General features: G+C 59.9%; 57 protein-coding genes, 1 tRNA gene and 1 pseudogene (2 of these 59 running past the window's edge). 33 read left to right on the top strand and 26 right to left on the bottom strand.

Annotation, left to right across the window (positions count from 1 at the left end):
- The 13 genes from L6D75_RS15930 to L6D75_RS15870 form a co-directional block, all read left to right on the top strand.
- Window positions 1–73, top strand: the end of a protein-coding gene (locus L6D75_RS15930; protein WP_176514181.1) for a glycosyltransferase. The gene continues 1121 nt to the left of window position 1, outside the view; the window shows 73 of its 1194 coding nt (coding positions 1122–1194); the start codon falls outside the window, past its left edge; the stop codon is at window positions 71–73.
- A gap of 100 nt (window positions 74–173) precedes the next feature.
- Window positions 174–611, top strand: coding sequence for an acyltransferase (locus tag L6D75_RS15925; RefSeq protein WP_236193679.1), 438 nt, complete (start codon window positions 174–176; stop codon window positions 609–611).
- Window positions 608–1945 (top strand): hypothetical protein, encoded by a 1338-nt coding sequence (locus tag L6D75_RS15920; RefSeq protein WP_176514177.1) that lies wholly within the window; start codon window positions 608–610, stop codon window positions 1943–1945. Before L6D75_RS15925 ends, L6D75_RS15920 begins: the two co-directional genes overlap by 4 nt.
- Window positions 1942–3450, top strand: a complete 1509-nt coding sequence (murJ, locus tag L6D75_RS15915; RefSeq protein WP_176514175.1) for a murein biosynthesis integral membrane protein MurJ — start codon at window positions 1942–1944, stop codon at window positions 3448–3450. The genes L6D75_RS15920 and murJ overlap by 4 nt, the downstream gene beginning before the upstream one ends.
- Window positions 3451–3569: 119 nt before the next feature.
- Window positions 3570–4580: a polysaccharide biosynthesis protein gene (locus L6D75_RS15910; RefSeq protein ID WP_176514173.1), complete on the top strand. Its 1011-nt coding sequence runs from the start codon at window positions 3570–3572 to the stop codon at window positions 4578–4580.
- 410 nt (window positions 4581–4990) lie between these two features.
- The gene (locus tag L6D75_RS15905; protein ID WP_176514171.1) at window positions 4991–6121 is read left to right on the top strand and encodes a glycosyltransferase family 4 protein; all 1131 of its coding nucleotides are present in this window, start codon (window positions 4991–4993) and stop codon (window positions 6119–6121) included.
- Complete coding sequence (locus tag L6D75_RS15900) at window positions 6118–7083, top strand: NAD-dependent epimerase/dehydratase family protein (protein ID WP_176514169.1); 966 nt, start codon at window positions 6118–6120, stop codon at window positions 7081–7083. Before L6D75_RS15905 ends, L6D75_RS15900 begins: the two co-directional genes overlap by 4 nt.
- Window positions 7080–8096, top strand: a complete 1017-nt coding sequence (locus L6D75_RS15895; RefSeq protein WP_176514166.1) for an MraY family glycosyltransferase — start codon at window positions 7080–7082, stop codon at window positions 8094–8096. Before L6D75_RS15900 ends, L6D75_RS15895 begins: the two co-directional genes overlap by 4 nt.
- 82 nt (window positions 8097–8178) lie before the next feature.
- A complete protein-coding gene (locus L6D75_RS15890) occupies window positions 8179–10176 on the top strand; it encodes a polysaccharide biosynthesis protein (protein WP_176514164.1) in 1998 nt (665 codons plus the stop codon).
- Between the two features lie 341 nt (window positions 10177–10517).
- Window positions 10518–11099 (top strand): hypothetical protein, encoded by a 582-nt coding sequence (locus L6D75_RS15885; protein ID WP_176514162.1) that lies wholly within the window; start codon window positions 10518–10520, stop codon window positions 11097–11099.
- A 237-nt stretch (window positions 11100–11336) separates the two neighbouring features.
- Window positions 11337–12407: a dTDP-glucose 4,6-dehydratase gene (rfbB, locus tag L6D75_RS15880; protein ID WP_176514160.1), complete on the top strand. Its 1071-nt coding sequence runs from the start codon at window positions 11337–11339 to the stop codon at window positions 12405–12407.
- An 80-nt stretch (window positions 12408–12487) separates the two neighbouring features.
- On the top strand, window positions 12488–13378 hold the full coding sequence (gene rfbA / locus L6D75_RS15875) for a glucose-1-phosphate thymidylyltransferase RfbA (RefSeq protein WP_176514158.1): 891 nt from the start codon (window positions 12488–12490) through the stop codon (window positions 13376–13378).
- A 188-nt stretch (window positions 13379–13566) separates the two neighbouring features.
- Window positions 13567–13899 carry a ComEA family DNA-binding protein gene (locus L6D75_RS15870; RefSeq protein ID WP_176514156.1) on the top strand — a complete coding sequence of 111 codons (333 nt, stop codon included), beginning with the start codon at window positions 13567–13569 and terminating at the stop codon, window positions 13897–13899.
- A 51-nt stretch (window positions 13900–13950) separates the two neighbouring features.
- Here L6D75_RS15870 and L6D75_RS15865 read toward each other — a convergent pair whose 3' ends face one another.
- Window positions 13951–14118 carry a DUF2897 family protein gene (locus tag L6D75_RS15865; protein ID WP_016500979.1) on the bottom strand — a complete coding sequence of 56 codons (168 nt, stop codon included), beginning with the start codon at window positions 14116–14118 and terminating at the stop codon, window positions 13951–13953.
- A gap of 183 nt (window positions 14119–14301) precedes the next feature.
- Between L6D75_RS15865 and pyrF the strand changes: the two genes are divergently transcribed.
- Entirely contained in the window at window positions 14302–15003 is a 702-nt protein-coding gene (gene pyrF, locus L6D75_RS15860) for an orotidine-5'-phosphate decarboxylase (RefSeq protein WP_176514154.1), read from the top strand.
- A gap of 77 nt (window positions 15004–15080) precedes the next feature.
- Here the strand turns inward: pyrF and kdsA are convergent, their stop codons facing one another.
- The 3 genes from kdsA to L6D75_RS15845 all read right to left on the bottom strand — a co-directional run bounded on the left by kdsA (window position 15081) and on the right by L6D75_RS15845 (window position 18364).
- A complete protein-coding gene (gene kdsA / locus L6D75_RS15855) occupies window positions 15081–15923 on the bottom strand; it encodes a 3-deoxy-8-phosphooctulonate synthase (RefSeq protein WP_176514234.1) in 843 nt (280 codons plus the stop codon).
- Between the two features lie 216 nt (window positions 15924–16139).
- Window positions 16140–17273 carry an acyltransferase family protein gene (locus L6D75_RS15850; protein ID WP_176514151.1) on the bottom strand — a complete coding sequence of 378 codons (1134 nt, stop codon included), beginning with the start codon at window positions 17271–17273 and terminating at the stop codon, window positions 16140–16142.
- An 89-nt stretch (window positions 17274–17362) separates the two neighbouring features.
- Entirely contained in the window at window positions 17363–18364 is a 1002-nt protein-coding gene (locus tag L6D75_RS15845) for an NADP-dependent oxidoreductase (protein ID WP_176514149.1), read from the bottom strand.
- Between the two features lie 172 nt (window positions 18365–18536).
- Between L6D75_RS15845 and L6D75_RS15840 the strand changes: the two genes are divergently transcribed.
- Entirely contained in the window at window positions 18537–19298 is a 762-nt protein-coding gene (locus L6D75_RS15840) for an SDR family oxidoreductase (protein WP_176514147.1), read from the top strand.
- Here L6D75_RS15840 and L6D75_RS15835 read toward each other — a convergent pair.
- The gene (locus L6D75_RS15835; protein WP_176514145.1) at window positions 19285–20448 is read right to left on the bottom strand and encodes an MFS transporter; all 1164 of its coding nucleotides are present in this window, start codon (window positions 20446–20448) and stop codon (window positions 19285–19287) included. The two genes, L6D75_RS15840 and L6D75_RS15835, sit on opposite strands and share 14 nt — an antisense overlap.
- A 226-nt stretch (window positions 20449–20674) precedes the next feature.
- Between L6D75_RS15835 and L6D75_RS15830 the strand changes: the two genes are divergently transcribed.
- The 3 genes and pseudogenes from L6D75_RS15830 to L6D75_RS27490 all read left to right on the top strand — a co-directional run bounded on the left by L6D75_RS15830 (window position 20675) and on the right by L6D75_RS27490 (window position 24129).
- Window positions 20675–22072: an aminotransferase-like domain-containing protein gene (locus L6D75_RS15830; protein ID WP_176514142.1), complete on the top strand. Its 1398-nt coding sequence runs from the start codon at window positions 20675–20677 to the stop codon at window positions 22070–22072.
- A gap of 116 nt (window positions 22073–22188) precedes the next feature.
- Window positions 22189–23220 (top strand): annotated as a pseudogene (locus tag L6D75_RS27495) (methyl-accepting chemotaxis protein); the annotation flags it as partial.
- Window positions 23221–23256: 36 nt separating this feature from the next.
- A complete protein-coding gene (locus L6D75_RS27490) occupies window positions 23257–24129 on the top strand; it encodes a methyl-accepting chemotaxis protein (protein ID WP_371871950.1) in 873 nt (290 codons plus the stop codon).
- 105 nt (window positions 24130–24234) lie between these two features.
- Here L6D75_RS27490 and L6D75_RS15820 read toward each other — a convergent pair whose 3' ends face one another.
- Window positions 24235–25425, bottom strand: a complete 1191-nt coding sequence (locus L6D75_RS15820; protein WP_176518171.1) for a benzoate/H(+) symporter BenE family transporter — start codon at window positions 25423–25425, stop codon at window positions 24235–24237.
- A gap of 145 nt (window positions 25426–25570) precedes the next feature.
- Here L6D75_RS15820 and L6D75_RS15815 point away from each other — a divergent pair, with 145 nt between their 5' ends.
- A complete protein-coding gene (locus tag L6D75_RS15815; protein WP_176518170.1) occupies window positions 25571–26173 on the top strand; it encodes a glutathione S-transferase family protein in 603 nt (200 codons plus the stop codon).
- Window positions 26174–26291: 118 nt separating this feature from the next.
- On the opposite strand, the gene L6D75_RS15810 is transcribed toward L6D75_RS15815, so the two are convergent.
- The 5 genes from L6D75_RS15810 to L6D75_RS15790 form a co-directional block, all read right to left on the bottom strand.
- Window positions 26292–26657 (bottom strand): glutaredoxin, encoded by a 366-nt coding sequence (locus L6D75_RS15810; RefSeq protein WP_176512012.1) that lies wholly within the window; start codon window positions 26655–26657, stop codon window positions 26292–26294.
- A 59-nt stretch (window positions 26658–26716) separates the two neighbouring features.
- Entirely contained in the window at window positions 26717–27262 is a 546-nt protein-coding gene (gene folE, locus L6D75_RS15805; protein ID WP_008093613.1) for a GTP cyclohydrolase I FolE, read from the bottom strand.
- A gap of 70 nt (window positions 27263–27332) precedes the next feature.
- Complete coding sequence (locus L6D75_RS15800; protein ID WP_176512013.1) at window positions 27333–27893, bottom strand: Smr/MutS family protein; 561 nt, start codon at window positions 27891–27893, stop codon at window positions 27333–27335.
- A 142-nt stretch (window positions 27894–28035) separates the two neighbouring features.
- Entirely contained in the window at window positions 28036–28356 is a 321-nt protein-coding gene (locus L6D75_RS15795) for a hypothetical protein (protein ID WP_176512014.1), read from the bottom strand.
- Between the two features lie 72 nt (window positions 28357–28428).
- Entirely contained in the window at window positions 28429–29019 is a 591-nt protein-coding gene (locus L6D75_RS15790) for a cysteine hydrolase family protein (RefSeq protein ID WP_176512015.1), read from the bottom strand.
- A gap of 179 nt (window positions 29020–29198) precedes the next feature.
- Between L6D75_RS15790 and prmB the strand changes: the two genes are divergently transcribed.
- On the top strand, window positions 29199–30107 hold the full coding sequence (gene prmB / locus L6D75_RS15785; RefSeq protein ID WP_176512016.1) for a 50S ribosomal protein L3 N(5)-glutamine methyltransferase: 909 nt from the start codon (window positions 29199–29201) through the stop codon (window positions 30105–30107).
- Window positions 30108–30222: 115 nt separating this feature from the next.
- Here the strand turns inward: prmB and L6D75_RS15780 are convergent, their stop codons facing one another.
- Both L6D75_RS15780 and L6D75_RS15775 read right to left on the bottom strand, forming a co-directional pair.
- Complete coding sequence (locus L6D75_RS15780) at window positions 30223–31011, bottom strand: hypothetical protein (RefSeq protein ID WP_176512017.1); 789 nt, start codon at window positions 31009–31011, stop codon at window positions 30223–30225.
- An 81-nt stretch (window positions 31012–31092) separates the two neighbouring features.
- A complete protein-coding gene (locus tag L6D75_RS15775; protein WP_176512018.1) occupies window positions 31093–32055 on the bottom strand; it encodes an alpha/beta hydrolase in 963 nt (320 codons plus the stop codon).
- 133 nt (window positions 32056–32188) lie between these two features.
- Between L6D75_RS15775 and aroC the strand changes: the two genes are divergently transcribed.
- The 3 genes from aroC (at window position 32189) to L6D75_RS15760 (ending at window position 35103) form a co-directional block, all read left to right on the top strand.
- Complete coding sequence (aroC, locus tag L6D75_RS15770) at window positions 32189–33280, top strand: chorismate synthase (RefSeq protein WP_176512019.1); 1092 nt, start codon at window positions 32189–32191, stop codon at window positions 33278–33280.
- 132 nt (window positions 33281–33412) lie between these two features.
- Window positions 33413–34567 (top strand): MFS transporter, encoded by a 1155-nt coding sequence (locus tag L6D75_RS15765; RefSeq protein ID WP_176512020.1) that lies wholly within the window; start codon window positions 33413–33415, stop codon window positions 34565–34567.
- Window positions 34567–35103 carry an oxidase gene (locus L6D75_RS15760; protein ID WP_176512021.1) on the top strand — a complete coding sequence of 179 codons (537 nt, stop codon included), beginning with the start codon at window positions 34567–34569 and terminating at the stop codon, window positions 35101–35103. Before L6D75_RS15765 ends, L6D75_RS15760 begins: the two co-directional genes overlap by 1 nt.
- 126 nt (window positions 35104–35229) lie before the next feature.
- Here the strand turns inward: L6D75_RS15760 and L6D75_RS15755 are convergent, their stop codons facing one another.
- Window positions 35230–35502 (bottom strand): DUF3509 domain-containing protein, encoded by a 273-nt coding sequence (locus tag L6D75_RS15755; RefSeq protein WP_176512022.1) that lies wholly within the window; start codon window positions 35500–35502, stop codon window positions 35230–35232.
- Window positions 35503–35769: 267 nt separating this feature from the next.
- On the opposite strand from L6D75_RS15755, the gene L6D75_RS15750 reads away from it, so the two are divergent.
- Window positions 35770–36294: an ankyrin repeat domain-containing protein gene (locus tag L6D75_RS15750; protein ID WP_176512023.1), complete on the top strand. Its 525-nt coding sequence runs from the start codon at window positions 35770–35772 to the stop codon at window positions 36292–36294.
- A 60-nt stretch (window positions 36295–36354) separates the two neighbouring features.
- Entirely contained in the window at window positions 36355–36885 is a 531-nt protein-coding gene (locus L6D75_RS15745; protein WP_176512024.1) for a hypothetical protein, read from the top strand.
- A gap of 120 nt (window positions 36886–37005) precedes the next feature.
- Here the strand turns inward: L6D75_RS15745 and L6D75_RS15740 are convergent, their stop codons facing one another.
- Complete coding sequence (locus L6D75_RS15740; RefSeq protein ID WP_176512025.1) at window positions 37006–37944, bottom strand: ZIP family metal transporter; 939 nt, start codon at window positions 37942–37944, stop codon at window positions 37006–37008.
- A 127-nt stretch (window positions 37945–38071) separates the two neighbouring features.
- On the opposite strand from L6D75_RS15740, the gene L6D75_RS15735 reads away from it, so the two are divergent.
- The 4 genes from L6D75_RS15735 to L6D75_RS15720 all read left to right on the top strand — a co-directional run bounded on the left by L6D75_RS15735 (window position 38072) and on the right by L6D75_RS15720 (window position 41334).
- Window positions 38072–38263, top strand: coding sequence for a PLDc N-terminal domain-containing protein (locus L6D75_RS15735; RefSeq protein ID WP_176512026.1), 192 nt, complete (start codon window positions 38072–38074; stop codon window positions 38261–38263).
- Between the two features lie 161 nt (window positions 38264–38424).
- Entirely contained in the window at window positions 38425–40479 is a 2055-nt protein-coding gene (locus tag L6D75_RS15730; RefSeq protein ID WP_176512027.1) for an LTA synthase family protein, read from the top strand.
- 108 nt (window positions 40480–40587) lie between these two features.
- Window positions 40588–40824 carry a hypothetical protein gene (locus L6D75_RS15725; protein ID WP_176512028.1) on the top strand — a complete coding sequence of 79 codons (237 nt, stop codon included), beginning with the start codon at window positions 40588–40590 and terminating at the stop codon, window positions 40822–40824.
- Between the two features lie 174 nt (window positions 40825–40998).
- Window positions 40999–41334, top strand: coding sequence for a ribonuclease E inhibitor RraB (locus L6D75_RS15720; protein ID WP_176512029.1), 336 nt, complete (start codon window positions 40999–41001; stop codon window positions 41332–41334).
- Window positions 41335–41418: 84 nt separating this feature from the next.
- On the opposite strand, the gene L6D75_RS15715 is transcribed toward L6D75_RS15720, so the two are convergent.
- Window positions 41419–42219 carry a cytochrome c gene (locus L6D75_RS15715; RefSeq protein ID WP_176512030.1) on the bottom strand — a complete coding sequence of 267 codons (801 nt, stop codon included), beginning with the start codon at window positions 42217–42219 and terminating at the stop codon, window positions 41419–41421.
- 526 nt (window positions 42220–42745) lie between these two features.
- Here L6D75_RS15715 and L6D75_RS15710 point away from each other — a divergent pair.
- Complete coding sequence (locus tag L6D75_RS15710; RefSeq protein WP_176512031.1) at window positions 42746–43480, top strand: amidotransferase; 735 nt, start codon at window positions 42746–42748, stop codon at window positions 43478–43480.
- A 70-nt stretch (window positions 43481–43550) separates the two neighbouring features.
- On the opposite strand, the gene L6D75_RS15705 is transcribed toward L6D75_RS15710, so the two are convergent.
- The 3 genes from L6D75_RS15705 to L6D75_RS15695 all read right to left on the bottom strand — a co-directional run bounded on the left by L6D75_RS15705 (window position 43551) and on the right by L6D75_RS15695 (window position 46131).
- Window positions 43551–44522 (bottom strand): magnesium and cobalt transport protein CorA, encoded by a 972-nt coding sequence (locus L6D75_RS15705; protein WP_176512032.1) that lies wholly within the window; start codon window positions 44520–44522, stop codon window positions 43551–43553.
- A gap of 63 nt (window positions 44523–44585) precedes the next feature.
- Complete coding sequence (locus tag L6D75_RS15700) at window positions 44586–45305, bottom strand: lysophospholipid acyltransferase family protein (protein ID WP_176512033.1); 720 nt, start codon at window positions 45303–45305, stop codon at window positions 44586–44588.
- A gap of 136 nt (window positions 45306–45441) precedes the next feature.
- Window positions 45442–46131, bottom strand: coding sequence for a crotonase/enoyl-CoA hydratase family protein (locus L6D75_RS15695; RefSeq protein ID WP_176512034.1), 690 nt, complete (start codon window positions 46129–46131; stop codon window positions 45442–45444).
- Between the two features lie 289 nt (window positions 46132–46420).
- Here L6D75_RS15695 and L6D75_RS15690 point away from each other — a divergent pair.
- Window positions 46421–46510, top strand: a tRNA-Ser gene (locus L6D75_RS15690).
- Between the two features lie 229 nt (window positions 46511–46739).
- Here the strand turns inward: L6D75_RS15690 and L6D75_RS15685 are convergent.
- From L6D75_RS15685 to L6D75_RS15675, 3 genes are all read right to left on the bottom strand, one after another.
- A complete protein-coding gene (locus L6D75_RS15685) occupies window positions 46740–47375 on the bottom strand; it encodes a hypothetical protein (RefSeq protein ID WP_176512035.1) in 636 nt (211 codons plus the stop codon).
- Window positions 47376–47463: 88 nt separating this feature from the next.
- Window positions 47464–47892 (bottom strand): hypothetical protein, encoded by a 429-nt coding sequence (locus L6D75_RS15680; RefSeq protein ID WP_176512036.1) that lies wholly within the window; start codon window positions 47890–47892, stop codon window positions 47464–47466.
- A gap of 150 nt (window positions 47893–48042) precedes the next feature.
- Window positions 48043–48615: a recombinase family protein gene (locus tag L6D75_RS15675; protein WP_176512037.1), complete on the bottom strand. Its 573-nt coding sequence runs from the start codon at window positions 48613–48615 to the stop codon at window positions 48043–48045.
- A gap of 224 nt (window positions 48616–48839) precedes the next feature.
- On the opposite strand from L6D75_RS15675, the gene drt4 reads away from it, so the two are divergent.
- Window positions 48840–50429 carry an antiviral reverse transcriptase Drt4 gene (gene drt4, locus L6D75_RS15670; protein WP_236193678.1) on the top strand — a complete coding sequence of 530 codons (1590 nt, stop codon included), beginning with the start codon at window positions 48840–48842 and terminating at the stop codon, window positions 50427–50429.
- Window positions 50430–50432: 3 nt separating this feature from the next.
- On the opposite strand, the gene L6D75_RS15665 is transcribed toward drt4, so the two are convergent.
- Complete coding sequence (locus tag L6D75_RS15665; protein WP_003252842.1) at window positions 50433–50699, bottom strand: helix-turn-helix domain-containing protein; 267 nt, start codon at window positions 50697–50699, stop codon at window positions 50433–50435.
- A gap of 433 nt (window positions 50700–51132) precedes the next feature.
- On the opposite strand from L6D75_RS15665, the gene L6D75_RS15660 reads away from it, so the two are divergent.
- On the top strand, window positions 51133–52119 hold the full coding sequence (locus tag L6D75_RS15660) for a hypothetical protein (RefSeq protein ID WP_176512038.1): 987 nt from the start codon (window positions 51133–51135) through the stop codon (window positions 52117–52119).
- Window positions 52120–52199: 80 nt separating this feature from the next.
- Here L6D75_RS15660 and L6D75_RS15655 read toward each other — a convergent pair whose 3' ends face one another.
- The 3 genes from L6D75_RS15655 to L6D75_RS15645 all read right to left on the bottom strand — a co-directional run.
- Window positions 52200–52823, bottom strand: a complete 624-nt coding sequence (locus L6D75_RS15655) for a hypothetical protein (RefSeq protein ID WP_176512039.1) — start codon at window positions 52821–52823, stop codon at window positions 52200–52202.
- 516 nt (window positions 52824–53339) lie between these two features.
- A complete protein-coding gene (locus L6D75_RS15650) occupies window positions 53340–54626 on the bottom strand; it encodes a tyrosine-type recombinase/integrase (RefSeq protein ID WP_176512040.1) in 1287 nt (428 codons plus the stop codon).
- Between the two features lie 237 nt (window positions 54627–54863).
- On the bottom strand, window positions 54864–55404 hold the final stretch of the coding sequence (locus tag L6D75_RS15645) for a TonB-dependent siderophore receptor (RefSeq protein WP_176512041.1). Its footprint extends 1598 nt past the window's final position; 541 of the gene's 2139 nt are visible here — the last part of the coding sequence; its start codon lies beyond the right edge, outside the window; its stop codon occupies window positions 54864–54866.

Genomic DNA, 55404 nt, shown 5'->3' with positions numbered 1-55404 from the left:
TGAATCGAAGACGTTCCACTATGACAACTATCGGCCGCACGTGGCTGAATTTATGCAAGAAGTAGGAGCTTGAGATGGGGCTTGGCAGACTTTCCAAGGTATTCACCGTACCGTTTCGGAGGTTCTATGCAGCCTACGATCCTAGTGCCTATGCCCGACGCATAGGGGTGAACATGAAAGGGCGCGTCACCATCTATGGTTCGAGCTACGCCATGTTTAGCTCCGAGCCTTATCTGGTGACCTTGGGCGACAATGTCTTCATCAGTATCAACGCGCATTTCGTCTGCCATGATGGGTCCACCTTGCCGTTCAGGGCTGAAATACCAGACCTGGAGTTGGCCGGTGAAATTACTGTGGGTAATAACGTCTTCATCGGCATGGGGGCACTGATTCTGCCCAGCGTCAACATCGGTAATAATTGCATTGTCGGCGCCAATGCAGTGGTTACCCGCTCAGTCGCGGACGGCACCATTGTTGCGGGCAACCCGGCGAGGGTCGTAGGGCAAACAGACGATTTCTTGCAGCGCGCGCAAGCCAAGTCTCTGAAGATCGGTCATTTGCATGGCCAGGCGAAAGTAGACGCCTATAAAAGGATCTTCAACAAGCCATGAAATGGTTCAGTTACCGTTATCTGCCCGTCAATATATATATCGGCTATTCGGTCTTCGTCCTCGCCAGTTTCTTCCTGGGGCCGATCGAATACAAAGGTATGGATAGCGTGCTGTTGATGACTTTCCTGTTGCCCATGTTGGTGCTATTCGCTGTCGGTTTCTTGATGGGCGCCCGCGGTGATTACAATCTACTGGTGGATACCCAGGCCGGGCGGCTCAACGCGCTGTTCCGGGTCAACCGCCTCGTCAAGCTGTTGTTGCTGTTTGCCGCAGTCGCCTCGGTGGTGCAGTGGTACGGGTTCATTTCATCCGGCGGTGGTTTGTCCCTGGATGGCATTGGTGAAAGCTATGTGGCGGGCTATGAAGGTTATGAGCGCGGCCAGGCGACCGTCGACGCCGCCTATATTCTCAATATCTTCCTCCAGGTATTCATTACCCTGGCGTTGCTATTCGGCTTCTACTACTACTCGGTGATGGGACGGCTTGGCAAAACCACCTTCTTATTCATCGTGATGACCTATTTGCTGGTAAACGTGCTGGGCGTAGGCAAACAAAAGTATCTCGGCGATCTGGTGATCTTCAGCTTCTTCCTGTTTGCCATCAACGCTGCCGCGCGCCGCCTGCGGGTAAAACTGTGGTCTGCGGTGGTGGGTGGGGTGTTTGGTTGTGTGGTGTTCTTCCTGTTCGTTGAAATTCTCCGGCAGCGCTATCAGGCGGCTGGCATCAGCATCGACAACATCTACGAAAAGGTTCACCCCCTGGTTTATTGGAACTACGAGTCCTGGGTGATTGGTGTGGTCGGCGAAGATTATGCGCTGGCCCTGGGTATTTTTCTTGGTTACTTCACCAACGGCCTCAATGGGCTCTACCTGAGTCTGACACTTCCCTTCGAATGGTCTTATCTGGTCGGTAACTCCTATTCGCTCGGGCGTATCGTCGAAATTTTCACGGGGGCCAGCGGTGCGGTACTGGAACACACCTACCCCTATCGTGTCGGCGAAGTCTATGGTTGGGAATTCGACAAGTGGCACTCGTTGTTTGCCTGGATGGCCTCGGACTTTACATTCCCAGGCGTCGTGTTGCTCACGCCGGTTTTCGCCTATGTCTATGCGCGCGTATGGCTGCAGGCTGTGGCCGCCTCCAATCCTTTTTCCGGGCCACTGTTCATCTACCTTTCGATGGGGCTGGTTTTCAGTTACTCCAACAATCAGCTCATGCACAGCCTGTCAGGCGTGATGGTGTTGGTGGTGCTGCTGCTGGGCTGGCTGCTCTCGCGCAATCGGGCAGTTGCCTTGCGCACCCCGTTGCGCCAGGGTGAGGCGACAGGGCAATGAAAGTGCGGCTCTTCAGTTATGCGTTGTTGGCTTTTCTGCTGATCCTGCTCGGTAAACTGAGCGGGTTCTTCAAGGACATTCTTTTCACCTATTACTACGGTGTATCGGCTGTCACTGACGGTTATTTCCTGGCTAACTCAATTGCGTCCCTGTTGTACATTGCTGTGTACTCATCCATTCCAGTCTTGGTCGTGCCGCTGTACTCCCGCTTGCTGTCGGCTAATGATCGTGCCCAGACAGATGCCAACCTGACGCGTGTCCTGGCATTTTTCCTGGCCATCTCTGTGGTGTTGGGCGCCGGCGTGACGGTGGGTGCGCAGCCACTTGTGGAATTATTTGCAGGCGCGGCGAGCCGCGAAGTGAAGGCGCTGGCGGGCGACTATCTGGGAATTGTGGCGTTGACCTTTGCCTTGTCTACCGTGGTGGCTTTTCTCAATGCACTGCAGACCGTACACAAGCGGCCGTTACCCAGTTATATTGTGCCGCTGGTCAACAATATGATGTTCTGCCTGGGGCTGGTACTGTTTAGTGCGTCGTCCGGGTTGACGCACATACTGTACCTGGGCGTGGCGGCTTGGTTGCTGCTGATGGTGGCAAATGCCTGGACTAGCCGTCGCTACTTTACCCTCAACTTTGCCGCCTTCGCTGAGCCGTTGAAGGGGCCAGGCCTGCTGATGCTGTTTGTGCCGGCAGCCTTGTCCTTCTATGTCGAGCAAGTCAACAGTTACGTGGGCGTGTATTTCGCCTCTCAACTCGGGGCCGGGGCCATCTCGGTGTTGGGGTATGCAGGCAAGCTGAACCTGATCTTCCTGTCTATTTTTCTGGTGTTTCTCACGGCCACGTTGTTTCCAAAAATCGCCGCGCTGGTCGCCAGGGATGACGGTGATGGCCTGGACGACTACTTGAATCTCTGCCTGCGCATCATCTTCCTCTGTGCGCTGCCCGTCGTGCTGTTCATGATCTTCTATGCCCACCCGATCGTCGAACTCCTGTTCATGCGAGGCAAGTTTTCCGAGGCGGACGTTGCCCGTGTCGCAGGCGTTTTGTCGGTGATCCTGTTGGCCGTTCCTTTCGCCTTAGTCCGGGATCTGCTCAATCGCGTCTTCTTTTCCTGTGGCAATACCTCGAGGCCGTTCATCATCTCGCTTGCGTCGCTGCTCCTGAACTTGGCGATCAGCCTGCTCGCCTACCGAACGTTCGGTTTGCAGGGGCTGGCATGGGCGGTGGTGTTTGCAACTGTCCTAAGCTTCATGTTGGGCGCTTATTTCGTAAAGCGCGAGGCAGGCATTGCGTTGTTGCGCCCGAACCTCCGAAGTTTGTGCATCGCCCTCGCATGCCTGGCGTTCGCGTTTGCCCTGTTGCGCGTGATGGATGCCTACCTGTCGAGCCTGTGGCTGGTGCTGTGCATACCGTTCGCGGGGTGTTACTTCGCAGCGTTGTACGCGTGCAGAGTACGTGAAACCAAACTGTTGATCGGCTGGGCGCGGCGTAAGCTCGGGCGGTAGAAGTTGCTGTTGCGGGGCCCTCGCATGCACGCAGTGAGGGCTGTTGGATATACCGGTGGACAGAGAGTCTCGAGCTGTTTGGTGGCGAGGCTCCTTTCTTTATTCATGATGGGAAGCACATGTTTGATAACAAGGTTTTGATGATCACCGGCGGTACCGGTTCTTTTGGTAATACCGTGCTGAAGCGTTTTCTGAACACAGGTGTTCGCGAAATTCGCATCTTCAGCCGCGATGAGAAGAAACAGGAAGACATGCGCATTGCCTTGGGCAATGACAAGGTCAAGTTCCACATCGGTGACGTACGCGATTACCAAAGCCTGGCGCAGGCAATGGTCGGCGTCGATTTCGTCTTCCATGCGGCGGCGTTGAAGCAGGTGCCTTCATGCGAGTTCTATCCGATGGAGTCGGTCAAGACCAACGTCATCGGCACCGAAAATGTTTTGAGCGCGGCGGTGGCGAACGGTGTGAAACGCGTGGTGGTGCTCAGCACCGATAAAGCCGTTTATCCCATCAATGCCATGGGCATTTCCAAGGCTATGGCGGAAAAAATAATGGTCGCCAAGTCCCGGGCAATCCCGGTCGGTGGGCCGGTAGTATGCGCGACCCGCTATGGCAATGTTATGGCGTCTCGAGGTTCGGTGATCCCTTTGTTCATCGAACAACTTAAGCGGGGCGAGCACCTCACGGTGACCGACCCGTCAATGACACGCTTCCTGATGTCGCTTGAAGACTCTGTAGACTTGGTGCTGCACGCCTTCGAGCATGCCGAGCAGGGTGATATCTTCATCCAGAAGGCCCCAGCTTCGACCGTGGGCGAACTGGCAGAAGCGCTGCAGCAGTTGTTCAAGCGGCGGACCGAGGTCAAGGTGATCGGCACGCGACACGGTGAAAAACTGTACGAATCGCTGTTGTCCCGCGAAGAAATGGCCAAGTCCGAAGACATGGGGCGTTACTATCGGGTTCCTGCAGACAACCGTGACCTTAACTACAAAAAATACTTTGTCGAAGGCGAGCCGGATATTTCGAGCGGTGATGATTACACGTCTCACAATACCGAACGTCTCGATGTCGAAGGGATCAAGGCCTTGCTGTTGAAACTCGAATTTGTCAGGTCGGCGCTCGACACCTGAGCCTGTGGAACTGGGTTGTCGGCGCGGGCGCCCAGTGGGTTGACGCAGCAGTTTGCACAAGGCGCCCCCAGACTTGGTGGTAATATGCTCGCGCTGGCAAAGGACCGGGTCGTGGAGCGCTTCGCTGTTTCAACACTTGCAGGTGACGCACGACAATTGCGGCCATGGACGGTGCACTACAGGTCAACGCCGGGCGCCCTGCTCAACATGGGCGCCTTAATGACATGTCGTTCCGCCCTTAGTTTGCTGTTCCGCAGGCCGGCCTGACGGAAGGAATAGACCTGTGCACAAGCGTGCATGAGAACAAAGGGCCAGCGTTACCACACGGCCCACATACGTCAGGGTCATTCAAGGCATCCGTGCGATGCAAGAATGATCCGGGACAATCATTCAAGGGCATTAGGGGTGGCATGAAAGCGGTTTTACTGATGGTGATCAATGATCCGGCATTCTTTCTTTCTCACCGGCTGCCTGTCGCAGAGTCGGCAAGGGAGCAGGGGTATCAGGTTCATGTCGCCACTCGAAATGGCGCGGCAGTTGAGCAAATCATTCGTCGCGGTTTCAAGCACCATGAACTTTCGCTGACACGCAGTGGCAAAAACCCGTTCAGCGAATTGAAGGCGCTGTTTTCACTGTGGCTGCTGTGCTGGCGGTTGCGGCCTGACGTGCTCCACATCGTCACCATCAAGCCGGTTCTGTACGGTGGCATCGTTGCGCGTCTTTCACCGGTCAAAGGTGTACTAGCGGCAATTTCCGGCCTGGGTTTCGTGTTCATGGCCCGAGGTCGGAGGGCGGCAATCCTGCGTCGCATCATCACGCTACTCTATCGAGTTGCGCTGGGTAAGCGTAACCTGCGCGCGGTGTTTCAGAACCCGGATGATCAACAAGCCTTGGCTGCCATTGGGGCCATTACGGATGACAAGAGCGTACTGATCCGCGGTTCTGGTGTGGACTTGCAGCAGTATCAGCCATGCCCTGAAGCACCCGGTACCCCCGTGGTCAGCCTGGTCGCCCGCCTATTACGCGACAAGGGCGTTCGCGAGTTTGTCGAGGCCGCGCGCATTCTCGACGGGCGTGGTGTTCGGGCATCATTCCAATTGGTTGGCGACCCAGACCCGGGTAACCCCAGCAGCATCGACGCCGATGACCTGGAGCGGTGGGCGGCAGAGGGTATTGTCAACTGTGTGGGGTACCGGGCCGATGTCGCAGAGGTGCTCAGGCAATCGCATATCGTGACATTGCCGTCGTACCGGGAGGGGTTGCCCAAGGTGCTGGTTGAGGCGGCTGCCTGCGGGCGAGCGGTGGTCACCACTGATGTGCCGGGTTGCCGCGACGCGATCGAGGCTGATGTAACCGGGTTGCTGGTTCCGGTACGCGATGCACACGCATTGGCGGACGCGATTCAGCGTCTGCTTGAGGATGAAGGGCTGCGCCGGCACATGGGTAATGCTGGCCGGGCATTGGCCGAGCGTGCCTTTGCCATCGAAAGTATTGTCGCCCAGCATATGGCGGTTTACCGGACACTGGAGAGCAACGTGTGAGACAGCGAGTACTGGTTACAGGTGCAACAGGCTTCGTCGGCTCGCGGGTAATCGAGCATCTGCTGCGCAACCCCGAGATCGAAGTGCTCGGTGGCTTGCGAGTAGTCGGCAAGGCACTTCCAGCAGGAGCTCAGGCCTTCTTGACCGGTGAACTGGACGGCCGCCGTGAGTTGCCGTCTCTTGATGGCATCCATGCCGTTATTCACTGCGCGGCGCGTGTCCACATCATGAATGATGATGCGCAGGACCCCCTTGCCGAATTTCGGCAAACCAACGTCAAAGGGACGCTGGACCTTGCAAGGCGCGCCGTCGAAGCAGGTGTGCAGCGCTTCGTGTTCATCAGTTCGATCAAGGTGAACGGAGAAGGTACTGACGATCGCCAACCTTATTCGGCTGATGAGCAGCCGTCACCTGCGGACCCATACGGCATATCCAAGCTCGAGGCGGAACAAGCACTGCTCGCGCTGGCAGCCGAAACCGGCATGCAGGTCGTGATCATCCGACCGGTGCTGGTCTATGGGCCAGGGGTCAAAGCCAATTTCCAGTCAATGATGAAATGCCTGCACAAAAAGCTGCCACTGCCGCTGGGGGCTATCCGCAACCGGCGGAGCATGGTTGCCCTGGACAATCTGGTCAGCCTCATCGTGGTGTGCCTGCACCATGCACGCGCGGCCAACCAGGTGTTCCTGGTCAGTGATGGTGAAGACCTGGCAACGCCCGATCTGTTGAAACGCACCGCCAAGGCGCTAGGTACCAAAGCCTTCCTGCTACCCGTCCCGGCCTTCATGCTCAAGGCTGCCGCCGCAGCGTTGGGGCGGCCAGGCGTGGCAGCGAGGCTGTGTGGTTCGTTGCAGGTCGACATTACCAAGACCCGCAACCTGCTCGACTGGAATCCTCCGCTCAGTGTCGATCAGGCCTTGCAACTCACCGCCCATGAATATCTGAAGAGTTTGAGCGCATGATCTACTGGTCCATTCTACCTGTGCTGGTGCTGCTGACCTGGTGCATGACCGGCGTACTGCGGCGCTACGCACTGGCGCGCAGCATCATCGATGTGCCCAATGCCAGAAGCTCCCATACCGTGCCGACTCCGCGTGGCGGTGGGGTAGCCATCGTCATCGGTTTTCTGCTGGCCGTTCCGGTGATGGCTTGGAGTGGCGTGCTCGATAGCGGCCCTGCTTGCGCGTTGGTAGGCGCCGGGGCCGGTATCGCCGTGCTTGGATTCCTCGACGATCATGGCCATATCGCAGCGCGATGGCGTCTGCTGGGCCACTTCGCCGGCGCTGCTTGGGTGTTGTTCTGGCTAGGCGGCCTGCCGGCATTGAGTGTGTTCGGTTACACCTTCGACATGGGGCTGGTCGGCAACGTGCTGGCGCTGTTCTATCTGGTCTGGCTGCTCAACCTCTACAACTTCATGGATGGTATCGACGGGCTGGCCAGTGTCGAAGCGATTTGCGCCTGTGTGGGTGGGGCCGTGCTCTATTGGCTGGTGGGCGCGTATGGGGCAGTGTGGGGCCCCTTGATGCTGGCTTGTGCGGTGTTGGGGTTCCTGATCTGGAACTTTCCGCCAGCACGGATTTTCATGGGCGATGCAGGCAGTGGTTTCCTCGGTATCGCGCTGGGGGTTCTTTCCCTTCAAGCCGCTTGGGTCGAGCCGAAATTGCTGCCGGGGTGGTTGATCCTGCTGGGAGTATTCATCGTCGATGCGACCGTGACACTTATCCATAGGCTGTTGCGGGGTGAGAAAGTGTACGAAGCGCACCGCAGTCACGCTTATCAATTTGCCACGCGCCACTACGGCCGGCATTTGCCGGTGACGCTGGCTGTACTCTTGATCAACCTGGTGTGGCTTCTGCCCTTGGCCTGTGCCGTTGCCTTGGATGTGCTGGACGGTTGGGTGGGCCTGTTGCTGGCCTATGCCCCGCTTATCCTGCTGGCGGTCAAGTTCAAGGCAGGTCAGGCCGAAGTACGCTGAGCGCCGGGCCAGCGAGGCTGCTACCCGAATGTTGCTGAGTAGCGGGGCAGTGGGGTGAAACCATGGAATTCGTAGAGGAAAAATGGACAGATTGAGAAAGCGCATGCTTGCGCTGCCACGTCACTACAAGCGTGCGTTGCAGGTGGTCACCGACATTGGGCTAGTCTGGCTGGCATTATGGATGGCGTTTGTCGTCCGCTTGGGCCTGGATGAGTTGAACAATCCGCTGCAGGGGCATCTGTGGTTGTTCTTGACCGCGCCGCTACTTGCGATTCCGATTTTCATTCGTTTCGGCCTTTATCGGGCGGTGATGCGTTATTTTGGCAATGATGCGCTGATCACCATCTTCAAGGCAGTCAGCCTGTCGGCGCTGATCCTGTCGGTGGTCGTATATTGGAGCAGTGGCCACGGTGCTGTGGTGCCGAGGTCGATCATTTTCAATTACTGGTGGCTGAGCCTTCTGATGGTCGGCGGCATGCGCCTGATCATGCGGCAATACTTTTTGGGGGACTGGTATGCTGCCCGGCAGCATGTGCCGTTCGCCAGCCGTGACAACGGTTTGCCGAAGGTAGCCATCTATGGCGCCGGCGCAGCAGGCAATCAGTTGCTGGCGGGGTTGCGCATGAGCCGCACCATGCACCCGGTGGCATTCATCGATGATGAAGAATCAATCACCGACCGGGCGATTTCCGGCTTGCAAGTGTTCAGTGGCAGCGATATCCAGCGCATGATAAATGTTACGGGTGCTGAGCAGGTGCTGTTGGCCATACCGTCTGCCAGCAGGGCTCGTCGCCGGGAAGTGCTAAGTGCGCTCGAACAGTTCCCGCTGCATGTTCGCAGTGTGCCCAGCTTCCTTGATCTGGCGAGCGGTCGGGTGAAGGTCGAAGATATCCAGGAGGTCGATATTGCTGACCTGCTGGGGCGAGACGCCGTGCCCGCCCAGGCAGACCTGCTGGCGCACTGCATCGAGGGCAAGGTGGTGATGGTTACCGGCGCCGGGGGGTCCATCGGCTCGGAACTTTGCCGGCAGATCCTGATGCTCAAGCCCAGGGCGCTATTGTTGTTCGAACACAGTGAATTCAACCTTTACAGTATTCACGCCGAACTGGAGCATCGCATCCAAGTGGAGTCGCTGCCTGTTCGGCTGGTGCCTCTGCTGGGGTCGATCCGCAACCCCCAGTTACTGGTTGATACGCTCATTCAGTGGCGGGTGGACACGGTCTACCATGCGGCAGCTTACAAGCATGTGCCAATGGTCGAGCACAACATGGCAGAAGGCGTACTCAACAATGTATTCGGCACATTGAATACTGCTCAGGCGGCATTGGAAGCCAATGTACCCAACTTCGTCTTGATCTCGACTGACAAGGCTGTGCGTCCGACCAACGTCATGGGTAGCACCAAGCGCCTGGCAGAGATGCTGCTTCAGGCCCTGAGTGGCGAGCAGGCCCCGGTACTTTATGGCGAGCGGGCCAACATCGCGCACGTGCGCAAAACGCGCTTCACCATGGTGCGATTCGGCAATGTGCTGGGTTCATCGGGCTCCGTCATTCCCCTGTTCCACAAGCAGATAAAAGCGGGGGGGCCGCTGACGGTTACCCATCCAAGCATCACCCGCTATTTCATGACGATTCCCGAAGCCGCACAATTGGTGATCCAGGCCGGCTCCATGGGGCAAGGCGGTGATGTATTCGTGCTCGATATGGGCGAACCTGTGAAAATCGTGGCGCTGGCTGAAAAGATGATTCATCTGTCAGGCCTAAGTGTGCGCTCCGACACCAACCCTCATGGTGATATCGCAGTCGAGTTCAGCGGGTTGCGCCCAGGTGAAAAGCTTTATGAGGAACTGCTGATTGGTGACAATGTGTCTTCTACCCAGCACCCAATGATCATGAGGGCTAATGAAGACTGCCTGAACTGGAGCGAACTTAAGGGTCGCCTGGCAGAAATTGCCCGGGCAGTGGAGGAAAAAGACCACAAAGCGCTGCGCCAGATTCTGCGTGAAGTGGTCAGCGGTTATCGCCCTGAAGGGGGGATCGTGGACTGGGCCTATCGGCAACGGTTGGAGCAGGCGGAGTGACAGTGGGCGGGCGTTGAAGAACCGAACATACCGTTTGTTCAGAGTCGGTTGTGATCTGGCGATTCAATGATCAGGGGCTGTGAACTAAGCACTGCCCCTTTTTAAATCGTGTCCTTCTTAACATTGCGAAAGCGGGCACTGCTTCGATGTGTGCCTTTTGTTGTTTTTCGTTAGTGCCGTTGTACGACTGTGCGTGACAGTTTGTTTACATCTGGTCAACCAATCGTTAGCTGAGCAGAGCATTTTTTTCTCCATCGGCGATGGCACAGTGGTAATATTGCGGTCCCTTGAATCTGGGCAGGGTCCAGAGGTTCAACAGCGTCCCCATAAGGAAATTGATTGTGAAAAAGAGTAACTACCTCAACGCTTTGGTAATGAGTGCGGTAGTGGGGGCGACAGCCTTGTTGACTGCGTGTGATAACAAAAGCGCCTGGGACAAGGTGTCCGAGTCGGCACCGTCCACCGCAACTGAGGCTGCGCTCTATCTTCACCAAGAAGCCAAAACGTTCAACGAAGACGAACTGAACAAGCTGGCCAGTGCCTTGGTGAATACGCGGGACCTTCCGTTCATTAAGCAACTGACCGATGAGCTCATTTACAAAACCCGCGACAAGCAGGATAACAAGCTGGCTGTGTTTATTGCCGAGCAAGGTTATCTTGTAAAAAATGATCCGATTTTGGCAAACCGTGCCGGTCTTGAATACAAGACTGGGCGTTTTGTGACCAAGGATTATGACAAGGCTGCAAGCATTCTCGGCAGCCCTGCACTGAAGAAGGCGTCGGTGGCCAAGTTCTACCTGGCAGAAGTTCTGCTGGCAGAAGACAATCCCAAGCGTGACCCTGCTACGGGTAAGGCACTGCTGGTCGAGTCTGCAAATGCGGGTGTCGAAGCTGCCCAAAAGAAACTGCAAGAAATCAACTGATCGGTTCCGCCAGTGCGGCGTTTCTCTGGCGCCGCATTGCTTCCCGAGTCCCACGGCTTTACCTCCCCCCCGTTTACCACGTTAGCCTTCAGGCGGCCCCCTGTGGGCATTTGCATGCTCTTTCTCAAATCTTGCATGCCCAGCTATGCTCCTACAGGATTGTTTGCCGATAGCGTCTGGAGCGACCACGCATGCAGGCGTGCCATCATTGAACACAAGCGAGAATGATCTGAGCCTATGACTATCCTGGTTACCGGCGGTGCCGGCTTCATCGGAGCGAATTTCGTCCTCGATTGGGCAAACCAATCAGACGAGACGATCATCAACCTCGACAAGCTGACCTACGCCGGCAACCTGCAAAGTCTTGCGAGCCTCGAGGGCAACCCGCAACACGTGTTCGTGCAGGGTGACATCGGCGATGGGCCGTTGCTGCAGCGCCTTCTAGCGGAACACCAGCCGCGCGCCGTGCTCAACTTCGCTGCCGAATCTCACGTCGACCGCTCCATTCATGGCCCGCGAGCATTCGTCGAGACAAACGTGGTCGGAACGTTCCAGTTGCTCGAAGCGGTACGCGCGTATTGGCAAGAGCTAGATGCCGAGAGGTATGCGGGTTTCCGCTTCCTGCATGTCTCCACAGACGAGGTCTACGGTTCGCTCAAGGCTTGCGAGCCGGCGTTCACCGAAACACATCAGTACCAGCCCAACAGCCCTTACTCGGCAAGTAAGGCGGCCAGCGATCACCTGGTTCGCTCCTACCACCACACCTACGGCCTGCCGGTGCTGACCACCAACTGCTCGAACAATTACGGCCCCTATCATTTTCCCGAGAAGCTGATCCCATTGATGATAGTGAATGCGCTTGCCGGCAAGGCGCTGCCAGTCTATGGCGACGGCCAGCAAATCCGTGACTGGCTCTACGTCAAGGATCATTGCAGTGCCATCCGCCGCGTGCTCGAAGCGGGTCGGGTAGGCGAGGTGTACAACGTCGGAGGCTGGAACGAGATGCCCAACCTGCAAATAGTCCATCACGTTTGCACGTTGCTCGACGAGCTTCGCCCTCGTTCAGATGGGGAGCCTTATTCCAGTCAGCTCAGCTTCGTTACCGATCGTCCTGGCCATGATCGCCGCTACGCCATCGACGCGCGCAAGCTAGAGCGTGAATTGGGCTGGAAGCCTGCGGAAACTTTTGAAACCGGTATCCGTAAAACCGTCCAGTGGTATCTGGACAACCAGCAATGGGTCCAGGGTGTGCTGTCGGGTAGTTATCGCGAGTGGGTTGAGAAAAACTACGCGGGACGCTCCGTATGACAGTGCCCATCCGTATGCCTATCCGATAGCGGCAAAACAATGCAGCTGACTGACCGCACGCCTGACAGAGATTACATGATATGAGCACAAGTAACCGTAAAGGCATCATTCTGGCGGGCGGCTCTGGTACCCGCTTGCATCCGGCCACGCTGGCGATTTCAAAACAGCTTTTGCCGGTCTACGACAAACCGATGATCTACTATCCGCTGACCACGCTCATGCTGGCGGGCATTCGTGACATCCTGATCATCTCCACGCCGCAGGACACGCCCCGGTTCGAGCAACTGCTCGGCAATGGCGACAAGTGGGGCATCTATATCAGCTATGCCGTGCAACCTTCGCCGGATGGCCTCGCGCAGGCTTTCATCATTGGTGAGGACTTCATTGGCAACGACCTGTCTGCACTGGTGCTGGGTGACAATATCTACTACGGCCATGACTTCCAGTCATTGCTGCTCGATGCGATGGGCCGTGACCAGGGAGCGAGTGTGTTCGCCTACCATGTTACCGACCCGGAGCGTTATGGCGTGGTCGAGTTTGACAGCCGTGGCAAGGCCATCAGCCTGGAAGAGAAACCCGCAAAACCCAAGTCCAACTACGCGGTCACAGGCCTGTACTTCTACGATCAAGACGTGATCGAGATGGCCAAGAGCCTCAAGCCTTCACCTCGCGGCGAGCTGGAAATCACCGACCTCAACCGCCTTTACCTCGAGCGTGAACAACTGTCTGTCGAGGTGATGGGACGCGGCTATGCGTGGCTGGATACCGGTACCCATGATTCGCTGCTCGAAGCCAGTGGCTATATCGCCACCATCGAGCGCCGGCAGGGCTTGAAAGTTGCCTGTCCGGAAGAGGTTGCGTACCGCCAGGGCTGGATCGGTGCGGAGCAGTTGGAAAAGCTGGCCGCGCCGCTGATGAAGAACGGCTATGGGCAGTATCTGCAACGGGTGCTGCGCGATACGATCTTCTGAACATGTAGGAACTGAGCTCGCCTGCCATGGGATGTTTCGCCAGGTGGGCGTGCAACATGCTGTGACGTCTAATCTGGTAACCATTCCCTAGCGCCAAATGCTGGGAGAATGGCCTGTGAGCCGCTAGCGTGGGTGGGGGCAGCTTAGGATCTTGCTGCCTCAAAACTCAACTCACAGGAGTGACCTTCATGCGTAGTACCTTCCTCAAATACCTGCTGTTGCCGCTGTTCGCCGGCTTGTCCTTCTCACTGAGCGCTGCTCCAGAAACCGCCGTCGCGCCGAAGGAGCCGGTGCCTATGGTAAGTCAGGTGCAAGCACCATCTGACATGTTGAACCTGAACACTACAGATGCGCCGACCTTGCAAAAGGAGCTCAATGGCATTGGCAAGGCGAAGGCCGAAGCCATCGTGGCTTATCGGGACGCCAATGGGCCGTTCGCTTCGGTTGACGAGCTGCTGGAGATCAAAGGAATAGGCAACGCGTTGCTGGAGCGCAATCGGGGCAAACTGGTAGTGGAGTAGGGTAACCGGCCGGGGCTGGCGACTGTCTGCCCCGGCGTCATCGCCTGCGAACTATCGATCCTGCGCATCCTTGGCATCCGCCTCTGCATTGCGTTCATGCACCTTGCGTAGCTGTTCATCAGTGAGCGGCAGTTTCTTCGCGGTATCGCGTAACATCATCAACCCGCCCACGATCGAGCCGAGGGCTATGATGAGTATCAGCCAGGCATACCAAGGCATTGTGTGTTCTCCTTCAGCGTCATTGGGCAGTTCTTGTACAAATATTGAACAATTGCCGGTGCTGTTGGTTCAATTATAGGCATCGTGCACTGGCGGGCCAATTCCGTTGACCCGCGGCCCCCAAAGCCTGTGCCACTTCGTTTACAATGCGCGCCGTTTACGACTTGCCAAGAGAACCCGACCATGTCCGCCTGCCAGACGCCCCTGATCGTCGCCCTGGATTTCCCCACCCGTGACGCCGCCCTGAAGCTGGCTGACCAGCTCGACCCCGCCCTGTGCCGGGTTAAGGTTGGCAAGGAGCTGTTCACCAGCAGCGCTTCGGGCATTGTCGAAACCCTGTGCGCGAAGGGCTTCGAGGTGTTCCTCGACCTCAAGTTCCACGACATCCCCAACACCACGGCCATGGCGGTCAAGGCCGCTGCCGAAATGGGCGTGTGGATGGTCAACGTGCATAGCTCTGGTGGCCTGCGCATGATGGCCGCCTGCCGCGAAGTGCTGGCCAAGCGCAGCGGCCCGCAGCCGCTGCTGATCGGCGTGACGGTTCTGACCAGCATGGAGCGTGAGGACTTGGCCGGTATCGGCCTGGATGTGGACCCGCAGGAACAAGTGCTGCGCCTGGCCGCGCTGGCCGAAAAGGCCGGCATGGACGGCCTGGTGTGCTCGGCGCTGGAAGCGCCAGCGCTGAAGGCCGCGCACCCGGCGCTGCAGCTGGTCACGCCTGGCATTCGCCCTGCGGGCAGCGCCCAGGATGACCAACGCCGTATCCTCACCCCGCGCCAGGCGCTGGATGCAGGCTCCGACTACCTGGTGATCGGCCGCCCGATCAGCCAGGCGGCAGACCCGGCCCAAGCGCTGGCAGCCGTTGTCGCTGAGATCCGCAGCTGATCTAACGGGCTTAGCCCAAGGCTGAAAAAAAGGGCCGACATGCAGTGCGCATGTCGGCCCTTTTCATTGCCCTCGAATCAAGCAATAACCAGCGGCTGGAAGCCTTTGATTAGGTCGTCCAGCGCCTTGATCTGCGCCAGGAACGGCTCCAGCTTGTCCAGTGGCAGGGCGCTCGGGCCGTCGCACTTGGCCTGGTCCGGGTTCGGATGAGCCTCCAGGAACAGCCCAGCCAGGCCAACCGCCATGCCGGCGCGGGCCAGGTCGACGACCTGTTCGCGGCGGCCACCGGAGGCCGCACCGGACGGGTCGCGGTTCTGCAGGGCGTGGGTTACGTCGAAGATGATCGGCAAGTCGTCACAGGTGCGCTTCATCACGCCAAAACCCAGCATGTCGACAACCAGGTTGTCGTAGCCCATGCAGGTGCCACGGTCGCACAGGATCAGCTGGTCGTTACCGGCTTCCTTGAACTTGTGCACGATGTTTTGCATCTGCGACGGGCTGAGGAACTGCGGCTTCTTGATGTTGACCGGTTTGCCGGTCTTGGCCAGCGCCACCACCAGGTCAGTCTGGCGAGCGAGGAACGCAGGCAGCTGCAGCACATCGACCACTTCGGCTACTGGCGCGCACTGATAGATCTCGTGCACGTCAGTAATGATCGGGACGCCGAACTCAGCTTTGACCTTCTCAAAGATGCGCAGGCCTTCTTCCAGGCCCGGGCCACGGAAAGAGTGGATCGAGGACCGGTTGGCCTTGTCGAAGCTGGCCTTGAACACGTAAGGGATGCCCAGTTTCTCGGTAACCCGAACGTATTCGGCGCAGGCGGTCAGGGCCAAGTCCTCGGATTCCAGCACGTTGATGCCGCCGAAGAGGACGAACGGGGCGGTGTTGGAGCACTCGATGGTGGGGGTGATCTTGATCATGGTCATCTCTGTAAATCCAGTCACTGGGTTCAGTGGCGATGGCCAATCTTACAAGATCCAGGCAGCACAGGGGCAACCCGCATGCGCCGCAAGGCGAATCCCCCGATGCGACGGTGTTTTCCATCGCACCATCGCGATGCACGAGCCACTGAGACAGTTTCACCACTTCTGCTCGGCAAATAAGCCAGAGCATGGTCAACCCCTCAGGGCTTGATATCAACTGGTGACTGCTACGCCCGCTTTATCAGTGAGTCGCTTTGAAAGCGTTGCCCCGAATTGCCTGAGTGGGTTCTCGATGATGCGCAATGAGCATTCGGCAAGCAGCAGTGTCATCGCAAGTGCTAATGCCAAAGCGCCCAGCCTGGCTGCCGTCGATGTCAGGTCGGTGAGCCCCGAATGCAGGCACAGCTCTCTGGTCAATGCAAACATGGGGTTGTGGATGAGATAGATGGAGTAGGAGCGTGAACCGAGGTAAATCATCAGTTCCTGCACCCTTCCTGCAGGCTCGCTGAGGTTCGAATTGGCTGATGCAATGAACACGACTGCACCGGCGCTGATAGCGACCAAGCCCATGTAGAACGAGGACCAGCTCGCGTTGGCAAGGACAACGGGCAGGGGTAGGCTCAGGACGAAAATGACCGTCACGGTCTTTTTCCCCAAGGCCGTGAACCAGGACGAGAGGCGGTCAGCGTAATAGTGCCAGGCCAGGGCGCTGGCTACACCTAGCAGCAGGGCATCGCTGCGAATAAACCACAGAAGTGTCCCCCAGGGCCGAATCTGTATCGACTGATACAGGGCAATCATGATCACTGGAATAATCAGGGTTTTTCTATTGGTAACCAGTGCGAGCACCATGGGCAGCAATAAATAGAATTGCTCCTCCAATGACAGGCTCCAATAGTGCCACAGTGGCGTAGCAACTCCCCCGGAGTTGCCGACTGACCAGATATGGAGGTTTTGCAGGTTGAGTGCTCCATAGAGCCAGGACTCGAACATCGCCTGTTCAGGGCCGAAGGTTCTGGAGACATCGAAGCCTAGCGTCAAAAGCAGTGTCAACGTTGACCAGGTCAGCGCGGCTGGCCATAACCTGAACAGCCGGCGTACCCAAAAAGTCCCCGCGATGATCCTGAAGGATTGGCCGGTGGAAAATGCCTTCAGCAATGTTGCTGTTATGAGAAAACCGGAGATTGCAAAGAACAGATCTACTCCACCACCCAGCCAGAAATAACTGGTCCAGCTGTACCAGTCTGGATGCAAGACACCCAAGTGAGCGACAAGCGTGATCGATATTGCATAGGCTCGGAGCACCTCTATATCGAGGTTTTTGGGGCTGCTATGTTGCGCTGTCATGAGTGCTCAGGGTCAGGGTGCTTCGGTTTTGCCACTTTATACCTAAGCATAATCCCAGCGTCACCCTATTTGCCTTGGCCTGGGCAGATTCAAACTTTAAGAACCAGCTTGCCAAAATTCTCCCCGCTGAACAGCTTGAGCAGCGTCTCGGGGAACGTCTCCAGCCCCTCGACCACATCCTCCTTGCTCTTGACCTTGCCCGCGGCCAGCCACCCGGCCATCTCCTGCGCCGCCTTGCCGTACTCCTTGGCATGGTCCGTGACCACAAAGCCTTCCATGCGCGCGCGGTTCACCAGCAGCGCCAGGTAGTTGGCCGGGCCTTTGACCGCTTGCTTGTTGTTGTACTGGCTGATCGCCCCGCAGATGACGATGCGGGCCTTGAAGTTGATGCGGGTGAGCACTGCATCGAGGATTTCGCCACCGACGTTGTCGAAATACACGTCCACGCCCTTGGGGCATTCGCGCTTGAGGCCGGCGAGCACGTCCTCGGCCTTGTAGTCGATGACGCCGTCGAAGCCCAGCTCATCCTTGAGGTACTGGCACTTCTGCGCGCCACCGGCGATGCCGACCACGTGGCAGCCCTTGAGCTTGGCGATCTGGCCGACGATGCTGCCCACCGCGCCGGCTGCACCGGAGATGACCACGGTATCGCCGGCCTTGGGCTGGCCAACTTCGAGCAGGGCGAAGTAGGCGGTCATGCCGGTCATGCCCAGGGCCGAGAGGTAGCGCGGCAGCGGGGCAAGCCGGGGGTCGATCTTGTACAGGCCCTGGGGTTGGCCGGTGAAGTAGTCCTGCACGCCGAGGGCGCCGCTGACGTGGTCACCGGGTTTGTAGTCGGGGTGGTTGGAGGCCACCACTTCTCCCACGCCGAGGGCGCGCATCACCTCGCCGAGGGCCACGGGTGGGATGTACGACTTGCCTTCGTTCATCCAGCCGCGCATGGCCGGGTCCAGCGACAGGTACAGGTTGCGCACCTGGATCTGCCCCGCGCCCGGCGCCTGGGCGGGCACCGTCTCGAAGGTGAAGTCGTCGCGACGCACGGCGCCGACCGGGCGTTTGGCTAGCAGGAAGCGGCGGTTGCTCTGGCTCATGGCGGGGTCCTTGTGGGCAGGGGTAGAAGAAGGCAATTTAACCGGGTGATGCTCGTTGGTCTGCAAAATCACTGGTAAGCATGGTAGCCCAACTGTTGCCCTGATGATGCTGCCCAGCCAGGCGGTGGGCTGACTAGACTCATGGCCGATATTTCACGATCAGGAGCAACCCATGAGCATGACCTTTTCCGGCCAGGTAGCCCTGGTCACCGGCGGCGCGGCAGGTATCGGCCGCGCCACGGCACTGGCCTTTGCCCGCGAGGGGCTGAAGGTGGTGGTGGCCGACCTGGACCCGGTGGGCGGTGAGGCCACGGTGGCGCAGATTCGCGAGGCCGGCGGCCAGGCGTTGTTCGTGGCCTGTGATGTGACCAAGGACGCCGAAGTGCGCCACTTGCATGAGCAGGCCATTCAGGCCTACGGCCGCCTGGACTACGCCTACAACAACGCCGGCATCGAGATCGAGCAGAGCCGCCTGGCCGAGGGCAGCGAAGCCGAGTTCGACGCCATCATGGGGGTCAACGTCAAGGGCGTGTGGCTGTGCATGAAGTACCAGCTGCCGCTGCTGCTGGCCCAAGGCGGTGGCGCGATCGTCAATACCGCCTCGGTGGCCGGGCTGGGTGCGGCGCCGAAGATGAGCATCTACAGCGCCTCCAAGCATGCCGTGATCGGCCTGACCAAGTCGGCGGCCATCGAGTATGCCAAGAAGGGCATCCGGGTGAATGCCGTGTGCCCGGCGGTGATCGATACCGACATGTTCCGCCGCGCCTACGAGGCCGACCCGCGCAAGGCCGAGTTCGCCGCCGCCATGCATCCGGTCGGGCGCATCGGCAAGGTCGAGGAAATTGCCAGCGCGGTGCTGTACCTGTGCAGCGATGGGGCGGCGTTCACCACTGGCCATAGCCTGACCGTGGACGGCGGCGCTACTGCAATCTGAGTGGCTCGGCGCGGGCGCTGTCGCGGGCAGTCCACAGAAAGGCGACAGCAACGGCGGCGCACCCCAGCACCAGCACCGCGCCAAACACCAGCAGGGCCACCCGCGACCCCAGCCGGTCACTCAGCACTCCGGTGAAGATCACCGGCAAACTGAACCCCAGGTAGGCCAGCAGGAAGAACCCGGCACTGGCCCGGGTCTTCTCGCGGCCGGCCAGCTGGTTCACCGCTGCCAGCCCGCCCAGGTAGATGAACCCGTAGCACGCGCTGCTCGCTGCCACCGCGCCCAACAGCACGGCGCTCAGTTGCCCGCGGTCTGCGCCCCAGGCCAGCAGCGCGTAGCTGCACGGCAGGATGGCCAGGCCCAGCAGGGTGGCCTTGGCATTGGCCAGGCGCCGCGCCAGCGGCTGGAACAGCAGGCCGCAGCTGATCACGCAGAAGGTCGAAAAGCCCGACCAGTGACTCAGGCCGTGCTGGCGCAGGATGCCTGGAAGCAGGGCGATGACCAGGCCCACGCACGCCCAGGCCAGCAGGATGGCCAGGCCATACACCAGGCTGCCGGCCGGGTAGAGGGGCAGGCGCAGCATGGCGCTGCGTTGCTTGGGGCTGGGATCGGGCAGGCGCCAGACCAGCACCAGGGCAATGGCCGCGAGCATGATTTGCAGATGGAAGCTGCCGGGCGTGAGGCTCGGGCCGCGCAGCAGAAACAGGCTGGTCAGCGCCGCGCCAAGGCCAAAGCCCAGCGAGGTGCTGGCGGTGACCCAGTTGGAAGCGCGGGCGCTGCTATCGGCACCCATCAGCTCGCCCATGTAGGCGGTGGCGGTGGCCGAGGCCAGGCCAGTACCGAGCCCCAGGCACAGGCGCGCCAGGCCCAGGGTCTGCAGGCTGGGGGCGAGCAGCATGAGCAGGGTGGCGAGCATCGACAGCAGCAGGGCCGCCAGCACCAGTGGCCGGCGCCCGACCCGGTCGGCCAGGCCACCCAGGGCCAGCAGCACGGGCAGCACGCCCAGCACATAGCCAGAAAAGGCCACGGCGGTGGCGCCGGCGCCTTGGCCAGACAAGTCGGCGTAGGTGATGTAGAGCGGGGCCTGCAGGTTCACTGCCAGGGTAATCAGGCAGAGGGCGAAGGCCAGCAGGGCGGGGTTGGAGGGCATGGGGCTGATCCTGGTTTTGGGTTGTCTTTGCCGGCCCTTTCGCGGGGCAAGCCCGCTCCCACAGGTACACCACAGGATTGAAGAGCTGTGCAATACCTGTGGGAGCGGGCTTGCCCCGCGAAAGGGCCGGTACTGACACCTTGCTATCCGGCCAATCCCCCAGCAAGGCACACACATCCCCCATTTATGCTTAACTGTTCGCTCAAAACAGCCGAACACTCAAGCCATGCACTTGCCCCTCGACCGCCAAAGCCAAACCCCCCTGGTGCAGCAACTCACTGACCATCTGCAAACCTGGATCGAGCAGCAGCGCTTGCGCCCCGGCACCCGCCTGCCGTCGATTCGCACCTTGGCCCGCACCCAGGCTGTGAGCGCCTCCTGCGTGATCGAGGCCTACGACCGCCTGGTCGCCAGCGGCTGGCTGGAGGCGCGCCACGGCACGGGTTTTTTCGTCGCTGAGCGCAAACTTGGGCAGGCCCTGCAGGACCTGCCGGTCTGGGGTGAAGCCGGGGACGGCAGCTGGCGCCAGTTCCGTGAGGGCCACGAGCAACTGCTCAAGCTCGGCTGCGGCTGGCTGCCCACCGCCTGGCGCGCGGACGCCGAGCTGGCCCAGGCGATCCGCCAGGTAAGCCGCGGCAACGCCCAGGAGCTGTTCGACTATTGCCCGCCGCTGGGCCTGGCCAACCTGCGCCTGCAACTGCACAAGCGCCTGGCGCGCGTGGACATCAACGCAGGGCCAGAACGCATCCTCACCACCCAAGGCGCAAGCCATGCCCTGGACCTGCTGGTGCGCACCCTGCTGCGCCCCGGCGACACGGTGCTGGTGGAAAACCCCGGCTACTACAACCTCTACAACCTGTTGCGCCAGCACCAGGTGCGCATGCTGCCGGTGCCGCGCACGGCGGTCGGCCCGGACCTGGCAGTGCTCGAACGGCTGCTGGCCGAACACCGTCCGCGCTGCCTGTTCATCAACAGCCTGTACCAGAACCCGACCGGCACCAGCCTTACGCCCAAGGTGGCCTACCGGCTGCTGGAGCTGGCGCGCGAGCACGACCTGCGCATCGTCGAGGACGATATCTATGCCGACTTCCAGGAAGGCCCGGCCACTCGCCTGGCCACCTTGGACAGTGAACAGCGGGTGATCTACATGGGCAGTTTTTCCAAGACCCTGAGCAGTTCGCTGCGCGTCGGCTACCTGGTGGCCGACCCGCCGTTGCTGGCGCGCCTGGCCGAGCTGAAGATGGTCACCGGCATCGGCACTTCGCGCTTCGCCGAGCAGGTGGTGGGGCAGATGCTGGCCACGGGCAGCTACCGCAAGAGCGTGCAGCGTCTGCGCCTGCGTCTGGGGCAGCACATGGCCAAGCTGCTGGGGCAACTGGAGCAATACGGCTGGGAGGTGTTCTGCGAGCCATTGGGTGGCATGTTCGTCTGGGCGCGGGTACCTGGGCGCGATTTCGCCAGCCTGGAGCGGCTGGCGGGCGAACAGTCAGTACTGCTCACCCCCGGCAGCGCCTTCGATTACCAGGGCCAGCCCAGCGACTGGCTGCGGATCAATGTCGCCTATGGGCAGGACTCGCGCGCCCAAGCCTTCCTTCAGCACGCAGGGCGACCTCCAGCACGCTGAAAACGACACGCACATAGCCATTTGACACTATTGTGACCTCAAGCGCTTGTGCGTGGGCTGGCAAGGTTGCCACGCTTGGCCCTCGGGAAAACCTGACAAAGTGAAGGGGATCGGCGATGGCGGCGAGCAGGCACGGTGTTCTGGCCAACCTGGGCATGGCCCGCAAGATGGGCCTGGGCTTTGCCCTGGTGTTGCTGCTGACCCTGGCGGTGGCGGGTATCGGCATCGCGGCCCTGCACAGTGTCGGCCAGCGCTTCGACAGCCTGCGCGAGCTGGGCCAGTTCAACACCGACCTGCTGCGCCTGCGCCAGCACGAGCAGGCCTTTGCCCTGCGCTCCGACAGCGAGCAGGCCGAGGCCTTGCGCAGCGGCTTGCGCAACCTGAGTGAACGCGCCCGCGGTTTGCCGGCGCTGGCGGCCGCCGAAGCGGACCTTGCGGCCTATGGCCAGGCGTTCGACGCCTTCGTCGAGGTGGTGCAGGCCAAGGAACTGGCACTGGACATGGCCAGCTGGTCGGTGTCCAGCGTGGCCAACAACCTCGATGTGATGCAGGCGGGGTTGGCCGACGATGGCGCCTACACCCTCAAGCAGTCCCAGGGCCAGCAAGGCAGTGAATTCCTCGAGCAATCGGCCCAGGTGTCGCAGGTGTCACGGCTGATGCTGCAGGCCATGGACCAGGCCCGGGTGCGCCTGGAGCAGAGCCGCAAGGGCGATGCGGACGCCAGCCAAGGGCGTATCGCCCAGACGCTCGAGGCGGCGGCGTTGGTCGAGCAGCTCAAGGCGGCGGTGGCCGATGCCGGTTACCAGGGCGTGCTGGGCGAAGTGGCCGGCCACATTGCCAGCTTCTCCGACAAGCTCAACGAGTACACCGACCTGCTGGGCAAGGAGCAGGGCCTGAAGGTGCAGTTGCAGGCTAGCGCCGAGCAGGTGACCGGGCGGGTCGAGCAGGCCTATGTGGGCGAAGAACAGGCGATGCAGGGTGAGCTGGCGCGCAATGCCGTGGCCATTGCGGTAGCCACCGGCCTGGCGCTGCTGGTGGGCGTGCTGGCCGCCTGGTTGATCACCCGCGCGGTGGTCGGCCCGCTCAAGCGGGTGATCGCCCGCGCCCAGCGCATTGCCGCCGGTGAGCTGGGCCTGGAGCCGGAAGCGCCGCGCAACGATGAAGTCGGCCAGCTGCTGCAAGCCATGCAGCATATGGCCGCTGGGTTGTCGGGCATTGTCAGTGGTTTGCAGCAGGGCATCGAGCAATTGGCCGGCAGCGCCCAGGCGCTTTCGACGGTCACCGAACAGACCAACCGCGAAGTGGGCAGCCAGAAGGAAGAAACCGAGCAGGTGGCCACCGCCATGCAGCAGATGACCGCCACCGTGCACGATGTGGCGCGCAATGCCGAAGAGGCGGCGCTGGCCGCCCAGGCTGCCGAGGCCAAGGTCGATTCCGGGCAGCAGGTGGTGCGCCAGAGCATGCAGCGTATCGAGCAGCTGGCAGCGGCGGCGGAAACCGCCAGTGCCGGCATCGACAGCCTGAGCGCCGAGATCCATACCATTGGCGATGTGCTGGCGGTGATCAAGAGCGTGGCCGAGCAGACCAACCTGCTGGCGCTCAATGCAGCGATCGAGGCGGCTCGGGCGGGCGAGCAGGGGCGCGGCTTCGCGGTGGTGGCCGATGAGGTGCGCGCTTTGGCCCGGCGTACCCGGCAATCGACCGAGGAGATCGAGCGCCTGGTCGCCAGCCTGCGCGGCAACGCCCAGCAGTCGGTGGCGCAGATCCGCGGCAGTACCGAGCTGGTGCGCCTGGCCGTGGCCGATGCGCTGCATACGGAAAGTGCGTTGGGCAGCATCGCCGGGGCGGTGTCGTTGATCCAGCAGATGAACCAGCAAATTGCGGCGGCGGCCGAGCAGCAGAGTTCGGTGGCCGAGGAGATCAGCCGCAGCGTCACGCAGATTCGCGAGAGTGCCGATCAGGCGGCGCTGGCGATGCAGGGCAATGCCCAGTCCAGTGTCGAGTTGGCGCAGCTGGGCAGTGACTTGAAGGGGATGGTGGGGCATTTCCGTTTGTGAATGCCTGGCCCTATCGCCGGCAAGCCGGCTCCCACAGGTAACGCGCAATGCTCAATGTGGGAGCCGGCTTGCCGGCGATAGGGCCGGTACAAACGGTACAAACCTTCAGCCCTTGCGCGGGCTCAGGATCAGCAAGGTCAGCACCCCGGCAACGATCCCCCAGAACGCCGAGCCGATCGAGAACAAGGTGAACCCCGACGCCGTCACCATGAAGGTAATCAGCGCCGCCTCACGCTCGCGTGCCTCGCCCATGGCCACGGTCAGCCCGTTCATGATCGAGCCGAACAACGCCAGCGCCGCGATCGACAGCACCAGCTCCTTGGGCAGCGCCGCGAACAACGCCGCCAGCGTGGCGCCGAACACCCCGGCAATGCCGTAGAAGATCCCGCACCACACCGCCGCGGTGTAGCGCTTGCTCGGGTCTTCATGGGCATGTGGCCCGGTGCAGATGGCCGCACTGATCGCCGCCAGGTTGACCCCGTGCGAGCCGAACGGCGCCAGCAGCAGCGAGGCAAAGCCGGTGGCCGAAATCAGTGGCGAGGCCGGCACCTGGTAGCCATCGGCGCGCAGCACGGCCACGCCGGGCATGTTCTGCGAGGTCATGGCCACCACGAACAGCGGGATGCCGATGCTGATGGTGGCGGCCAGCGAGAAGCTCGGCGTGGTCCACACCGGGGTGGCCACCTCCAGCTTGAAACCGCTGAAGTCCAGCAGGCCCAGGGCACCGGACAACGCAGTGCCGACCAGCAATGCGGCCAGCACGCAGTAACGGGGCGACAGGCGCTTGACCAGCAGGTAGCTGAAGAACATGCCCAGCACCAGCAGCGTGCGGTGTTGCGCGGCGACGAAGATCTCGCTGCCGATCTTGAACAGGATGCCGGCCAGCAAGGCCGACGCCAGCGAGGCGGGGATGCGTTTGACCAGGCGCTCGAAGCTGCCGGTCAGGCCGCAGATGAGCACCAGCACCGCACAGGTGATGTAGGCGCCGATCGCTTCGGGGTAGCTGACCCCGCCCAGGCTGGTGATCAGCAGCGCCGCGCCCGGTGTCGACCAGGCGATGGTGATGGGCGTGCGGTAGCGCAGCGACAGGCCGATGCTGCACACCGCCATGCCGATCGACAGGGCCCAGATCCAGGAGGAGATTTGCGCGCTGGTCAGGCCCGCCGCCTGGCCGGCCTGGAACATCAGCACCAGCGAGCTGGTGTAGCCGGTGAGCATGGCGATGAAGCCGGCGACCACCGCCGACGGGGAGCTGTCTGCCAGGGGCCGCAGGCGTGCGGAGGTGGCATCGGTCATGGGAGAGGTCCTTGTCCATGTGTAAGCAGTTTTTTCAGACTAACGCGGGCCTGCTTGACCCTTGTCATACAGCGGGCATTGCTTTTAGCCGTACAGTCGCGAACTATTGGGCCCTGACGCGCAACTGCATGGGAGGGGAGGGGCGATGTACAAGGTCTATGGCGACTACCAGTCGGGCAACTGCTACAAGGTCAAGCTGATGCTCAGCCTGCTCGATCGGCCGTATCAGTGGCACCCGGTGGATATCCTCAAGGGCGAGACCGAAACGCCCGAATTCCTGGCCATGAACCCCAACGGCAAGGTGCCAGTGCTGAAGCTCGAGGATGGCACGTGCCTGTGGGAGTCCAACGCGATTCTCAACTTCCTGGCCGACGGCAGCGAGTTCCTGCCCAGCGAGCCGCGCTTGCGCACCCAGGTGCTGCAGTGGCAGTTCTTCGAGCAGTACAGCCATGAGCCGTACATTGCCGTGGCGCGGTTCATCCAGTTCTACCTGGGCCTGCCGGACGAGCGTGTGGAGGAATACCGCAAGCTGCACAAGGGTGGCTACAAGGCGCTGCGGGTGATGGAGCGGCAGTTGCAGATGACGCCGTACCTGGTCGGTGACCAGTATTCGATTGCCGACGTGGCGCTGTATGCGTACACCCATGTGGCCCACCAGGGTGGCTTCGAGCTGGCCGATTACCCGGCGGTGCGGGCCTGGCTGGAGCGGGTGGCCGCGCATCCTCGGCATGTGCCGATGGTCGACTGAGGCTTTATTGGCCCTATCGCCGGCAAGCCGGCTCCCACCGGTAGCCCACAATGCTCGAACTTTGTGGGCTACCGGTGGGAGCCGGCTTGCCGGCGATAGGGCCAGCGCGATTTATCGATCAAGCAAAGCGCTTGTCCAGGTAGGCAATGATGGCCTTGGACTCATACATCCAGGTCACCTGGCCTGCCTCTTCGATGCGCAGGCACGGCACTTTCACCCGGCCGCCGCCTTCGAGCAGCGCCTGGCGGTGCACTTCATCGTTCTTCGCATCGCGCAGCGCCACCGGCACGTTCAGCCGGTGCAGCGTGCGGCGGGTCTTGACGCAGAACGGGCAGGCGTGGAACTGGTACAGCGCAAGGCTTTTGGCCTGCTGCTCGACCTGCGCCTGGGCCGCGGCATCGCGCTTGCGCTTGGCCGGGCGGCTGATCCAGTCGCCGAACACGATGAGCTGGCCGAGGCCGACCCGCAAGGCTTTGACGATCATGTAGCAACTCCTGAAATGAAAAAGCCGACCCCACAGGGCCGGCTCGGGTCACGCGCCGATCACTTGATCAGGCTGAGGAACTCGCTGCGGGTGGCGGCATTTTCGCGGAACTCGCCGAGCATCACCGAGGTGAGCATGGTCGAGTTCTGTTTCTCGACACCGCGCATCATCATGCACATGTGCTTGGCTTCGATGACCACGGCCACGCCGGCGGCGCCGGTGACCTGCTGCACCGCCTCGGCGATCTGGCGGCTGAGGTTTTCCTGGATCTGCAGGCGGCGGGCGTACATGTCGACGATCCGCGCAACCTTGGACAGGCCCAGCACCTTGCCCTTGGGCAGGTAGGCCACGTGGGCCTTGCCGATGAAGGGCAGCATGTGGTGTTCGCACATCGAGTACAGCTCGATGTCCCGGACCAGCACCATCTCGCTGTTGTCGGAGGTGAACAGGGCGCCGTTGGTGACTTCTTCCAGCGTCTGCTCATAACCGCGGCAAAGGTACTTCATGGCCTTTGCAGCCCGCTTGGGCGTGTCGAGCAGGCCCTCACGGGAGACGTCCTCGCCGATTTGGCTGAGGATCTCGGTATAGTTCTGTTCCAGGGACATGGATCTACCTGTGGGAAAAAATCGCAAAAACGAAGGTTACGGCGGCAAAGCCTACGCTGCAAGCGTGGCGTTACTCGTCGCGGCCTTCCATCATGGTTCGCTTGAGCATTACATACACCGCCCCGGTGCCGCCGTGGCGGGCCTGGCAGGAGGTGAAGCCGAGCACTTGCGGGTGCTGGCGCAGCCAGGTGTTGACGTGGCTCTTGATCATTGGCCGCTTGCCGTCCAGGCGCGCCGCCTTGCCGTGGGTCACGCGCACGCAGCGCACCTCCAGCTTGGTGGCTTCGGCGATGAAGTCCCACAGGGTTTCGCGGGCTTTTTCCACGCTCATGCCGTGCAGGTCGAGGCTGCCTTCGAAGGCGATCTGGCCCAGCTTGAGCTTGCGGATCTGGGTTTCCTGCACGCCGTCGCGGCGCCACATCAGCTCGTCTTCGGCGCCGACGTCGATGACGAACTGGTCGGACAGCCCGTCGATCACCAGCGGCTGGTCACTGCGCACGGTCGCGGCCTGGCGCAGGCCGGCCAGCTGCTTGCGGTCGGCCTTGGGTTTGCCGATGTCGGCGCGGTCGTGCTTGATCGGCTTGACGCCGCGCACCTCGGCGCTGAACAGGGAAAAATCGTCGTCTTGCATGCTGCCTCCACGTGGGCGGCGTAGTTTACGCCATCAGCCCTGTGGCGTCAGTACCGGCCCTATCGCCGGCAAGCCGGCTCCCACAGGTGTGTGGCCAAGCCTGTGGGAGCCGGCTTGCCGGCGATGGGGCCAGAGAAACTGTTCAGTCGTGCTTTTTCATCAAGTGCGGCGACAGGTTCAACTCCCGCCCCCGACGCAAGCGAATACGGCTGCGCCGCCAGAACCGCACGCCGAGATACAGCAACAGCAACCCGGCCACGGTGATCACCGCGGCCAGCGGCCGATTGGCATTGAGTTCGGCCAGCGCCGAGTAGTTGCCGAGCAGCCCGGCGAAGCCGGCCATGGCCAGCAGCACGCCGAGCGTGGCAAGCAGGGCCGACAAGCCAGCCGCCAGGCGCGCACCCCAGTTACGCGGTTGCCGTGGGCGCAGGCGCTTGGCGTCGAAACTGCCTTTTAGCTTCATTCCGATTTCCTCTGTGGACATCAGGAATTGGACCGGTCGCCTGCGTTCGGGTTCCGCCTGGCTGCCGGGCGGTCAGATCAGGCTGGCGGTAGGCGCGACACAGGCAAAGTTGTCGGCCATCACGGCCATTTCACATTCGTGGATCTGCGCAGCGGGAATCACGCGGTCCTTGAGCGCCAGGTCGCGGGTGGCCGAGGCGTCTTCCACCAGGGTGCAACGATAACCATAGTCCTTGGCTCGGCGTACGGTGGTGCTGACGCTGGAATGGCTCATGAAACCGCAGACGATCAGGTCCAGGTGCCCCAAGGCCTGCAGGGTCTCGTGCAGCTTGGTGTTCTTGAAAGCGTTGGGCATGCGTTTTTCGATGACGATTTCACCCTCGCGCGGCTCGAGGCCCGGGATGAATTCGCCGGCCGGGCCTTGCGGGTCGAAACGCCCGCCTACGGTACCGAGGTGGCGTACATGGATGATCGGGCGGCCAGCCTTGCGGGCGGCGTCGAGCAACCTGGCGATGTTGGCCACGGCCTCGTCCATGCCCGACAGCGCGAGAGGGCCACTGAGGTACTCTTTTTGCGCATCGATGATGATCAGGCTGGCTTGGCTCAGCTTGGCCGGCGGGTAGTCGCGGCCAGTGAGGCGGAACATCGTGGTTGGAACGGACATCAAGGGCTCCTTGGGTAGGGCTTTTGTGTACCTATTCTCCCTTGCCTTGGCGTCAATGGGAATGGTTGACATCGCAAGCGGCGTGGTTACTGGCCTGTGGCTAGCTGCGGGGCGATCCGCGGCAACAAATGTGCGGGTAGGGCTGTTAGACTTTTGTCCGGTCTGAATAGGAGTACCCCGTGATCACATCTCGTCTGCGCACGTTGCGCGACCATATCCGCTGGGCGGTCAGCCGCTTCCATGAGCACGAGCTGTTTTTCGGCCACGGTGCCGACAATGCCTGGGACGAAGCGCGCCTGCTGGTGCTCGGTGCCGTCCACCTGCCGTGGGAGGTGGCCGACGCCTACCTCGATTGCCAGCTCGAGGACGATGAGCGGGTACGCCTGCAGCACCTGCTCAAGCGCCGCATCGAAGAGCGCGTGCCCACCGCCTACCTGCTGGGTGAGGCGTGGTTTTGCGGCATGTCGTTCATCGTCGACGAGCGCGTGCTGGTGCCCCGTTCGCCGATCGGCGAGCTGATCGAGAAGCGCTTCGAGCCGTGGCTGGCCGCCGAGCCTGCGCGCATCCTCGACCTGTGCACCGGCTCCGGCTGCATCGGCATCGTCGCTGCAGAAGTGTTCCCCGAGGCTGAAGTGGTGCTGGCCGACCTGTCCTTCGAAGCGCTCGAAGTGGCCAACCAGAACATCGAGCGCCATGGCCTGGAAGCGCGCGTGTACACCGTGCAGGGCGATGGCTTCGACGGCCTGCCGGGGCAGCGTTTCGACCTGATCCTGTCGAACCCGCCCTACGTGGATGCCGAAGACTTCGGCGACATGCCGGCGGAGTATCACCACGAGCCGGAGATGGGCCTGGCCTGCGGCAACGACGGCCTGGACCTGGTGCGGCGGATGCTCGCCGAGGCCGCCGAGCACCTGAGCGAGAAGGGTTTGCTGATCGTCGAGGTGGGCAACAGCCAGGTGCATGTCGAGGCGCTGTACCCCGAAGTGGACTTTGCCTGGCTGGAATTCGAGCGGGGCGGGCATGGGGTGTTCATGCTGACTGCCGAGCAGTGCAGGCAGCATCAGGAGCTGTTCAAGGCTCGGGTCTGAGCGGTTGGGGCTGCTTTGCAGCCCTTTCGCGACACAAGGCCGCTCCTACAGGGACGGCGTTCATGTGTAGGAGCGGCCTTGTGTCGCGAAAGGGCCGCAGAGCGGCCCCCAAGTCCTAACGCGTAGCAATCCAGATCAACAACCCCGCCTGAAACACCGCGAACGCCACCAGGCAAGTGATGGTAAAGCGCAGCCCACTGTCCTCGCGCCGGTACTTGGCCACCCGTTCATCGCGCTCGCGTAGCTGCGCTTCCTTTTCCAGCAGTTGCTGCTCGGCCTGCTGCAGCATCCCGGCGGCTTCCAGCATGTCCACCCGCTGCACCTTCTCGGTATTGAAGCCATTCTTCAGCTGGCTGACGGTAGCCTCCAGCGTGCGGCCCTTGAGGTGCTGCGGGTCGGCGTACTCCACCTCGATACCGGTGGCGCCGAGGAAGCGGTCGCGGCGCAGGCGCGTGTCTTCGTTCAGCGCATCCTTGTTCGGCAGCGCCATCCCTTCGACGTGGTAGTTCGGCCACCGGCGCTGCAGCCACTGCACCGCCTGGCCCATCATGAAACGCCCAAGGCCACGGTTCAGCGGCTCCAGTTGCAGGCCGCTGTCGCTGCCAATGCGCACCAGCCGCTCGGCATGGTCCACGCGCACATCCAGCTGGTTCTGCTCCTTGCGCACCTTCTGCCCGGGCAGGCGGATCTCCATGCGCAGCAGGCTGTGGGCCTTGTCGTGGCGCTCGGCGTGGCCGAACTCGACGAAACGCAGCGGCCGCGTGCCGCTGTTGCGGTCGGTGGGCAGCGGCGCCAGGCGCAGCAGCTGGAAGTGTTCGACGGCAAGGTCGGCCCAGGGCAGCGGGGCGCTTTCCGGGGCTTGCGGCTCTTCGGCCGGCTCTACGGCAGCGGGGGCATCGGTCATCAGGGTGTTCTCGGATACAGGCCAATACCGAGCTTATCGGCCGTATCGCCCAGGACCTGAGGCCATTGTGCGGCGATCTCCTCAAGCCGATGGCAGCTGATGAATGAACGTCACCACGCGCTCACCGAGCTCGCGCGCCAGGGGCAGCTCCGGGTTGAGGTAGCTGTCGCGCTGCAGGCGCATTTCCTTGGGGCTGATGCGCAGCATGTGGTTCATGCCGTCGATCAGCACCAGCTGGGCGTCCGGCTTGGCCGCCTTGAGGCGTTCGGCGTCGAGCACGTCCACCTGCACATCGTTGCGGCCCTGCACGATCAGGGCGGGCATGGGCAGGCGAGCGAAGGCTTGCGCCGGGTCCTGGCGGAACAGGGTGATCAGGTAGGGCTGCACGCTGGGGCGGAACACCTGGCGCAGGGGCGCGGGCACGTCCAGGCTGGTCTGCCCGGCCTGCAGGCGGTCGAGCAGGGCGCTGCTGCGGGCCAGTTGCGCCGGCGGCAGGCGCCGCGCCAGCTGCTCGCGCACCACGTCGGCCATCGGCCGGCCGCTGCCGGCCAGGGTGATCACCGCGCTGGCGCCGGCCTGTTCGGCGGCCAGGCTCGCAATCAGCGCACCTTCGCTGTGGCCCAGCAGGATTAGCTGGCCGAAGCGTGGGTCGGCCTTGAGCTTGTGGCTCCAGGCGACCACATCGGCGACGTAGCGCTCGACGCTGAGGTCGCGCTCGTCGGGTGTGGCCGGCTGGCTGGCGGCCACGCCGCGCTTGTCGAAGCGCACGCTGGCGATGTGCTCGTTGGCCAGCAGCAGGGCCAGGCGCTTGAGGTTGTCGATGCGCCCCGAGGCCGGGTTGTTGCCATCGCGGTCGGTGGGGCCGGAGCCGGCGATGATCAGCACCACCGGCGGCGGCGTGGCCTGTTGCGGCAGCAGCAGGCTGCCGTGCAGCACGCCCTGGCCGGTGTCCAGGTCGATCGGCCGTTGCAGCACGGTGGGGGAGGCGGCCTGGGCAAGGCTTGCGCAGAACACGAGGAACAGGGCAACGATGCGCGACATCATGGGGTACTACATGAGGAGATGGCAGTTTGACCCCGTCTTTGCGGGAAGGTTCGCCCGCCGGGATGCCACGGACGGCCCATCCATCTGTATACTGCCGCTCTCGTTCACCTTCAGGCAGATTCGCGGAGCGTCCATGTCCGGCAATACCTACGGCAAGCTGTTCACTGTCACCACCGCAGGCGAAAGCCATGGCCCGGCGTTGGTCGCCATTGTCGATGGCTGCCCCCCGGGCCTGGAGATTTCCCTCGCCGACCTGCAACACGACCTCGACCGGCGCAAGCCCGGCACCAGCCGGCACACCACCCAGCGCCAGGAAGCCGACGAAGTGGAGATCCTGTCCGGGGTCTTCGAAGGCCGCACCACCGGCTGCTCGATCGGCCTGCTGATTCGCAACACCGACCAGAAGTCCAAGGACTACTCGGCGATCAAGGACCTGTTCCGCCCGGCCCACGCCGACTACACCTACCACCACAAGTACGGCACCCGCGACTACCGCGGCGGTGGCCGCAGTTCGGCGCGTGAAACCGCCATGCGCGTGGCTGCCGGCGCCATCGCCAAGAAGTACCTGGCCACCCAGGGCATCCAGGTGCGCGGCTACATGAGCCAGCTGGGCCCGATCGAAATCCCGTTCAAGGGCTGGGAATCGGTGGAAAACAACGCCTTCTTCTGCCCCGACCCGGACAAGGTGCCGGAGCTGGAGGCCTACATGGACCAGCTGCGCCGTGACCAGGACTCGGTGGGGGCGAAGATCACCGTGGTCGCCGAAGGCGTGATGCCGGGCCTGGGCGAGCCGATCTTCGATCGCCTCGACGCCGAGCTTGCCCATGCGCTGATGAGCATCAACGCGGTCAAGGGCGTGGAAATCGGCGCCGGCTTCGCCAGCGTTGCCCAGCGCGGCACCGAGCACCGTGACGAGATGACCCCGCAGGGCTTTCTCAGCAACAACGCCGGCGGCATTCTCGGCGGGATCAGCTCGGGCCAGCCGATCGTCGCCCACCTGGCGCTGAAGCCGACTTCCAGCATCACCGTGCCGGGGCGCTCCATCGATGTCGACGGCAACCCAGTCGAGGTGATCACCAAAGGCCGCCATGACCCGTGCGTGGGCATCCGCGCCACGCCGATCGCCGAGGCGATGATGGCCATCGTGCTGATGGATCACCTGCTGCGTCACCGCGGGCAGAATGCCGAGGTGAAGGTCGCTACTCCGGTATTGGGCCAGCTCTGATTCGCTTTTGCCGGCCCTGTCGCCGGCAAGCCGGCTCCCACAGCATCCCCTGAAATCCATGGGCTACCCTGTGGGAGCCGGCTCGCCGGCGCTAGGGCCGGTACAGGCAACAACCCTTCACACTGAGTTCCGATGACTCCAATCCCCTACTGGCGCCTGTCCAGCTTCTACCTTTTCTACTTCGCCCTGCTGGGCTCGACGGCCCCATTCCTGGCCCTGTACTTCGACCACTTAGGCTTCTCCCCGGCACGCATCGGCGAGCTGGTGGCGATACCCATGCTGATGCGCTGCATCGCCCCCAACCTCTGGGGCTGGCTGGGCGATCGCACGGGCCAGCGCCTGCTGATCGTGCGCCTGGGCGCGTTGTCGACCCTGGCCACCTTCTCGCTGATCTTCTTCGGCAAGAGCTACGCCTGGCTGGCGCTGGTGATGGCCCTGCATGCGTTCTTCTGGCACGCGGTGCTGCCGCAGTTCGAAGTCATCACCCTGGCCCACCTGCATGGCCAGAGCTCGCGCTACAGCCAGGTGCGGCTGTGGGGCTCGATCGGTTTCATCCTCACCGTGGTGGGCCTGGGGCGGTTGTTCGAATGGCTGAGCCTGGACATCTACCCGGTCGCCCTGGTGACGATCATGGCCGGCATCGTCGCCGCCAGCCTGTGGGTGCCCAACGCCCGGCCGGTGGAGCAGGGCGAGCGCCCGGGGGCGGGCGGCTTCCTGGCCCAGCTGATGGCGCCCGGGGTGGTCGCCTTCTATGCCTGCGTGGCGCTGATGCAGCTCAGCCACGGGCCTTACTACACCTTCCTCACCCTGCACCTGGAACACCTGGGCTACAGCCGCGGCGCCATCGGCCTGCTGTGGGCGCTGGGGGTGGTGGCCGAAGTGCTGATGTTCATGGCCATGAGCCGGATCTTCGCGCGCTTCAGCATCCAGCAGGTGTTGCTGGTGAGCTTCCTGCTGGCGGCGCTGCGCTGGCTGCTGTTGGGCAACCTGGCGGCCGAGCCTGCAGTGCTGATTTTTGCCCAGGTATTGCATGCGGCGACCTTCGGCTGCTTCCACGCGGCCTCGATCGCTTTCGTGCAGGCCAGTTTCGGCCCGCGCCAGCAAGGCCAGGGCCAGGCCCTGTACGCCGCGCTGTCGGGCACCGGCGGTGCGTTGGGCGCGCTGTATTCGGGCTATAGCTGGAAATGGCTGGGGCCGACCTTCACCTTTGGTATGGCCAGCGCCGCAGCACTGGCGGCAGCCGTTATCATTGCCACTCGTTTGAACTCGACCAGGACACGCCGCTGATGAGCATCCTCTGTGTATTCCACCCCTCCAGCCCGGACTTGCCGAACAAGGTGCTGACCCACCACGACGATATCGCCGCGACGCTGGCCGAACAGGGCGTGCATTTTGCCCACCAGCCACTGGCGCTGCGCGTGCGCCCGGGCGCCGGTGAGCAGGCGGTGCTGGGCGAGTGCCGCGAGTTGCTCGACCAGCTGATGACCGCGCACGGCAGCATGGCCTACCGCGTGCTGGATCGCGATGGCGCGCAGCCGGCGCAGGCCGACCTGCGTGATGAACATGTGCATGACGCCGAGGAGGTGTTCGCGGTGGTGAGCGGCCGTGCCCAGGTCGGCATGCGCCTGGGTGACAACGTGTATGCGGTGCTGTGCGAGAAGGGCGACCAGCTGGTGGTGCCGGCCAAGACCCGGCGCTGGGTGGAGCTGGGGGATAACCCGTTCTGCGTGGCGCTGCGGCTATTTGCCAGCGAGCAGGGTGGGGAGCCGCGGTTTACCGGGGATGAAACGGCGCGGGCGTTTCTTGGGATCGATGAACTGTAGTGTCTGACCGGGCCTCATCGCGGATGAATCCGCTCCTGCAACAACGGTGCCCCGCCATCCCTATGGGCAATGCAGCAACCGTGTGTAGGCGCGGGTTCAGCCGCGAGAGGCCGGTACAGACAAACCTTATCGATAGGTCGGCAGGGCAAACCGCTGCTGACTCTGCAGCATCGAAATGACGGGCAGTTCGCTGGCCTGTTCCGCCAGGTCTCGGCGAATGGCGCTGATGGCCCAGGACAGCTGCTCGGCACTGTGCATTTGCGCGTAGGTCAGCACACGGCGGGTCACTTTGCCGTCAGCGGCGCGAAGTGTCAGCAGGATGCCACCATCGGGGCGAGGCTGGGTGGCGACCTGGTAAGCCGAGAACACCGAGACGAACTTTTCCTGGATGAGGTCCATATCAACTCCTGACTGTTAGATGGGCAGACGTGAGTTGACTGTTGCAGTGACCGTGCCAGAAAAGTCTCCTTGAAAAATTCCTTTAAATTCAGTGGCTTAAGTAGTTTTTTTTAGAGTGCCATCGTGCAGGCTGCATGGTCGTGCATTTTGCATAGTGCATTTTGCACGAGCCCGGCCATCCCTATCGGCCCCATAGATTCTGAACCTTTGACCCCTTGGCCTTGCCTGACAAACACTTGGGCAATCTTTTCTGCCAGGAGGTTCCAGATGTCCGATCAACTCGCCCCCGCCATCATGACCGATGACGAAACCGCAGCCTTTGCCGAGCAGGTGTTCGAACGCGCCCGCCAGGGCGATGCCGCGATGCTCGAGCGGCTGTTGGCCAGCGGCCTGCCAGCCAACCTGCGCAACCACAAGGGTGACACGCTGCTGATGCTGGCCAGCTACCACGGCCATCATGACGCGGTGCAGGTATTGCTGGCCCATGGCGCCGATCCGTTGATCTCCAACGACAATGGCCAGCTGCCGATTGCCGGCGCTGCGTTCAAGGGTGACCTGGCGATGATCCGCGTGTTGCTCGAGCACGGCGTGCCGGTGGACGCCGCCGCCCAGGACGGGCGCACTGCACTGATGCTGGCGGCCATGTTCAACCGCGGCGACATCCTCGAGTACCTGCTGGCCCAGGGCGCCGACCCGGCGCACCAGGATGCCCGCGGCGTCACCGCGCTGATGGCGGCGCAGACCATGGGCGCGGTGGAGGCTGCGGCGCGCTTGCAAGCGCTGGCCGGCTAACCGTTCGGGGGCGTTTGCGGCTATCCTTGGCGACTTTTCACCCGTCGCAGGCCCCCGTCAATGAAAAACCAGTTGCTCGAATTCATCCAACTCATCGCTGCCGGCTGCATGCGCGATGAAGACATCGAGCGCATCGCCGACGAGGCCGCCCAGGCCTACGCCGACCCGGCGGCCTTCCTGGCTGCCAACCCTGACATCAATTACGACGACAGCTTCCCGATCCCGCTGGGCGAATGGGTGGTGCTCGGCAGCCTGCCGGATACCGTGGTGTTCCAGGCCGACAGCTACCAGGAGCTGTTCCAGCACATCAGCGACTCGTTCGACAAGAGCGTGCCGTTCACCCTCAAGCCCAAGCAGCTGGCGCGTACCGAGCCGCTGACCGCGCTCAATCGCATCCAGGTGCAGATGGGGGCGCTGAACAAGGAAGCGGGCGGCTATGTGCTGCTCAACTTCAGCCAGTTGCTCGACGACGAGCTGCAGATGGTGATGGTGGGTCAGCACGACCTGGCGCGGGTGCAGGAGTTGGGCGCTGCGGTGGGGATCAAGGTGGAGCCGGCCTTGGAGGCATTGAAGGTTGCCGTTCACGTTTGAGTGGATGGGGTGATTGCACTGGCCCTATCGCCGGCAAGCCGGCTCCCACAGGTACTGCACAGCTGTTTCCTGTGGGAGCCGGCTTGCCGGCGATAGGGCCGCAATGCCCAACCCAGAACCTCAACCCAGCGCGGTATCCAGGAACATCATCACCGCAAACCCGCCCATCAACCCCAGGGTCGCCGAGGTCTGGTGCCCATTGCGATGGGTTTCGGGAATCACCTCGTGGGACACCACGAAGATCATCGCCCCCGCCGCCAGCCCCATGCTGATCGGGTAGGCCAGGGCAAAGCCGGTGGAGATGCCCAGGCCGATCACCGCCCCCAGCGGCTCCATCAGGCCCGAGCCGATCGCCACCAGCGCCGCCTTGAAATTCGACAGCCCCGTGGCGCGCAGAGCCAGGGCCACGGCCAGGCCTTCGGGGATGTCCTGGATGGCGATGGCGCTGGTCAACGGCAGGCCGATGTTCATGTCGCCATTGGCGAAGCTCACGCCAATCGCCATGCCCTCGGGCAGGTTGTGCAAGGTGATCGCCAGCACGAACAGCCACACCCGGCTGATGCGCTCCGCCTCGGGGCCGCAGGGGCCGGTGCTCTCGTGTTCATGGGGGGTGAAGCGGTCGAGGCCGAGCATCAGCAGCACGCCAAGGCCCATGCCCAGCACCACGGTAAAGGCAGCCGCCGGGCCGTTGCCGGTGATTTCGCGGGCAGCATCCAGGCCCGGCAGAATCAACGAGAAAGAGCTGGCTGCCAGCATCATGCCGGCGGCAAAGCCGAGCATCACGTCCTGGCTGCGGGTGCTGACGTCGCGCAGCACCACCGCCAGCACCGCGCCCAGCGCCGTGGCGCCGAACCCGGAAAGGCCCCCCAGCAGCGCCAGGTGCAGGTTGTCGGCATGGTCGCCATTGATTGCATTCCAGAAGCTGGCCGCCAGCAGCACGATCACCGCCAGCAGGCTCACGCCCAGGCCAGCGCTGAGCCAGGGGGTGTTGACCACCTGTTGCCGCCAGGCACTGAACAATGAGGCAGGGGCGGCGCTTTGGGTGTGGGCAGGGGGCATGGGCACCTCGAACTGATGGATACAAGCAGTCTATCCAGTGACCGGCGCAGGCGGCCAAGGATTCCCTTCTATCGCCCTGATAGCTGACTATGCTCAGCCTCGTGAACGTTCAACGGGAGTGACCGACATGGGTTCGACATTCAATGGCCTGGTTGGCCTGATCATCCTGGCCCTGGATATCTGGGCGATTCTCAATGTGATCAAGAGTAACCGCGAGATAGGCGTCAAGGTGCTGTGGATTCTGCTGATCGCCCTGCTGCCGGTGATCGGGCTGGTGATCTGGGCGATTGCCGGGCCCAGGGGCGATGTGCGCATCTGAGCACAGCGGCGTGCCCGTGGCAGGGCCGCCGCAGACAAAAACAGCAACAGAGCCGTGACAAAATTTTCACATTGGTTTAAACAGAATCCGCACCCGCACAATGCTGCGTTGGTATAGCCAGCGCCATCTCCGCAACCCGCAATCCTAGGACTTCCACATTCATGGCTAACACGGATGCCTTGAAGCAACAGGGCGCGCGATCTTTCACGCCGACCTTGAAATCGCACCTGGCCTACACGCTGCTCAGCGGCCTGGTAATCATGCTGATGCTCAGCCTGGTACGCCTGGCGCTGCTGGTCTACAACAGCGACATGATTGGCGACACCCCTTACGCGACAGTCGCCGAAGGCTTCTTCAACGGCCTGCGCTTCGACCTGCGCGTGGTGGTGTACCTGAGCATCCCGCTGTTGCTGGCGATGCTCAGCCCCTGGGCGATGGCCCAGCGTGGCCTGTTCCGCTTCTGGCTGACGCTCTCCTCGAGCGTGGTGATGTTCCTCGGCCTGATGGAGATGGACTTCTACCGCGAGTTCCACCAGCGCCTCAACGGCCTGGTCTTCCAGTACATCAAGGAAGACCCGAAAACCGTGCTGAGCATGCTCTGGTACGGCTTCCCGGTGGTTCGCTACATCCTTGCCTGGCTGTTCGGCACCTGGCTGCTGAGCCTGCTGTTCAAGGGCATCGACCGCCTGACCCGGGGCAACGGCCAGCAGCGCGTGGCGCCCTGGTACAACCGCCTGGCGGTGTTCATGGTGATTTTGCTGGTGGCCGTGGTCGCCGCCCGTGGCACCCTGCGCCAGGGCCCGCCCATGCGCTGGGGTGATGCCTTCACCACCGACTCCAACTTCGTCAACCAGCTGGGCCTGAACGGCACCCTGACCCTGATCGACGCCGCCAAGAGCCGCTTCGGCGAAGACCGCGCCAACATCTGGAAGCCGGTGCTGGAGCAGAAACTGGCCACCCAGACCGTGCGCGAGCACTTGCTGACCCCTTACGACACCCTGGTCGATGCCGACGAGGCTGCGATCCGCCGCGACTTCGTGCCGCCGGCCGAGCGCACCCTGCCGATCAAGAACGTCGTGGTGATCTTGATGGAAAGCTTCGCCGGCCATTCGGTCGGTGCCCTGGGCAGCCCGAACAACATCACCCCGTACTTCGACAAGCTGGCCAAGGAGGGTCTGCTGTTCGACCGCTTCTTCTCCAACGGCACCCATACCCACCAGGGTATGTTCGCCACCATGGCCTGCTTCCCCAACCTGCCAGGCTTCGAATACCTGATGCAGACTCCGGAGGGTGGCCACAAGCTGTCTGGCCTGCCGGCCTTGCTCAGCGCCCGTGACTACGACGATGTCTATGTCTACAACGGCGACTTCGCCTGGGACAACCAGTCCGGTTTCTTCGGCAACCAGGGCATGACCACCTTCATCGGCCGTAACGACTTCGTCAACCCGGTGTTCTCCGACCCGACCTGGGGCGTGTCCGACCAGGACATGTTCGACCGCGGCAACGAGGAGCTGGCCAAGCACGACGGCAAGAAGCCGATCTACGCGCTGTTGCAGACGCTGTCCAACCACACCCCGTATGCGCTGCCAAAAGACCTGCCAGTGGAGCCGGTGACCGGCCAGGGCCGCCTGGACGAGCACCTGACCGCCATGCGCTACTCCGACTGGGCGCTGGGCCAGTTCTTCGAGAAGGCACGCAAGGAGCCGTACTTCAAGGACACGCTGTTCGTCATCGTCGGCGACCACGGTTTCGGCAACCAGCAGCAGGTCACCGAGCTGGACCTGGGCCGCTTCAACGTGCCGCTGTTGCTGATCGCTCCGGGCATCCAGGAGAAGTTCGGCGCGGTCAACCACACCGTCGGCACCCAGGTCGACATCGTGCCGACCATCATGGGCCGCCTCGGTGGCGAGACGCGCCACCAGTGCTGGGGCCGCGACCTGCTCAACCTGCCTGAGGGCGACCAGGGCGTGGGCATGATCAAGCCGTCGGGCAGCGAGCAGATCGTCGGCCTGGTGCAGGGTGACCGCATCCTCATCGAGTCCAAGGACATGAGCCCGCGCATGTACCGCTACCAGCTGGGCCGCGAGTTCAAGGCCGAACTGATCGAGAGCCCGGACCAGCCGGAAATGCTCAAGAAGCTCGAAGCGTACATCCAGACCGCGACCAAGAGCTTGCTGGACAACACCGCCGGTGTCGTTCACGGCACGCCAAAGTAACAGCGATTTCATCTGTGCCAGGGCCGAGTGGACTGAACAAATCCCCTCGGCCCACGGTCAAGCAATTACAGGCATCAACTCCGATGTTCTCTGCTTGAGGGCTATTCGATGAAAGAGTGGGAAGTCATCTTTGCCGACCAGAAAGGCGAGCCGACCACGTTGGTGATGCACGGGGAACTGTGCCCCAGCGAGGAAGAGGCGGCCCGCGCCATTCGTTCGCATCTGTTTCCGGTCATGGATGAGCTGGACCTCAACGACTTCCAGGACCGCGCCCCATCCCCCACGGCACGCTGGCTCAAGGAGCAGAACGGCGTGATCATCACCAGTATCAAAGCAGCATCCTGACCCGCAGGTTGGCGTGGTGCCGTGCCAGGCACTACGCTGGAGGGAGGTGTAGGCCTTTTCTGCGGGGCCACACCTATTCAGTTCGCGTCTTGCATCAGCTCGATCTGCCGGCCGTTTCGGCAGGTGCGTAGTGCACGGAAAGTCTATCCATCGCTTTATTCGGGAGGACGATTCATGAGCAGCAGCCAGAACGACGATATCAGCAGCAATGTCCTGCGCCAGATGAAAGCTGGCGGTTTCGATTTCACCCGCATCCATCCCATCGAGTTCTACGCGGTATTTCCCGACGAGGCCAACGCGCGCCGGGCGGCTGGGCAGTTTCGTGGCGAGTCGCTCAATGCCCAGGTGCATGAGCGTGACGACGGCGCGTGGCACCTGGAACTGAGCAAGGTCATGTATGCCACCTATGGCGGCATCGGTGACTTCGAGGAGCGCTTCGAGCAGGTCGTTTCACCCTACGGCGGCGAGGTCGAAGGCTGGGGCGTCAAGCATGAGCGGCCAATAGCCTGAAACCCCAGGGCTGCCCACAGGCATTTCGAAGCACTCGAAGACAGTGAGATTCCTGTGGGAGCCGGCTTGCCGGCGATTGGGCCCTCAAGGCTTGCGCTTGGCCATATGCCCCAGGTAAGCCAGCAAGGCATCCAGTTCCTGTTCACTCAGCACACTTTCGGCAAACCCCGGCATCCGTGCCTGGGGCCACTGCCGCAAGCTTTGCGGGTCGCGAATGTACTGGCGCAAAAACCCCGGCTGGAAATACTCGGTCGGGTTGTGCGGCACATTCAGGTCCGGCCCGAACTGCGCATCACCGGCGCCGTTGAGCCGATGGCAGGCCAGGCAGTTCTGCTGAAACAGGGCAAAGCCCTTGCGCACCGGATCATCGGCCGGCAGTTTCGGGTCTGGCAGCAGCGCCGGGAAGCGTTGCTCGACAGGCGCCAGGCGGCGGATCGTGGCGATCTGGAACGGCCATTGCTCCGGGCGTATGCCGCTTGCCTGTGGGTTCGTCCACACCAGGTAGAACGGCCCGGCACTCGGCTTGCCTTTGCTCAAGGCAGGCCAGGGCTTGCCCGGGTCTTCGACCGCCAGCCAGGCGCGAGCCGGGCCATCCTGCAACAGCGGGGCAGCGGGCATTTCGGCGGCGAAACCATCGAGCGCCACAGCCTGCAGATGGTCATCGGCAGCGATGCCTGGCAACAGCGTGGCCAGCGGCACCGCGCGATAGCGCATGGGCCGCTTGTAGGAAACGTCTTGTTCGATGCTGATATCGCGGGCCTGGGGCAGGCTCAGCAGGTCGGCGCTGTCCAGCTGGCGCGGCGTGCCGCCCAGTTCCAGGTGCAGCTGCGCCGCCGACAGCGGCAGGCTGCAGAGCAGGGCGAGCAGGGCAAAGCAACGGCGCATGGGCATTCTCCGACCATCAAGGCCGGCAGGTTACCTGTGCATGACCGGTGAACGCCACAGCCACCATCAGCCGAACAAGCGCGTGAGGTTCGGCAGGATCAGCAGCAGCGTGGTGGCGAACAGAATGAGCCCAGCTTGGCGAAGTTTCGATTGTCTGAACATGGCGGACCGCCTTCTTGTTGTTATTCCTGAATACCCGTTGGCTTCCTTGTCGCGCGTCGGGTCGATCACAGTGGCGTGGAGCACGCCGGTACTGCTTGCCTCTTTGAAATCGATATACAACCAACAGTAGGGGCTGCGTCATCCCTGTTTCAGAACCCTTTGTTCTATTGGCCTCATCCGAAATCGCGATGTGCTATGAGGCCAAAGGCCATTTCGCTGGTATGTCCTGACTAGACGGCCGCGAATCTGCCATCGCCAGTCCGGCAAAATGTGACCGTTCGTCAGTGCAGCCTACTTGCTTGTACGTGCCTTTCGCGTCAGTCTTTACAACAGATTCCCACCCATGTCGTTCAGGACTATCCCTATGTCGTTACGCATCTGCATCCTTGAAACCGATGTCCTGCGACCGGAGTTGACCGCGCAGTACCAGGGCTACGGAAGGATGTTCGAGCAGCTCTTCTCGCGGCAGCCGATCGCAGCCGAGTTTTGTGTGTACAACGTGATGAACGGCGACTATCCCCCCGATGGCGAACGTTTCGACGCCTACCTGGTGACCGGCAGCAAGGCTGACTCGTTCGGCAACGATCCATGGATCCAGACGCTCAAGGCCTACCTGTTGAAGCTGTACGAGCGTGGCGAGAAGTTGCTGGGCGTGTGTTTCGGCCATCAACTGCTGGCGCTGACCCTGGGTGGCAAGGCCGAGCGCGCCGACAAGGGTTGGGGGGTGGGCGTGCACCGTTATTCACTGGCTGCGCACGCGCCGTGGATGGACCCGCAAGTGTCCGAGCTGAGCCTGCTGATCAGCCACCAGGACCAGGTGACCGAGCTGCCGGAGGGCGCCACGGTGATTGCCTCGAGCGATTTCTGCCCGAATGCGGCGTATCACATCCGTGACCAGGTGCTGTGCTTCCAGGGCCATCCGGAGTTCGTCCACGACTACTCGCGGGCGCTGCTCGATGCGCGCCAGGATTACCTGGGCGATGAGGTGTACCACAAGGCGGTGGCGAGCCTGGCCACCGAACACCAGGGCGACCTGGTGGGGGAGTGGATGATGCGTTTCGTCCAGCAGTCGGGCAAGGCAGGCGATAGCGCTGCCTGATCGACAGACAAGCCAGCCCTCACAGGCTACTCGACAGCCTGTGGGAGCTGGCTTGCCAGCGATGAGGCCCTCACAGCCAGCCGGATTTCTTGAAGCTGGCATATAGCCCGGCACAACCCAACCCGATCACCCCCAGCACCGCAAAATACCCGTATTGCCAGTTCAGTTCGGGCATGTTCTGGAAGTTCATCCCGTAGATCCCGGCAATCGCCGTCGGGAAGGCCAGGATCGCCGCCCACGCTGCGAACTTGCGCTGCACGATGCTTTGCCGTGACGACTCCAGCAGCATGCCGATCTCGATGGTCTGGCTGGCGATGTCGCGGATCCCGGCCAAATCCTCCATCTGCCGCGTGACGTGAATCTGCACGTCGCGAAAATACGGGCGCATGTTCTTGTCGATGAACGGGAAGCTCAGCCGCTGCAGCTCCTCGCTCACCTCCACCATCGGTGCCACGTAGCGGCGCAGCCTGAGGATGTCGCGGCGCAGGCTGTGCAGGCGGCGTATGTCTTCTTCCTGCAGCGAGCCACCGAGCACGCTTTGCTCCAGCTCCTCGATCTCGCCATGGATCGCCTCGCTGACCGGCTGGTAGTTCTCGGTGACGAAGTCGAGCAGGGCATACAGCACGAAATCTTCGCCATGCTCCAGCAGCAAAGGCCGCGCTTCGCAGCGCTGGCGCACCAGGGCGTAGGATTTGGAGTGGCCGTTGCGGCAGGTGATGATGTAGCCGTTGCCGGCAAAGATGTGGGTTTCGATGAACTCCAGCTTGCCTTCATGGCGCACGGGCGAATAAGTGACGATGAACAGCGCATCGCCGAAGGTTTCCAGCTTGGGCCGGCTGTGTTTTTCCAGCGCGTCCTCGATCGACAGCTCGTGCAGGTTGAACTGGCGCTGCAGATTGGCCAGTTCCTCGGCGTTGGGCTCTTCCAGCCCGATCCAGACGAAATGCCCAGGCTTGCGCGCCCATTCGCTGCCTTCGTCGATATTGATGTTGGTGACCTTCCTGCCGGCGGCGTACACCGCCGATGCCACGACTCGACCCATGGTGATCCACTTGTTCGGTTGCACACGGGTTACAGCTTGGTCGTTAGCGGCCTCAAGAGCAACCTAGGGGTTGCTCAGTTCACCTTCCATGCGGTCGATGCACTGCTGCATCTGCGTGCGGCACTGGGCGATCAGCGCCGGCAGGTCCTGCTGGCTGAGCCCGGCGGTGGCGATCGGCGGCAGCGAGCGCACGATCACCGTGCGCTTGCGCCAGCTATTGAGGCTCAGGCGCCGGGTGTAGCGGCTGACGCACACCGGCACGATCGGCACGCCGGCCTCGATGGCCATGTGGAAGGCGCCTTTCTTGAATGCCAGCAGCTGCTCTTGGGGGTTGCGCGTGCCTTCCGGGAAGATCCAGATCGAGGTGTCGTCACGCAGGATGCGCGTGGTCACCTGCATGGCCTTGCGCGCCTGGTAGGCGTTGCTGCGATCGATCAGCACGTTGCCGCCAAGCCAGAACAATTGGCCGAACAGCGGAATCCAGCCCAGGCTCTTCTTGCCGATGGCGACGGTGCGCTGCGGCACCACGTGGCCGAGGATGAACAGGTCGAAGTTCGATTGGTGATTGGCCACGATCACGCAGCCGGGCGGCTGGTCCCACAACGGGCCGACCTCGGCCTTGACCTGGATGCGCATCAGCCAGGTCGCCGGGATGCTGTAGAGGCGGGCGAACACGCGGCTGTTGTCGCGGTTGAAGGGGCGCAGCAGGCCGATCAGCAGACCGATGCAACCCACCAGCAGAAAGTGCAGCGCCAACAGGAGCATGCGAAGGGAGTAGAGCATTGTACGACTCACACCAGACAGTCGCGGCGCAGTGTACGGCTGTGCACTGGCTGGGGCAAACCTTGGTGTGTGTCCTGTGTGGCCCTGTCGCCGCCAACCGGTGGGAGCCGGCTTGCCGGCGACAGGGCCCTGAAGGTCAGCCCATATGGCCCTGATCCAGCAGGATCGCTTCATCCAGCAGATCCAGCAGCCCCTTGCGCACCTTCAGCTTGGTGTTCTTGTGCGCCAGCATGTTCAGCTTCATCAGCTCACGGGCCGCTGCCAGCGCGGTTTCCTGCAACTGCTCGGCCGGCACGACCTTGTCCAGGAAGCCTGCATCCAGCGCGTCCTTGGGGTCGAACATCTCGGCATTGATCACCGAGCGGTGGAAGGCCGAGCGGCGCAGGCGGTCGCGGGCCAGTTCGATGCCGGCGTGGTGCATGGTCATGCCGATCTGCACTTCGTTCAGGCCGATCTTGTACGGGCCTTCGACGCCGATGCGATAGTCGCCCGACAGCAGCAGGAAGGCGCCCTTGGCCACGGCATGGCCCGGGCAGGCCACGATCACCGGGAACGGGTGCGACAGCAGACGCCGGGCCAGGGTGGAGCCGGCGGTGACCAGGCTGACCGCCTGCTGCGGGCCGGAGGTCATCACCTTGAGGTCATAACCACCCGAGAGAATGCCCGGCTGGCCGGTGATGATCACCACGGCGCGTTCCTGGGTGGCGCGGTCGAGGGCGGCATTGAAGGCCGTGATGACATCCGGGGAGATCGCGTTGACCTTGCCGTTGTTCAGGGTCAGGGTGGCGATGCCGTCTTCGGCGTGGTAGGTAATCAGCTCGCTCATGACAGAGTCCTTTAGGTGGCGTGGCGACGACGTTACCCAGCGGCGCGGGCCAGGTAAAGCAGCAAGGCTGACCGGCCAGTCAGTGGGCGGGCGCCACGCCTTGGTGCAGCGGGGTAGAGCGTTGCCAGGCCGTAAAAGCGCAGGCGAGATTGGCAGCATTGCCCTGGCGCCCTCGGTTTTTCGGTGGGTTGGCTTAAATGCATGAAAAATTTGAAAAAAATACTTGCCAAAGAAAAGCTCTTCCACTAAATTAGCGCGCCTCGACAGGGTGAAAGCCTTGAAGAGAAACGGTGAAGTGTCCGAGTGGTCGAAGGAGCACGCCTGGAAAGTGTGTATACGAGAAATCGTATCAAGGGTTCAAATCCCTTCTTCACCGCCACTTTCAAAAAAGCCCTGCAAATCAATGGTTTGCAGGGCTTTTTGTTTTCTAGGTTCTACCCAGCGATTCTACCCAGCGCCAGCACGGGCGTCTGGGCTTTCAATCTTCGATTCTCGAGCATCTAGAAGGCGTGCCTAAGGAATCCATCGGCCTTTACCCTCCAAATAGGGTGGTACGTTTTCCAGTACCCCCCCCGGGGGGTAGGCCTAAAGCTACCCCGGGGCAGTCATTAACTGGCAGGTGTTGCGCCTTTAGCTTTCAGCTGTTCTTTTTCGGCGGTCGCTTTTCGGCGAGCTGACACATACTCCATACCTTTCAATGTCAAAGTCGGTTTTCGTGTTGATGCGTTCGTGCCGGTCGGATTTGTGAATTTTACCAAGCCCATCAATTCCAGTTGCTCCAGAGCCATTTCGTCATCTAGCGAGTTGAAAAGGGTGCCGCGACCAAAAGAGGTGATTGAACCTAGCATTTCGCCGCCCTCAAGCACACCTGCCAGTCTAATCATAGCCATTCTCTGTGCGCTGGTCAGCTTTGGAATAGTCGGGTTGGTTTTAGAAGCTCGTTCCTCGTTAAGGCTGTTAAGTGTTAGGGTGTACAAGCGTGCAAAGTAGAAAATCAAGCAACCTAGAATCAGTATCGAAATAATGAAACTGACTAGTAACCACGTCGGTTGTGGCTTTTCTTCGATGAGCCAGTCTCTCGTCACTTTCAACATTCCTAGTAGCAAATCCTTGAGGTTTGATAACAGGGCTGTGTCAAGGTAGGTGTCCATCAGCTTTGTAGCAATCCAAGCAACAAGAAAGCCTCCAATCGAGATCGCTATAGCAGTGAGATTGAACCGAGGTTTCTTGTTGTCAGTGGTCATTGGATGTTTCTCTAGGTTTGGGGCCAGTCAGATTGAATAAGAGTTAGCTGTCACACTGGTGCGGCGGGCGGGGCGTCGATGCTATAGGTTAGGCGGTGATCTCTTCTAGCTCCCTCTCTGCTGCTGCCAATTCCTGTTGCAGCCTGTCAATCTCCACTCTCAAGCGGTCAACCTTGGAAAGCAGGCTTTCCTTGTAGGCTTCTTGCAGCTTAGCGATCTGAGCCTTGATTACCTCGGGGGCGTCCGGCGCGGCTGGAGTAGTTGCTTTGCTGGGGCTTGCGGGGGATTTTGCAGTCTTGGCGAGAACCCATAGCCTAAAAGTTGCATAGGGTGGGACATCTACACCTTTAGCCGCTTGCCTTTTCAGCCACGGAAGGGCTTCGGTCGCACCGGACGCGGTGTAAGCGGTGATCAAAACGTCTTTGTTGCAGAGTTTTCCCTGCGTTTGGACGTAGCCGTGTTGTTCATTCCAAGACTGACCTTCCTTTAGAATGGTTCCTTCTGGTATTTTGTTCATGTTGGCTTTCTCTGTTGGGTTGTCATGGGCTTGATGGTATCACGTGACAGGAAATGTTCAACATGAGATGTTGGGAAATGACAGAAATTTCTCGAGCTTTATTCTGTCATTTCGTATTGGTGATGAAGGCCATCAGGATGTCGTGGTGTGTCAGATTGCCTTGTTCCAGTGACGTTTGGCAGTGGCGAGACTGATTCCCAGCCTTTCAGCTGCTTGGCTTTGACTCAGGCCCTCAGCCTTGCATTCCTGAACATCCTTGGTGGTCTCGATAGCCTCAGGGCGTCCCAGCTTCTTGCCTTGGGCCTTTGCACGATTGATGCCTGCATGGGTGCGTTCGATCAGTAGGTCGCGTTCAAACTCTGCCACTGCACTCAGTACTTGCATTGTCATCTTGCCCGCTGCACTGGTGAGGTCCACGCCACCAAGGGCGAGACAATGAACACGAATGCCAGCGTTGGACAGGGATTCGACGGTCTGACGCACATCCATGGCGTTACGACCAAGGCGATCAAGCTTGGTGACGATCAGCACGTCGCTTTTCTCCATGCGTTCTAAAAGTTTCTGGAATCCATGGCGATCACTTGCCTGCGTGCTGCCGCTGATGGTCTCAGCGATGACCCGGTGCGGCTCGACATCGAAGCCTGCACTCTTCACCTCTAGCAGTTGGTTGTCGGTAGTTTGGTCACTGGTGGAGACGCGTGCGTAAACGAAAGTGCGTGGCATGGGGTTGTTCTCGTTGGCGTCATCTAATGTGGTGTCATAATATCGATGGTGTCATTAAAGGTAAAGCACATTTAATGACACCAGCAAAGGCCCCTGTTTGCTGGTGTCATTAAACGGACGTATTTTGTAATGGGTAATCGCCACCAGTTGATGGGGGGCGGAGCGGCCAGGGTGGCATGATGTAACTACCCACCCAAATCAAAGTGATCATGAAGGGGGTCGTCATGGACGAAGTAAGGTTCGTATTCGAAGCGCTGACACAGCACAATTTCTTTCCCAATCAAAAATCAGGTGTAGGAGAACTGCCGCCGATATTCAGTACGCGCAGATTTACGCCGGAAATAGTTAATCTGATTGCTGAAGTCGGTAATTCGGATGGCCGAGGAACGCTTGGTTTTGATCTGGTGGAGTATTCAGCCACAAGATATAACAACGTTCCTCGCATTCTAGGTATTCCACATCCCAAGGCATATGGCCGTCTAGTAAGGGCAATCGTTGATAACTGGGAAAGCATCAGGCACGTATGTGATAATGAAAGTAGCAAAATTAAGCCGTACTTTCATGCCGACAGTCGATTGATGGTTATGAACTACGAAGGGTTTCGTGAAAAGGTAATTGATAAATGCAAAAAGTCGTTTGGGAAGAGGTTTCTAGTTAATACGGATATTTCTGGATGCTTCAATAGTATCTACTCGCATGCAATCGAATGGGCGGGGGTAGGTCTCACTGAAGCGAAGGAGGGGCTGGCGACGAAGGTGTATGCCAATCATTGGGCTAAATTGTTGGATAAAGCCCAATCGAGGACTCGTAGAGGGGAAACTCAGGGGGTCACAATCGGTCCTGCTACGTCTAGTGTCATTGTCGAATTGATTCTATCAAAGGTCGATAGTGCCCTGGATGAATTCGAATTTTCCCGATATGTGGATGACTATGTATGTTATTGCTCTGATTCTGGGGAGGCTGACAGATTCTTACGGACCCTGGCCGCTGAACTGAAAAAGTATAAGCTAAGTCTAAATCTGGGGAAGACTGTGGTTGAATCTTTGCCTTCTGCCATCCAGACAGATTGGATTTCCAAGTTGCATGCTGCGCTTCCGGCAGTTGATGATGAAGGCAGGTATCAGTCCGAAGTGGTTATGAGATACATCGAATATGCTATCTCGCTTAACGAGCAAACGCCAGACGGAAGTGTTTTAAAGTATGCAATTCGACAGATTGTATATCGTGTGGAAAAAAGTTCGGCGTCTGTAATTGTTGATTACTTTATTAATTTGAGTTGGCATTACCCGCTTCTCCTGCCGTTCATTGGTTTGTTGTTTGAATTGCATGATTTGGAATATTCGGAGTACGAGGAAAGACTTAATTTGATTATTTTGGAGAATGCGCGGAATTCCAGGTCTGATGGTATGTGTTGGCCGCTTTACTTTATATACAAGTATAACTTGAGATTGGGTGGTGATGCCTTTAGTTCGGTTTTGGGCTCCCGGGACTGCTTGGCACTTTGTGTGGTGATGCTGATTACAGGCTGGAATGGTGAGTTTGAAGAGTTGGCCCAAGCCATAGTGTCGGGGTCAGATTATGATAAAGACCAGCAGTGGGTGTTTTTGTATCAGGCGTTTTTGAAAGGATACATTGCGAATCCATATCAAGATACTTGTTTTGATGTGATGCGCGAAGAATGCGTAGACTTTATGCCGATTGATGATTCCAAAAGTCGGGCTGAGAACTATTGTGTGTACTTGTATGCTGGTCGGGTGTTTTCACCCGAAGAAAAAACTATGTCATATAAGGAATATGTACAAAAACACCCGTAGAAACTATGACTGTGTTTCAGGATGGGCTGATTTCACGCTCGCATAGAAATCTTTCATCAGTTCAACGAAATCACAGCCGAGCACATCGCACAGGTCCAGCATCTGTACGATATCGAGTCGGCGGATTCCGCGTTCTATGTCGCTCATGAAGGATTGGGGGCGTCCAAGGGCCGTCGAGCATTGTGCCTGGGTCAGGCCAGCCTTGATCCGCCGCGCCCTTAGAAGCGCGATGAAAGCAGCGTGTTCTGGTCTATAGATCGCCTTTGGCATGGGGGATACCGTTCTGTGGGGGCGACCAACCTAAATCTGCTTTTCAGATAACTGATTTCTCGATATTCTCGCGGTGACGGGCAATGGTGTGCTTTTAACTAGCGTTCCTGAGCCTATGAGGGCGTCGATGCGGCGTGAGTGATCGAGATTTCTCTAATGAAAAGTCTGCCTGTTGCAATTGGGTTGAACATCCTGTTTCCGGGTGCTGGTTATATCTATTATGGAAAGTTGTTCGTAGGTTTGCTGGTCTTCGCTTTAGGCTTTGTATGTTTCAAGTATGGGTCGGAGGATGCAGTTGTTTGGTTTTGGTTAGGGTTAAACTTAATTATGTTTGTCGATATAAGTATGTTGCATAAGCGGTCGGCGGGAAGCTAGAAGGCTCTATTCTTGGTCGCGTAGTTTTATTCAGAATAATGTACGAAGGATTGTGGTTGTGAAGATGATATGGGTTTTGCTTTGTTATCTTGTACTGTTCGTGAATATTTCTTTCGCGAATGAATCTTCTGAGAGCTTCGAGCGGCAATGTGCAAAGATTAAAGGGGAGGTTCCAAGGTTCAATATTCCGTTCGAGAATATGCGTAGTGCACTTATTGGGTATGTAGTTGTTAATAGTGTGAAAGACGTACACACCCAAACGGACCAAGATTTGCCGTTGCCGTTACGTGAGCGTATTCAAAAGTTGGCGAAGCCTGAATATCGAGCTTACGTAGATGGAGCCATCGGTGTTCGAAAGGAGGTTGCCGCCCAGGCCACGGCAAACGCTTACAAGGGGTTGAGTGAAAATGCCCAAAAATTATACATGCTACATTCGCAGTGCTATGTTTTGGGTGTTTCGAATGAAAAGTCTGATGCGTATTCGGACGCAATGAAGGCTCTGAATGAAACGATATCCCTTGTTGAGTATAAAGTGTATGAATCGGAGGTGGCGGAGGCTGCCCGGCAGCGGCAAGTTGAACATCAGAAAGCTGAAGATTTGAGGCGGCATAATGCAATGCTTTTGCAGAAAGAACTACAAAGTCGGCGCGATAACCCATCCCGTTCCGCTAAGATTGGTCCTTTCTATGTTACTGCTAGCAAATGTAGTGCAAGTGATGTGGTGGACTTGGGTTCGCACTTAATTACAGCACCCTCGGGATCGAAGTTGTTTGTGATTGAAGGTGCTTTCAAGAATGTCAGTAATGAAGGTCAGTTGATTTTACCTGGAATGATACTGATAAAGCATTCTGGTGAAACATACAGGTATGATGTGCTCGAGGTTTTATCGCAGGATCAATTTGCTATTCCGGATCAGCCGATCAATCCCCTGATTACTCAAAAGGTCCGGATAGTGTATCGTGTACCTGATGATGTGTTCGGGCGAGTTCGGTGGCAACCAGGCCGTAACCCTGATCGGCTGACTGTAGATTGCGGTTCAATTTAGGTCGAGTGCTGCTAGCCACCATAACGTCACCTACTAAAACAAGTGGTGACGTTATTGGTTTTCGAAAGTGGACTGTGGTATTACCATGTTATGCCGCTGTAAGCTCCTGTGGTGGATTTTGAGAGCGGTGCGGGTGGCGACCCATGCCAGGGTATAGGGGTGGCTATGAATTGCTCTAAAATCGCTTCTGGTGGCGTTTCTGGGGTTTGGTGCTGGGCGTGAATTGTCAGTGGTCGTTTTCCACTTTTTTTCCACTTACTGACATCTGATTGAACCTTTTTGCAGCAACTGGTCGATTGTTGTCCTTCATTCTTTGTGCTTGTTTTGGAAAGATAACTCATCCATTTGAAGTATTCGTCCATGCCATTTTCCGATACAAGAAGTTGGCCGTGGGTATTATTCTTTGGTGTTATTACTTTGTAGTCCGATAGAAAGTCGGCTGATTTCAGTTCTGCAAGAAAGTGTTGGATGCTTTTCTTTGTGTTGATCTTTCCGTCAATTATTATAGATATATGGTAATGAATTCCATTGTCGCGGGGGTCGTCTTCTTTGACTGAGACTCGAAGCGGGATGTAACCGAATTTTCTTTTGTAGAATGTTGTTAGTCTTGCTGAAAATGATTGGAGCGTCATTTTCTTGGTGAGTCTTATTCTTATGTGAAGTCCTAATGGTGTTTTGAGATTTTGGCTCGAGTGGTAGATCATAACATACAGGTTTTCCAGTATGTTGGTTCTGCATGTAAGTTTGCTATTGCATTTGATTTCTTTCTTTAGAAAGTGGTCTTGGTTGAATGTGTTCTTCATTGATCTGCGGTGTTGCTTTAGCTTAAAGTTGATTGTTCCCGGTGGATTATATTCCCGTCTTTCGATTCTTTGGTCGTTCTTGGCTGGCAGTCTTCCCCCGTGGATTCACTACAAGAGGAGAAATAACGTTCCCCCATTGAAATCAGGCCTTAAAGGGCATGTTCCTTAGCTTTCACATGGGGTGCTGTTGTTTGCAAGTCAATCGTTAGGGGGCGGAGATTGTGGCGTTGTTCGAGGAGCGGTATTTATATAAAATTCAGGGGTGTTGTGGGGCTGTGATGTTGTCAACATACCATGAAGTCAGCCGTTTCTAAACATTCGACGCAAATTTTGTGTGGGTAAGCTGTCGTTGCAAGTGGGTGGTGACTTTTTCTATATGGCAGCCCTTGATGTGTAGGGCTGCCAGGTTCCATTCAGCTACTCACTGAAGTCGAATTGAATGCAGTCCAAGGCCGTCTTCATCTGCTCGACCGTTGGTCCTTTGGCATATATATCGAATGTGATGGTTCCTCTGGCGTGACCGAGGATAGACATGATAGTCAGAGGTGGGATTCCAGAGCGTTCAAGCATAGTTGCTGTGGTTTTTCGAATGCTGTGGAAAACCTTTTCATTCCCGAACCCCATCTTCTTTTTCAAGCGCCCAAATCTTTTTGATAGTGGGTCTGATCGTTTGCCGTACTTGTTGTTCCCGCTTGATGCTATTAGGAAGCCGTCTGGTGTGGCTTTGCAAAGCTCTGAGAACAGTTTTTCGAGTTTTGATGGGATTGCAATTGTTCTGTTGCCTGCCCTTGTTTTTGCATCAATGACAGTGAATGATGTTTCTGTGACCCTGGATTTGTGCAGCTGGCATATTTCTTCAATGCGGCAACCGGTGTATGCTCCAATCATGATCGTATTTGCAAGCATCTGATCGCCAGATTTCATGGATTCTGCAAAAATCTGTTCGACTTCTTCTTTTGTGAATGCAGTATATGATGTCTTGGTTTGCTCTTTTCGCATTGATGGGATTTTGTGGTCCGCGAAAGGGTTGTCCTTGTCTTTTAGTCTTCTATCTTTGATTGTCAGAAATTTCCAAAATGCTCGACATGCAAATATGGCTGTTTGTTTTGATTGTTTAGAAAGTTTTAGGCTTTGAAGAAAACTTTCGAAGGACTCATGGGTGATCTGTAGTGTGTTTTCATCCATAAACTTTGCGTAGCGACGCACAAAGGATGCCTGTGTTGCAGCAGTCTTCTCGATGACGTGGAAGTCTGATTGATGCTTTTGGAATTCGGTGATTAGCTTTTCGTTTATTGCGGTAACATGGTTTGTGTTACCTTTTACTATGTCCTTTAATTGGTTTCTAAGCGGCTCGGAAAGTCCGTGTTTTAGTGCTATCTGAATTATCCCGACGTCTCGAATCTCATGCGGTTCACTCAGGTCGTCGGAAGGTGCTTTAGCAATTGCAGCAAAAACCTTTTGACGAAGTTCTTCAGCCTCTACCTTCCATATTGGGGAATCTTGACCGTCTCTGGCCGCTTGAATCTTTCGTTTCCAGTCTGCGAGGATGGACAAACTAGCGGTTTTAGCGACGTTGCGGTTCCCCGTTCTCAAGCTTTTCGTAAGAACCTTTTTGAAGAAAAAGTCGGGGTGTGTTCGTACGTCCAGAGGGATGTCCAGGCGGACGTGCCAAGTGCCGCCTTTCAGAATGAGATGATCTGCCATGGGTGGCGCTCGGTGGTTTCTATCCACTGATTCTACCCAAAATACGATTTTGCTCCAATGGTGCCGGTTTTGAAGGGTTTGTATCATTTATGGCGGTGAATCCCTTCTTCACCGCCACATTCTGCGAAGAGCCCCCGAGCTGAAAAGTTCGGGGGCTTTTTGCATTCTGGGTCACCCAGATTGTCCTGAGGGCAGTGCTCTGTGGGAGGAGGCTTGCCCCACTCCCACAGTAGAAGGTCAGAAGCTGACCGAAGCCGACAAGCGCGCCGTGCGCGGCGCCCCCTGGAACAGGTAGTTGTCGCCCAGGTAATCGCCCACGTCCCGCCAGTAGCGCTTGTCGAACAGGTTATCCACGGTCAACCGCAGCACCGTGTCATACCCCCCCATGCGCGTGCGATACCGGCTCCCGACATCGAACACGGTATACCCGCCAACCGCCACATTCCCCGCCTGGCTCGCATACTTGCTGGCGCTGTAGCGCGCCCCGCCGAGCAATGCCAGGCCCGGCAGCGGCAGGCTGTACTCGGCGTGCAAGGCCGCGCGCAGGTTCGGCACGTTGATCGCCTGGTGGCCTTCGTAGGCATCGGTGTCGCTGTTCTTCACCCGCGCGCGAATCGCCGCGGCGCTGGCCTGCAGCTGCAGGTTGGAGGTCACCCAGCCGCTGGCGCCCAGCTCCAGGCCGATGTTCTTCTGCTGGCCCTGCTGCACATAGGTGAAGCTGCCGTCGCCTTCCGGCCGTGCGTACTGGTACGCCTGGCGAATCTGGAACAGCGCGGCG

Source organism: Pseudomonas faucium, assembly GCF_021602585.1.
GTDB classification, from domain to species: domain Bacteria; phylum Pseudomonadota; class Gammaproteobacteria; order Pseudomonadales; family Pseudomonadaceae; genus Aquipseudomonas; species Aquipseudomonas faucium.
The sequence above is the reverse complement of the archived record's forward strand: the minus strand, read 5'-3'. Positions and strand labels throughout refer to the sequence as shown.

Coding starts and splice junctions, on each gene's coding strand:
- L6D75_RS15710 (WP_176512031.1), top strand. CDS start 42,746: ATGTCGTTACGCATCTGCATCCTTGAAACCGATGTCCTGCGACCGGAG.
- L6D75_RS15795 (WP_176512014.1), bottom strand. CDS start 28,356: ATGAAGCTAAAAGGCAGTTTCGACGCCAAGCGCCTGCGCCCACGGCAA.
- L6D75_RS15665 (WP_003252842.1), bottom strand. CDS start 50,699: ATGCCAAAGGCGATCTATAGACCAGAACACGCTGCTTTCATCGCGCTT.
- L6D75_RS15815 (WP_176518170.1), top strand. CDS start 25,571: ATGTACAAGGTCTATGGCGACTACCAGTCGGGCAACTGCTACAAGGTC.
- L6D75_RS15780 (WP_176512017.1), bottom strand. CDS start 31,011: ATGACCGATGCCCCCGCTGCCGTAGAGCCGGCCGAAGAGCCGCAAGCC.
- L6D75_RS15685 (WP_176512035.1), bottom strand. CDS start 47,375: ATGACCACTGACAACAAGAAACCTCGGTTCAATCTCACTGCTATAGCG.
- L6D75_RS15790 (WP_176512015.1), bottom strand. CDS start 29,019: ATGTCCGTTCCAACCACGATGTTCCGCCTCACTGGCCGCGACTACCCG.
- folE (WP_008093613.1), bottom strand. CDS start 27,262: ATGTCCCTGGAACAGAACTATACCGAGATCCTCAGCCAAATCGGCGAG.
- aroC (WP_176512019.1), top strand. CDS start 32,189: ATGTCCGGCAATACCTACGGCAAGCTGTTCACTGTCACCACCGCAGGC.
- L6D75_RS15740 (WP_176512025.1), bottom strand. CDS start 37,944: ATGCCCCCTGCCCACACCCAAAGCGCCGCCCCTGCCTCATTGTTCAGT.
- pyrF (WP_176514154.1), top strand. CDS start 14,302: ATGTCCGCCTGCCAGACGCCCCTGATCGTCGCCCTGGATTTCCCCACC.
- L6D75_RS27490 (WP_371871950.1), top strand. CDS start 23,257: ATGCAGCATATGGCCGCTGGGTTGTCGGGCATTGTCAGTGGTTTGCAG.
- L6D75_RS15730 (WP_176512027.1), top strand. CDS start 38,425: ATGGCTAACACGGATGCCTTGAAGCAACAGGGCGCGCGATCTTTCACG.
- L6D75_RS15715 (WP_176512030.1), bottom strand. CDS start 42,219: ATGCGCCGTTGCTTTGCCCTGCTCGCCCTGCTCTGCAGCCTGCCGCTG.
- L6D75_RS15920 (WP_176514177.1), top strand. CDS start 608: ATGAAATGGTTCAGTTACCGTTATCTGCCCGTCAATATATATATCGGC.
- L6D75_RS15725 (WP_176512028.1), top strand. CDS start 40,588: ATGAAAGAGTGGGAAGTCATCTTTGCCGACCAGAAAGGCGAGCCGACC.
- L6D75_RS15925 (WP_236193679.1), top strand. CDS start 174: ATGAAAGGGCGCGTCACCATCTATGGTTCGAGCTACGCCATGTTTAGC.
- L6D75_RS15800 (WP_176512013.1), bottom strand. CDS start 27,893: ATGCAAGACGACGATTTTTCCCTGTTCAGCGCCGAGGTGCGCGGCGTC.
- L6D75_RS15700 (WP_176512033.1), bottom strand. CDS start 45,305: ATGCTCTACTCCCTTCGCATGCTCCTGTTGGCGCTGCACTTTCTGCTG.
- L6D75_RS15895 (WP_176514166.1), top strand. CDS start 7,080: ATGATCTACTGGTCCATTCTACCTGTGCTGGTGCTGCTGACCTGGTGC.
- L6D75_RS15830 (WP_176514142.1), top strand. CDS start 20,675: ATGCACTTGCCCCTCGACCGCCAAAGCCAAACCCCCCTGGTGCAGCAA.
- drt4 (WP_236193678.1), top strand. CDS start 48,840: ATGGACGAAGTAAGGTTCGTATTCGAAGCGCTGACACAGCACAATTTC.
- L6D75_RS15850 (WP_176514151.1), bottom strand. CDS start 17,273: ATGACAGCGCAACATAGCAGCCCCAAAAACCTCGATATAGAGGTGCTC.
- L6D75_RS15765 (WP_176512020.1), top strand. CDS start 33,413: ATGACTCCAATCCCCTACTGGCGCCTGTCCAGCTTCTACCTTTTCTAC.
- L6D75_RS15865 (WP_016500979.1), bottom strand. CDS start 14,118: ATGCCTTGGTATGCCTGGCTGATACTCATCATAGCCCTCGGCTCGATC.
- L6D75_RS15745 (WP_176512024.1), top strand. CDS start 36,355: ATGAAAAACCAGTTGCTCGAATTCATCCAACTCATCGCTGCCGGCTGC.
- L6D75_RS15775 (WP_176512018.1), bottom strand. CDS start 32,055: ATGATGTCGCGCATCGTTGCCCTGTTCCTCGTGTTCTGCGCAAGCCTT.
- L6D75_RS15655 (WP_176512039.1), bottom strand. CDS start 52,823: ATGATCTACCACTCGAGCCAAAATCTCAAAACACCATTAGGACTTCAC.
- L6D75_RS15755 (WP_176512022.1), bottom strand. CDS start 35,502: ATGGACCTCATCCAGGAAAAGTTCGTCTCGGTGTTCTCGGCTTACCAG.
- L6D75_RS15890 (WP_176514164.1), top strand. CDS start 8,179: ATGGACAGATTGAGAAAGCGCATGCTTGCGCTGCCACGTCACTACAAG.
- L6D75_RS15835 (WP_176514145.1), bottom strand. CDS start 20,448: ATGCCCTCCAACCCCGCCCTGCTGGCCTTCGCCCTCTGCCTGATTACC.
- L6D75_RS15735 (WP_176512026.1), top strand. CDS start 38,072: ATGGGTTCGACATTCAATGGCCTGGTTGGCCTGATCATCCTGGCCCTG.
- kdsA (WP_176514234.1), bottom strand. CDS start 15,923: ATGATCAAGATCACCCCCACCATCGAGTGCTCCAACACCGCCCCGTTC.
- L6D75_RS15695 (WP_176512034.1), bottom strand. CDS start 46,131: ATGAGCGAGCTGATTACCTACCACGCCGAAGACGGCATCGCCACCCTG.
- L6D75_RS15840 (WP_176514147.1), top strand. CDS start 18,537: ATGAGCATGACCTTTTCCGGCCAGGTAGCCCTGGTCACCGGCGGCGCG.
- L6D75_RS15750 (WP_176512023.1), top strand. CDS start 35,770: ATGTCCGATCAACTCGCCCCCGCCATCATGACCGATGACGAAACCGCA.
- L6D75_RS15720 (WP_176512029.1), top strand. CDS start 40,999: ATGAGCAGCAGCCAGAACGACGATATCAGCAGCAATGTCCTGCGCCAG.
- rfbB (WP_176514160.1), top strand. CDS start 11,337: ATGACTATCCTGGTTACCGGCGGTGCCGGCTTCATCGGAGCGAATTTC.
- L6D75_RS15845 (WP_176514149.1), bottom strand. CDS start 18,364: ATGAGCCAGAGCAACCGCCGCTTCCTGCTAGCCAAACGCCCGGTCGGC.
- L6D75_RS15680 (WP_176512036.1), bottom strand. CDS start 47,892: ATGAACAAAATACCAGAAGGAACCATTCTAAAGGAAGGTCAGTCTTGG.
- L6D75_RS15675 (WP_176512037.1), bottom strand. CDS start 48,615: ATGCCACGCACTTTCGTTTACGCACGCGTCTCCACCAGTGACCAAACT.
- L6D75_RS15650 (WP_176512040.1), bottom strand. CDS start 54,626: ATGGCAGATCATCTCATTCTGAAAGGCGGCACTTGGCACGTCCGCCTG.
- rfbA (WP_176514158.1), top strand. CDS start 12,488: ATGAGCACAAGTAACCGTAAAGGCATCATTCTGGCGGGCGGCTCTGGT.
- L6D75_RS15820 (WP_176518171.1), bottom strand. CDS start 25,425: ATGACCGATGCCACCTCCGCACGCCTGCGGCCCCTGGCAGACAGCTCC.
- murJ (WP_176514175.1), top strand. CDS start 1,942: ATGAAAGTGCGGCTCTTCAGTTATGCGTTGTTGGCTTTTCTGCTGATC.
- L6D75_RS15760 (WP_176512021.1), top strand. CDS start 34,567: ATGAGCATCCTCTGTGTATTCCACCCCTCCAGCCCGGACTTGCCGAAC.
- L6D75_RS15810 (WP_176512012.1), bottom strand. CDS start 26,657: ATGATCGTCAAAGCCTTGCGGGTCGGCCTCGGCCAGCTCATCGTGTTC.
- L6D75_RS15705 (WP_176512032.1), bottom strand. CDS start 44,522: ATGGGTCGAGTCGTGGCATCGGCGGTGTACGCCGCCGGCAGGAAGGTC.
- L6D75_RS15870 (WP_176514156.1), top strand. CDS start 13,567: ATGCGTAGTACCTTCCTCAAATACCTGCTGTTGCCGCTGTTCGCCGGC.
- L6D75_RS15905 (WP_176514171.1), top strand. CDS start 4,991: ATGAAAGCGGTTTTACTGATGGTGATCAATGATCCGGCATTCTTTCTT.
- L6D75_RS15910 (WP_176514173.1), top strand. CDS start 3,570: ATGTTTGATAACAAGGTTTTGATGATCACCGGCGGTACCGGTTCTTTT.